Source organism: Paenibacillus chibensis (assembly GCF_004001045.1).
GTDB lineage: Bacteria > Bacillota > Bacilli > Paenibacillales > Paenibacillaceae > Paenibacillus_AQ > Paenibacillus_AQ chibensis.
Window position 1 is genome coordinate 115,344 of the sequence record NZ_BIMK01000005.1, and the last position, 57,671, is coordinate 173,014.

General features: G+C 54.7%; 54 protein-coding genes (2 of these 54 cut by a window edge). 38 read left to right on the top strand and 16 right to left on the bottom strand.

Features of this window, described 5'->3' with window-relative positions:
• The 14 genes from PCH05_RS05535 to PCH05_RS05600 all read left to right on the top strand — a co-directional run.
• On the top strand, nt 1-221 hold the 3' end of the coding sequence (locus PCH05_RS05535) for a methyl-accepting chemotaxis protein (protein ID WP_164766551.1). The gene continues 1,717 nt to the left of window position 1, outside the view; 221 of the gene's 1,938 nt are visible here — the last part of the coding sequence; the start codon falls outside the window, past its left edge; it ends in the stop codon at nt 219-221.
• A gap of 165 nt (nt 222-386) precedes the next feature.
• A complete protein-coding gene (locus PCH05_RS05540) occupies nt 387-1,994 on the top strand; it encodes a spore germination protein (protein WP_127601364.1) in 1,608 nt (535 codons plus the stop codon).
• A 6-nt stretch (nt 1,995-2,000) separates the two neighbouring features.
• Nucleotides 2,001-3,194, top strand: coding sequence for a Ger(x)C family spore germination protein (locus tag PCH05_RS05545; protein WP_127601365.1), 1,194 nt, complete (start codon nt 2,001-2,003; stop codon nt 3,192-3,194).
• Nucleotides 3,187-3,402: a hypothetical protein gene (locus tag PCH05_RS05550; RefSeq protein WP_127601366.1), complete on the top strand. Its 216-nt coding sequence runs from the start codon at nt 3,187-3,189 to the stop codon at nt 3,400-3,402. The genes PCH05_RS05545 and PCH05_RS05550 overlap by 8 nt, the downstream gene beginning before the upstream one ends.
• A gap of 39 nt (nt 3,403-3,441) precedes the next feature.
• Nucleotides 3,442-4,500, top strand: a complete 1,059-nt coding sequence (locus PCH05_RS05555) for a GerAB/ArcD/ProY family transporter (RefSeq protein ID WP_127601367.1) — start codon at nt 3,442-3,444, stop codon at nt 4,498-4,500.
• Between the two features lie 134 nt (nt 4,501-4,634).
• The gene (locus PCH05_RS05560) at nt 4,635-5,165 is read left to right on the top strand and encodes a DUF2062 domain-containing protein (protein ID WP_127601368.1); all 531 of its coding nucleotides are present in this window, start codon (nt 4,635-4,637) and stop codon (nt 5,163-5,165) included.
• Between the two features lie 75 nt (nt 5,166-5,240).
• On the top strand, nt 5,241-6,059 hold the full coding sequence (locus PCH05_RS05565; RefSeq protein ID WP_127601369.1) for a uroporphyrinogen-III synthase: 819 nt from the start codon (nt 5,241-5,243) through the stop codon (nt 6,057-6,059).
• A gap of 231 nt (nt 6,060-6,290) precedes the next feature.
• A complete protein-coding gene (locus PCH05_RS05570) occupies nt 6,291-6,935 on the top strand; it encodes a ThuA domain-containing protein (RefSeq protein ID WP_127601370.1) in 645 nt (214 codons plus the stop codon).
• A gap of 72 nt (nt 6,936-7,007) precedes the next feature.
• Nucleotides 7,008-7,361 carry a phasin family protein gene (locus PCH05_RS05575; protein WP_127601371.1) on the top strand — a complete coding sequence of 118 codons (354 nt, stop codon included), beginning with the start codon at nt 7,008-7,010 and terminating at the stop codon, nt 7,359-7,361.
• 2 nt (nt 7,362-7,363) lie between these two features.
• Nucleotides 7,364-9,034, top strand: a complete 1,671-nt coding sequence (locus PCH05_RS05580; RefSeq protein WP_127601372.1) for an ABC1 kinase family protein — start codon at nt 7,364-7,366, stop codon at nt 9,032-9,034.
• A gap of 110 nt (nt 9,035-9,144) precedes the next feature.
• Nucleotides 9,145-10,551 (top strand): DEAD/DEAH box helicase, encoded by a 1,407-nt coding sequence (locus PCH05_RS05585; RefSeq protein ID WP_127601373.1) that lies wholly within the window; start codon nt 9,145-9,147, stop codon nt 10,549-10,551.
• 239 nt (nt 10,552-10,790) lie between these two features.
• Nucleotides 10,791-11,804: an LLM class flavin-dependent oxidoreductase gene (locus PCH05_RS05590; protein ID WP_127601374.1), complete on the top strand. Its 1,014-nt coding sequence runs from the start codon at nt 10,791-10,793 to the stop codon at nt 11,802-11,804.
• Between the two features lie 140 nt (nt 11,805-11,944).
• Nucleotides 11,945-12,421, top strand: coding sequence for a glutathione peroxidase (locus PCH05_RS05595; RefSeq protein WP_127601528.1), 477 nt, complete (start codon nt 11,945-11,947; stop codon nt 12,419-12,421).
• A 108-nt stretch (nt 12,422-12,529) separates the two neighbouring features.
• Nucleotides 12,530-14,161, top strand: coding sequence for a formate--tetrahydrofolate ligase (locus PCH05_RS05600; protein WP_127601375.1), 1,632 nt, complete (start codon nt 12,530-12,532; stop codon nt 14,159-14,161).
• Nucleotides 14,162-14,264: 103 nt separating this feature from the next.
• On the opposite strand, the gene PCH05_RS05605 is transcribed toward PCH05_RS05600, so the two are convergent.
• A complete protein-coding gene (locus PCH05_RS05605; RefSeq protein ID WP_127601376.1) occupies nt 14,265-14,918 on the bottom strand; it encodes an SDR family oxidoreductase in 654 nt (217 codons plus the stop codon).
• Between the two features lie 343 nt (nt 14,919-15,261).
• On the opposite strand from PCH05_RS05605, the gene PCH05_RS05610 reads away from it, so the two are divergent.
• The 6 genes from PCH05_RS05610 to PCH05_RS05635 all read left to right on the top strand — a co-directional run bounded on the left by PCH05_RS05610 (nt 15,262) and on the right by PCH05_RS05635 (nt 22,307).
• Nucleotides 15,262-16,092 carry a formate/nitrite transporter family protein gene (locus tag PCH05_RS05610; protein ID WP_127601377.1) on the top strand — a complete coding sequence of 277 codons (831 nt, stop codon included), beginning with the start codon at nt 15,262-15,264 and terminating at the stop codon, nt 16,090-16,092.
• A gap of 320 nt (nt 16,093-16,412) precedes the next feature.
• On the top strand, nt 16,413-18,479 hold the full coding sequence (locus PCH05_RS05615) for a molybdopterin-containing oxidoreductase family protein (protein ID WP_127601378.1): 2,067 nt from the start codon (nt 16,413-16,415) through the stop codon (nt 18,477-18,479).
• Nucleotides 18,480-18,649: 170 nt separating this feature from the next.
• Nucleotides 18,650-19,876 carry an MFS transporter gene (locus PCH05_RS05620; RefSeq protein ID WP_127601379.1) on the top strand — a complete coding sequence of 409 codons (1,227 nt, stop codon included), beginning with the start codon at nt 18,650-18,652 and terminating at the stop codon, nt 19,874-19,876.
• A gap of 39 nt (nt 19,877-19,915) precedes the next feature.
• Nucleotides 19,916-20,476, top strand: coding sequence for a GNAT family N-acetyltransferase (locus PCH05_RS05625; protein WP_127601380.1), 561 nt, complete (start codon nt 19,916-19,918; stop codon nt 20,474-20,476).
• Between the two features lie 231 nt (nt 20,477-20,707).
• Nucleotides 20,708-21,493: an SDR family oxidoreductase gene (locus tag PCH05_RS05630; RefSeq protein WP_127601381.1), complete on the top strand. Its 786-nt coding sequence runs from the start codon at nt 20,708-20,710 to the stop codon at nt 21,491-21,493.
• A 139-nt stretch (nt 21,494-21,632) separates the two neighbouring features.
• Nucleotides 21,633-22,307 (top strand): MOSC domain-containing protein, encoded by a 675-nt coding sequence (locus PCH05_RS05635; RefSeq protein ID WP_127601382.1) that lies wholly within the window; start codon nt 21,633-21,635, stop codon nt 22,305-22,307.
• 111 nt (nt 22,308-22,418) lie between these two features.
• Here the strand turns inward: PCH05_RS05635 and PCH05_RS05640 are convergent, their stop codons facing one another.
• A complete protein-coding gene (locus PCH05_RS05640; protein WP_127601383.1) occupies nt 22,419-22,967 on the bottom strand; it encodes a GNAT family N-acetyltransferase in 549 nt (182 codons plus the stop codon).
• A 253-nt stretch (nt 22,968-23,220) separates the two neighbouring features.
• Between PCH05_RS05640 and PCH05_RS05645 the strand changes: the two genes are divergently transcribed.
• Nucleotides 23,221-24,918, top strand: a complete 1,698-nt coding sequence (locus PCH05_RS05645) for a glutamine--tRNA ligase/YqeY domain fusion protein (protein WP_127601384.1) — start codon at nt 23,221-23,223, stop codon at nt 24,916-24,918.
• Nucleotides 24,919-25,110: 192 nt separating this feature from the next.
• On the opposite strand, the gene PCH05_RS05650 is transcribed toward PCH05_RS05645, so the two are convergent.
• The gene (locus PCH05_RS05650; RefSeq protein ID WP_371860517.1) at nt 25,111-26,349 is read right to left on the bottom strand and encodes an MFS transporter; all 1,239 of its coding nucleotides are present in this window, start codon (nt 26,347-26,349) and stop codon (nt 25,111-25,113) included.
• 197 nt (nt 26,350-26,546) lie between these two features.
• On the opposite strand from PCH05_RS05650, the gene mobA reads away from it, so the two are divergent.
• The 3 genes from mobA to PCH05_RS05665 all read left to right on the top strand — a co-directional run bounded on the left by mobA (nt 26,547) and on the right by PCH05_RS05665 (nt 28,451).
• Nucleotides 26,547-27,197 (top strand): molybdenum cofactor guanylyltransferase, encoded by a 651-nt coding sequence (mobA, locus tag PCH05_RS05655; RefSeq protein ID WP_164766552.1) that lies wholly within the window; start codon nt 26,547-26,549, stop codon nt 27,195-27,197.
• A gap of 239 nt (nt 27,198-27,436) precedes the next feature.
• Nucleotides 27,437-28,120: a TorD/DmsD family molecular chaperone gene (locus tag PCH05_RS05660; RefSeq protein WP_164766553.1), complete on the top strand. Its 684-nt coding sequence runs from the start codon at nt 27,437-27,439 to the stop codon at nt 28,118-28,120.
• A gap of 133 nt (nt 28,121-28,253) precedes the next feature.
• Nucleotides 28,254-28,451: a hypothetical protein gene (locus PCH05_RS05665; RefSeq protein WP_127601388.1), complete on the top strand. Its 198-nt coding sequence runs from the start codon at nt 28,254-28,256 to the stop codon at nt 28,449-28,451.
• Nucleotides 28,452-28,543: 92 nt separating this feature from the next.
• On the opposite strand, the gene PCH05_RS05670 is transcribed toward PCH05_RS05665, so the two are convergent.
• Together PCH05_RS05670 and PCH05_RS05675 are read right to left on the bottom strand one after the other, a co-directional pair.
• Entirely contained in the window at nt 28,544-31,720 is a 3,177-nt protein-coding gene (locus PCH05_RS05670) for an efflux RND transporter permease subunit (RefSeq protein WP_127601389.1), read from the bottom strand.
• A gap of 32 nt (nt 31,721-31,752) precedes the next feature.
• Nucleotides 31,753-32,682 carry a TetR/AcrR family transcriptional regulator gene (locus PCH05_RS05675; protein ID WP_127601390.1) on the bottom strand — a complete coding sequence of 310 codons (930 nt, stop codon included), beginning with the start codon at nt 32,680-32,682 and terminating at the stop codon, nt 31,753-31,755.
• Nucleotides 32,683-33,252: 570 nt separating this feature from the next.
• Between PCH05_RS05675 and PCH05_RS05680 the strand changes: the two genes are divergently transcribed.
• Nucleotides 33,253-33,990: an imm11 family protein gene (locus PCH05_RS05680; protein WP_127601391.1), complete on the top strand. Its 738-nt coding sequence runs from the start codon at nt 33,253-33,255 to the stop codon at nt 33,988-33,990.
• Between the two features lie 25 nt (nt 33,991-34,015).
• Here the strand turns inward: PCH05_RS05680 and PCH05_RS05685 are convergent, their stop codons facing one another.
• The 5 genes from PCH05_RS05685 to PCH05_RS05705 all read right to left on the bottom strand — a co-directional run bounded on the left by PCH05_RS05685 (nt 34,016) and on the right by PCH05_RS05705 (nt 36,987).
• Complete coding sequence (locus PCH05_RS05685; RefSeq protein ID WP_127601392.1) at nt 34,016-34,924, bottom strand: sigma-70 family RNA polymerase sigma factor; 909 nt, start codon at nt 34,922-34,924, stop codon at nt 34,016-34,018.
• 232 nt (nt 34,925-35,156) lie between these two features.
• Entirely contained in the window at nt 35,157-35,606 is a 450-nt protein-coding gene (locus PCH05_RS05690; RefSeq protein ID WP_127601393.1) for a carboxymuconolactone decarboxylase family protein, read from the bottom strand.
• Nucleotides 35,607-35,714: 108 nt separating this feature from the next.
• Complete coding sequence (locus PCH05_RS05695) at nt 35,715-36,029, bottom strand: DMT family transporter (RefSeq protein WP_127601394.1); 315 nt, start codon at nt 36,027-36,029, stop codon at nt 35,715-35,717.
• A complete protein-coding gene (locus PCH05_RS05700; RefSeq protein ID WP_127601395.1) occupies nt 36,029-36,376 on the bottom strand; it encodes a DMT family transporter in 348 nt (115 codons plus the stop codon). Before PCH05_RS05700 ends, PCH05_RS05695 begins: the two co-directional genes overlap by 1 nt.
• A gap of 14 nt (nt 36,377-36,390) precedes the next feature.
• The gene (locus PCH05_RS05705) at nt 36,391-36,987 is read right to left on the bottom strand and encodes a TetR/AcrR family transcriptional regulator (RefSeq protein WP_127601396.1); all 597 of its coding nucleotides are present in this window, start codon (nt 36,985-36,987) and stop codon (nt 36,391-36,393) included.
• Between the two features lie 305 nt (nt 36,988-37,292).
• On the opposite strand from PCH05_RS05705, the gene cls reads away from it, so the two are divergent.
• Both cls and PCH05_RS05715 read left to right on the top strand, forming a co-directional pair.
• Nucleotides 37,293-38,798 carry a cardiolipin synthase gene (gene cls, locus PCH05_RS05710; protein ID WP_127601397.1) on the top strand — a complete coding sequence of 502 codons (1,506 nt, stop codon included), beginning with the start codon at nt 37,293-37,295 and terminating at the stop codon, nt 38,796-38,798.
• Between the two features lie 105 nt (nt 38,799-38,903).
• On the top strand, nt 38,904-39,731 hold the full coding sequence (locus tag PCH05_RS05715) for an ABC transporter ATP-binding protein (RefSeq protein WP_127601398.1): 828 nt from the start codon (nt 38,904-38,906) through the stop codon (nt 39,729-39,731).
• A 64-nt stretch (nt 39,732-39,795) separates the two neighbouring features.
• Here PCH05_RS05715 and PCH05_RS05720 read toward each other — a convergent pair whose 3' ends face one another.
• Both PCH05_RS05720 and PCH05_RS05725 read right to left on the bottom strand, forming a co-directional pair.
• Entirely contained in the window at nt 39,796-41,313 is a 1,518-nt protein-coding gene (locus PCH05_RS05720; protein WP_371860518.1) for a phospholipase D family protein, read from the bottom strand.
• Nucleotides 41,314-41,447: 134 nt separating this feature from the next.
• A complete protein-coding gene (locus PCH05_RS05725; protein WP_127601399.1) occupies nt 41,448-42,797 on the bottom strand; it encodes an Nramp family divalent metal transporter in 1,350 nt (449 codons plus the stop codon).
• 333 nt (nt 42,798-43,130) lie between these two features.
• On the opposite strand from PCH05_RS05725, the gene PCH05_RS05730 reads away from it, so the two are divergent.
• From PCH05_RS05730 to PCH05_RS27195, 4 genes are all read left to right on the top strand, one after another.
• Nucleotides 43,131-44,609, top strand: coding sequence for a phytoene desaturase family protein (locus PCH05_RS05730; protein WP_127601400.1), 1,479 nt, complete (start codon nt 43,131-43,133; stop codon nt 44,607-44,609).
• 92 nt (nt 44,610-44,701) lie between these two features.
• Nucleotides 44,702-45,772, top strand: coding sequence for a type 2 isopentenyl-diphosphate Delta-isomerase (gene fni / locus PCH05_RS05735; protein ID WP_127601401.1), 1,071 nt, complete (start codon nt 44,702-44,704; stop codon nt 45,770-45,772).
• Nucleotides 45,773-45,989: 217 nt separating this feature from the next.
• Nucleotides 45,990-47,090, top strand: coding sequence for a redox-regulated ATPase YchF (gene ychF / locus PCH05_RS05740; RefSeq protein WP_127601402.1), 1,101 nt, complete (start codon nt 45,990-45,992; stop codon nt 47,088-47,090).
• A gap of 41 nt (nt 47,091-47,131) precedes the next feature.
• Nucleotides 47,132-47,281 carry a hypothetical protein gene (locus tag PCH05_RS27195; RefSeq protein ID WP_164766554.1) on the top strand — a complete coding sequence of 50 codons (150 nt, stop codon included), beginning with the start codon at nt 47,132-47,134 and terminating at the stop codon, nt 47,279-47,281.
• Nucleotides 47,282-47,312: 31 nt separating this feature from the next.
• Here the strand turns inward: PCH05_RS27195 and PCH05_RS05745 are convergent, their stop codons facing one another.
• The 4 genes from PCH05_RS05745 to PCH05_RS05760 are packed head-to-tail and all read right to left on the bottom strand — an operon-like array spanning nt 47,313 to nt 49,946.
• Nucleotides 47,313-48,473, bottom strand: a complete 1,161-nt coding sequence (locus PCH05_RS05745) for a LiaI-LiaF-like domain-containing protein (RefSeq protein ID WP_127601403.1) — start codon at nt 48,471-48,473, stop codon at nt 47,313-47,315.
• Complete coding sequence (locus PCH05_RS05750; RefSeq protein ID WP_127601404.1) at nt 48,470-48,991, bottom strand: hypothetical protein; 522 nt, start codon at nt 48,989-48,991, stop codon at nt 48,470-48,472. Before PCH05_RS05750 ends, PCH05_RS05745 begins: the two co-directional genes overlap by 4 nt.
• Nucleotides 48,988-49,416: a zf-HC2 domain-containing protein gene (locus PCH05_RS05755; protein WP_164766555.1), complete on the bottom strand. Its 429-nt coding sequence runs from the start codon at nt 49,414-49,416 to the stop codon at nt 48,988-48,990. Before PCH05_RS05755 ends, PCH05_RS05750 begins: the two co-directional genes overlap by 4 nt.
• Nucleotides 49,413-49,946, bottom strand: coding sequence for an RNA polymerase sigma factor (locus PCH05_RS05760; RefSeq protein WP_164766556.1), 534 nt, complete (start codon nt 49,944-49,946; stop codon nt 49,413-49,415). Before PCH05_RS05760 ends, PCH05_RS05755 begins: the two co-directional genes overlap by 4 nt.
• A gap of 437 nt (nt 49,947-50,383) precedes the next feature.
• On the opposite strand from PCH05_RS05760, the gene prfA reads away from it, so the two are divergent.
• From prfA to PCH05_RS05795, 7 genes are all read left to right on the top strand, one after another.
• Nucleotides 50,384-51,451: a peptide chain release factor 1 gene (gene prfA / locus PCH05_RS05765; RefSeq protein ID WP_127601407.1), complete on the top strand. Its 1,068-nt coding sequence runs from the start codon at nt 50,384-50,386 to the stop codon at nt 51,449-51,451.
• Between the two features lie 25 nt (nt 51,452-51,476).
• The gene (gene prmC / locus PCH05_RS05770) at nt 51,477-52,400 is read left to right on the top strand and encodes a peptide chain release factor N(5)-glutamine methyltransferase (RefSeq protein ID WP_174806232.1); all 924 of its coding nucleotides are present in this window, start codon (nt 51,477-51,479) and stop codon (nt 52,398-52,400) included.
• An 85-nt stretch (nt 52,401-52,485) separates the two neighbouring features.
• A complete protein-coding gene (locus PCH05_RS05775; protein ID WP_127601409.1) occupies nt 52,486-53,715 on the top strand; it encodes an FtsW/RodA/SpoVE family cell cycle protein in 1,230 nt (409 codons plus the stop codon).
• Nucleotides 53,716-53,810: 95 nt separating this feature from the next.
• Nucleotides 53,811-54,992, top strand: a complete 1,182-nt coding sequence (locus PCH05_RS05780) for an FtsW/RodA/SpoVE family cell cycle protein (RefSeq protein ID WP_127601410.1) — start codon at nt 53,811-53,813, stop codon at nt 54,990-54,992.
• Nucleotides 54,993-55,150: 158 nt separating this feature from the next.
• Nucleotides 55,151-55,921, top strand: a complete 771-nt coding sequence (spoIIR, locus tag PCH05_RS05785; RefSeq protein ID WP_127601530.1) for a stage II sporulation protein R — start codon at nt 55,151-55,153, stop codon at nt 55,919-55,921.
• A 313-nt stretch (nt 55,922-56,234) separates the two neighbouring features.
• A complete protein-coding gene (locus PCH05_RS05790; RefSeq protein ID WP_246049387.1) occupies nt 56,235-57,287 on the top strand; it encodes an L-threonylcarbamoyladenylate synthase in 1,053 nt (350 codons plus the stop codon).
• A gap of 94 nt (nt 57,288-57,381) precedes the next feature.
• Nucleotides 57,382-57,671, top strand: partial view of a manganese efflux pump MntP gene (locus PCH05_RS05795; protein WP_127601411.1) — the 5' portion only. Its footprint extends 271 nt past the window's final position; the window shows 290 of its 561 coding nt (coding positions 1-290); its start codon is at nt 57,382-57,384; its stop codon lies beyond the right edge, outside the window.

A 57,671-nucleotide genomic window follows, 5' to 3' on the forward strand; every position in this document is an offset into this window, starting at 1 on the left:
CCGAGGCTTCGCGGGAGCTGGCGCGCAACGGGGAAAGCGCAACGGAATCCATCCGCCATATTCAGAGCATTTCGGAAATCGCGGCGGACAATACGCAGTCCGTATCGGCTTCGGCCCAGGAGCAGCTGGCTTCGATCGAAGAAATCGCGTCCTCGGCCGAGCATTTAAGCCGTCTTTCCGAGCAGCTGGAGGAGCTGGTTGCGAGGTTTAAAATTTCATAAAACGTTTTTAGCCCCGGTATATACCGGACAACAGCAGCGCCAACAAGGCGCTGCTGTTTTTTTTAAGTTATCAGCAGCATTCACATAATTTACCCATTTTTGGCACAAGCTATGGCGTAAACATTCCAGGCCCTGGACGCTGGGCGGCATAGAGGTGATGAAAAAATGGGCAAAAGCAGATTGGGCTCCGGCAGATCGGCAGGGGCCTTGCCATCGGGCATCCCGCTCGGGCTTCCCTCCCCTCCTTGGGAGAAGCTGTCCGTGCAGAAAAGCCTGGATCAGAACATCCAGACCCTGAAATCGATATTCAAAGACTGCTCGGATATGATCTACCGTAAGATTGAGATTGCTCCGGACATTCAGGCTTACTTGGTATACGTCGAAGGAATTGTTTTCTCGCCTGAACTGGAATCGCATATGCTCGAGCCGATGGTGGAAGCTTACGTTCGTATGATGAGTGCCGTTCCGGTGGAGCGGGTCGAACCATCGGAATTGGAGCCGCTCGAAAATACGAGGGTATCCTTGTCGCAGGTGATGACGGCCGATCAGTGGATCGATGTCGTGGAGGGGATTCTCAATTCCAGCGTGGCGGTCTTCGTGGATGGACTCAGCGAAGTTCATCTCTTCAATATCAAGGGCGGTATCCGCCGACCTGTGCAGGAGCCGGAGACCGAATCGGTCATCCGCGGTCCGCGCGAGGGCTTTACCGAGACGCTCCGCATCAACACGGCGCTGCTGCGTTTCAAGATCAAAACCCCCAATCTCAAGATGTACAGCATGGTGCTTGGAACCGACACCAAAACGGATGTCGTCATTTCCTATATGGAAGGGCTCGCCGATCCCAAAGTGATCGAGGATTTGAAGAAGCGTCTGAAGGATATCAAAATCGACGGCGTATTGGAATCCGGTTATATCGAGGAATTGATCGAGGATGATCCATATTCGCCGTTTCCGCAGATGATGTACACAGAACGCCCGGACAGCGTAGCAGCGCAGCTGCTGGAAGGTCGATGCGCGGTGTTCGTGGACGGCACCCCGTTCGTGTTGATCGTGCCGGTTACCTTCTTTCAGTTAATGCAGGCAACGGAAGATTACTACGAGCGGTTCTTCTTCACGAATTTCATTCGCTGGATCCGGTATATTTTTCTGTTTATCGCGCTGTTTTTGCCGGCGTTATATATTGCCGGTACGACATATCATCAGGACATGCTCCCGACCACACTTGTCCTCAGCATCGCGGCGGCGAGGGAGGCCATTCCGTTCCCCGCGCTGGTGGAAGCCATGATGATGGAAATATCCTTTGAGGCCCTGCGCGAAGCGGGGATCAGGCTGCCGAAAACCGTCGGCCAGGCAGTGAGCATTCTGGGGGCGCTTGTGATCGGGCAGGCGGCCGTTCAGGCCGGAATCGTATCGGCCCCGATGGTCATCATCGTGTCGATGACGGGGATTGCCTCGTTTACGATTCCGCACTTTAATCTTGCGATTACGGTCCGGCTGCTGCGCTTTCCGCTTATGCTGCTAGCGGGCGTCCTGGGCTTGTTCGGCATTATTCTGGGTATTACCTGGATTCTGGTGCATGTCACGCAGCTGACCTCGCTCGGCGTTCCCTACATGTCGGGCGTCAGCCCGTACCATGGCTCGGATCAAAAGGATATTTTCGTACGCGCTCCCTGGTGGAAAATGGGCAAACGCCCTTCCTGGCTGTCGAAGGAAAACAGGGAACGCGAAAAGCCGGATATCAACGGCAAACCCAATTCAAACAAGGTATGGTGATCTGGCGTGAAAAAAATCCTTATCGCAAGCTTGCTGCTGTGTTCTTCCGCGGGGCTCTCCGGCTGCTGGGACCGCACCGAAATCAATGACGTGGCATTCGTCATCGGTTCTTGCGTGGATAAGGAGAAGAATTTATACCGCAGCACCCTTCAAATCGCCCTTCCGGGCAATCTGGGCGGGAGCGGAAGCGAAGGCGGCGGCGGCGGAACCGCTGGCAACAAATCCTATTATTTGGAATCCAAAACCGGGGTCACGCTCCGTAATTCCAATATGGAGGTGCAGGCAGGCAACTCCAGGAAGCTGTCGTTTGCCCACCGCAGGACCCTGCTGCTCGGCGAGGAGTTCGCCAGGGAAAACGTTGCCCCCATGCTGGACCAGTTCGCGCGGATACCGCAGAACCGGCTCTCTTCGCTGGTTGCCGTCACCGAAGGGCCAGCTTATAAAATTATGGACGCCTCGGCTCCCATGGAGCAGTTTCCGAGCGAAATGATCCGCGAGCTGATGAACCAGTTCACGAAAAGGCCCGTCAATCTGAAGCTGTTCGCCAACGACCTGCTGTCCGAAGGCATCGATGTTTCCCTTCCGTATATCTCGCTGCAGGAGGCCGTTCCCGAGGGGCTTAAAGATGACAAGAAAAACATCCAGATCACCGGTCTGGCTCTGTTTAAAGGAGACCGAATGGTAGGCGTACTGAAGGGGCAGGAAGTGAGAATGATTAATCTGGCGATGAACCAGGCGACCTCTCCCGACATGCTGGTGTCCGGACCTGACGGCAAAGGTTATGTGACGATCAAATTCACGGAGAACGTGGCTGCACTTAAGCCGATCATCCGCGGAGATCAGATCACGATGCGCATAAGTATTTTGGCCAAAGGGGCCGTGATCGAAAACAACACGGATTACAGCCTGGGCGCGAAAAAAAACATGAGCCTGCTGGAGCAGAACGCAAGCAAGGAAATGATCAAGCAGATTCATTCGGGCCTGCGTTTGCTGCAGGAGAAATACCATTCCGACACCCTGGGCTTCGGAAGGGCTATTCAACAGAAGAATCCGCGCGCATGGGAAAGGTTCAAGGGGCGCTGGGATGAAATCTACCCGACCGTCAAGGTCGTCATTGACACCAATCTGCATATCGAAAATATCGGGGCCGTAGTAGACAAGCCTTTCGGCAGAAGGGACAAGGAGATCAAGCATGATTAGTATTCTGCTTATCTATATCGTGGCCGCTGTGATTATTCTGGCCATTGATCATAAGGTGATTCGCAACCTTCCGAAGGTCAACCGCTGGTTTACGTATCTCTTCCTGCTTTGCGGGATGGCCATATTTACGTACAGCCTTCAGTTCAGGCACGTCGTCTATGCTACGGTCTGGCTTGGAAACTGGCTAAAACCGCTTGTGCCTTTTTAATAAAACCGACTCAATTCCGGTGAAGGGAGAAGCTTTCGCGTGCAAAAAATAACTCCGCGTCAAATCGTGCTGCTTGGGGTTACCTATGTGATCAATATTACGATGGTTAATATGCCGGGCCAGGTCATCAATACCGCTCATCAGCACGCTTATTTGTCCTATATTCTGGCTGCGGCCGTCGTCTTGGCCATGCTGTTTTTTCTGACGCGCAGCTCGATGCGTTTTCCAGGCCAGGATCTGTTCCAGTCCCTAGCGAGCCGTTTTCCTTTCATTGGAAAAGGGATCGTGGCCTTGTATTTGCTGTTTTTCTTTATGATTCTGGTACGGGACATAAGGATTATGGCAGATTTTACGAACGTCGTTTTGCTCCCCATCACCCCGATCCTCATTATCTCGCTCTGCATTACCGCAACCGTCATTTACATTGCCAGAGGCGGTGCAAGAACCTTGCTCGGCATAACCGAACTGTACGGTCCCACAATGATCGTCGTCGTGATTCTGATGCCGATCATCGTTCTGCGGGATTTCGACTTCGGGTGGATCAAGCCGCTTTTTTTCGTGCAGTGGAAGGGCGTAGCTGAAGGAGGGTGGCTTTCCATCTCCTATATAGGCCAGATGATCATTCTCCCGTTTATTTTCTCGAGCAAGGATTTCAAATACAAATACGGATTGTACGCCATGCTGATTTCGCTGGGCATATTGACGATTTTGATTCTCATGACGATCCTGCTGCTCGGTGTCCATGTTGCCGGAAGAATGATGTATCCGTCGTATGAACTCGTCCGCCAGCTCCGCATTACGGATTTTCTGGACCGGTTCGACCTGTTCGTGGTTGCATTATGGTATCCGGCGGTGCTGCTGAACATGGCCATCAGTCTCTATATTGTCTGCTACGGCCTGAAATCCGTCATTCCATCGGTGTCGGGAAAAATGATGGCCGCTCCGGTTGGACTGTTTGCGTATAGCTGCGCATTTTGGTTTTACCAAAATTCCATCGAGCTGTTTCAGTTCAACCGGGAGTGGACGGTCATTGCGCTTTTCTTCATCGTCGTGCTGCCGCTTCTCATTTTTGCGATTCACCGGCCTGCCAAAGCTTAAAGAGAATGCGCCCTATCCGCAAGTATCGTTAGAAAAAGGGGCGTGAAAATGATACAATATGCTTAAGGGCGGCCATCCGTGGTACGGCTCCCCATGCGGCTTCGCCGCCGTGTTGGGCTATGAAGGGTGATTACATGACAAAGAAGAGAAAGAAACATAATCTGTTCCATAAATTTTCCCGTAAACTCCGGTTAAATATGCTTAAGCTATTCCGCTCGCCGGGCGGTGCAAGAAAGGTGTCGCTCGGATTTGCGATCGGCTTCGGGCTTGAGATGATCGTCATCTCAACCGGCTCGCTTGTGTATTTAATTTTTTACCCTACCGTCAGACTGGCAGGAGGCTCGCTTCCAGCCGCCATTATCGGCAACGTGATCGGCAAGCTGACCTTCCTGCCGATTGTCCTGCTGCCTTTTGCGAAAAAGATCGGCGAATGGTTCTTCCCGAAAAGAATTGTGGATGTGCCTGTGGAAGAGCACGCGTGGCGCAACCTGCTGCACGGCGATTTTACGATATTCAAGCATTTGCTGCAGGGCGGCCTGCATGTGCTGATCGGCATGTCCGTGTTCGGACTCGTGCTTGGCGTTATATCCTACTTTGTTGTGCAGTATCTCTACAACCAGCGTAAGAAGCATCGCATCGCGAAAAGAGCCAATGCCTCGCTGTAAAATTCCTTTCCCTCTGCTGCGATCGTCAAGTATACTGTTCAAAACAGGCGAGCTTTCGTACAGGGGGGAAGCGATGTGGCAAATCGGTTGGCGGGCAGAACAATTGCGTTAACAGGCCCGCGCAAAGCGGAAGACATGGTTAAAATCGTGGAGAAAATGGGAGGGAACGCCCTCATCCGTCCGGCTCAGGGGACCGTGTTCCTTGATGGCGAGAAGGTACGCGGCGACCTTGCGGCATGGATTGCCGCACCGCCGGCGTGGACGATTCTGACCACGGGTATGGGACTGGATGCGTTATTTGGCGTTGCGGCCGATATGGGGATGGAAGAAGACTTTCTCGAAGCGCTGCGGAAGTCCTCGATTGCCGCGCGGGGTTATAAAACCGTCAACGCGCTCAAGAAAAGAGGGCTTGTCCCGCTTGTCCGCGATGACGACGGAAGCACCTCCGGATTGATCCGCGGTCTCGCGGAATATGAGCTTCAGGGCAGTGATGTTGTGCTCCAGCTTCATGGCGATCCGGCGCCGCGCCTGGAAGCCTGGCTGCTGGAACAAGGTGCCCATGTGCGCAGGGTGCTGCCGTACCAGCACATTCCGCCGGAGCCCGGGCAGCTGGAACAGCTTCTGGACGACATTCTTCAGCGCCGGATCGATGCGGCAGCCTTTACGAGCGCTCCTCAGGTACGCAACCTGTCGGAGTATGCCCGCAGCGTGGACAAGCTGGATGAAATGGTTGAAGCCTTTCAGGGACCCGTAACGGCAGCGGCTGTCGGTAAAATCACGGCTCAGGCGCTGCTCGAGGAAGGCATCACGAGAGTGGTATATCCGCCGGAAGACGAGCGGATGGGCAGCATGCTGGTCGAGCTGGCCCGTTATTTTCAAATGGAACGGCTGTAGGCAAGACGACACGGAAGGGATGCGATCCGGCATCCCTTTTTCAACACATAGGCATGGTGAGGAACGTCGTCAGACGTTTTTTTTAGTATCCACATGAAAATCATGGATTGGGATTCAAAATCGTTAGTTCTATAGGGTTGGCGAAAGAGTAATTTTTAATCGATTTGAAAATGAGGAATGCTATCCATAATCCGAAGATACGAACGGTGCGCACAAAAGGAGGAATCGATGATGTATAACAAAAAGAGCATTTTGCTGGGGGACTACACGCACCCCAAATTTCATCCCCTGCAAGGGATCGACGCTCAGATCAGCCATATTCTAAACGATGTCATTTCGGTACAGTGCAGCGAGAACAAAAACCTTCTGCTGCTGGAGCATTTGAAGCCCTTTGATCTGTGTATCTGCTATTTCGACCTTTGGGATGAGCAGGTATCGAGACATCAGACATCGGGACTGCTTTCGTATGTCAGTCAGGGAGGAGGCCTGCTGGTGATTCACAATGGCCTTTCTTTGGGTAACCGGCGTTATGAGCTGGCTCAGCTAATGGGAGGACGTTATGACGGGAACGGTCCGATGCAGCCCTTGTCCTTCCGGACCTGCGGCGATCACTTCATCACGGATGGCATTGAGCCCTTCGAGTTGGCGGAAGAGCCTTTCCAGCTCGAGATGAGTCCGTTCACGGAACGAAAGGTGCTGCTCGAATACAAGAAGGAAGACAGCGATACCTGGCATCCGGCGGCCTGGAGGCATAATTATGGGCTCGGAAGAGTCGTATTCTTTATGCCGGGCCACCATGAAGCGACCTTCAAGCATCCGCAGATCCGTCAGCTGATTTTGCAGGCAGCCCAGTGGGCAGCCCATTTGCCGGGCTGATCCCGGACGATTTCATATTGGTGGGGCTTTCAGGGTATAATAAGGAAAAATATAGCTTGGGAGGGAATAATCATGAGTGATCTGTTGAAGAAGGCTATTTCGTTAGGCTGGGGTCTTACCATGGTCAGCAAGGAGAAAATCGAAAAAACCGTCGACGATCTGGTTAAACGGGGCGAGGTTGCTCCTTCAGAATCCAAGGATCTGATCGAACGGCTTGTGGAACGCGGCGAAGAGGAAAAGTCGCAGTTCAAGGATTTTTTGCGCGAACAAATCCAGCGTATTCTGACAGAACTTCATGTCCCTTCCGAGAAGGATGTAGCGAGCCTGGAGCTGCGCATCGCGACGCTTGAGAAGCGAATTGCCGAGCTTGAAGGGACAGGGGAACAAAAAGGTCCGGAGACGGACGGCGTAACGGATATCTTGTAAAGATGGCCGTTAAGATCAGGCATACCGGACGCTACCGGGAAATCGCCATGGCGCTCATGCGTCATGGCTTTGGTTACATGGTGGAGGAGCTGGGGCTGTTCCAGGTACTGTCCCTGCCCCGGCGCTGGGTTACGCATGAGGCGATTGAAACGAAAACGCTCGGGGAGCGCATCCGGCTGGTGCTGGAGGACCTTGGTCCGACCTTTGTTAAGCTGGGGCAGCTGGCCAGTACGCGCTCGGATCTGCTTCCGGATTCGATCATCCAGGAGCTGATCAAGCTGCAGGACCAGGTGCCTCCTTTCTCATCAGAGGCGGCGAGGAGTATTCTGGAGGAAGATCTGGATGCAACCGTGGAGGAAATGTTCGCAAGGTTTGACGAAACTCCGGTCGCGGCGGCTTCGATCGGGCAGGTTCATCTTGGCCGGCTGCAATCGGGTGAAGAGGTCGCGGTCAAAATCCAGCGGCCCGGCGCGCTGCAGACGATTACCCGGGACTTGGGCATTTTGAGAGATTTGACCCAATTGGCGGAGAAACGCTGGGTCTGGGCCAAGCGTTACCAGATGAGCAGACTCGCGGATGAGTTCTCGAAATCGCTGCTGGCCGAAATGGACTACAGCCGGGAAGGACGCAACACGGAAAAAATCGCGCTGCAATTTCAGCATGACGCCCATATTTTTATTCCGCAAATCTACTGGCAGTATACATCCTCCCGCGTATTGACGATGGAGTACGTTGAAGGCGTGACGCTGGGACAGAGGGCGGAGCTTGCGAAAGCAGGCTTTAACCTGAAGCTCATCGCGGAGCGGTTCGTAAACGCAATGCTGCATCAGATATTTATAGAAGGGTTCTTCCATGCCGATCCGCATCCGGGCAATCTGCTGGTCCAAAAGGACGGCAGTCTGGCCTTCCTGGATTTCGGAATGGTCGGACGGCTCAGCGAGGATATCAAGGATCATTTGTCCGAACTGATCATCGCGCTGATGCGGAAAAATACCGACAGCATGATCCGGGCGATTCTTCATCTGGGGCTGCTTCCGGAAGATCATGACATGGCAGCGCTGCGCCGGGATCTGGATATCCTGCAGGCCGAGTATTACGATATTCCGTTTGCGGACATCGGCATCGGCCGGGCACTGACCGACCTGTTCGGCGTGGCGCAGCGGCACGCGATCGTGATGCCGCCGGATCTAAGCCTGCTCGGCAAGGCGCTGCTGACGATGGAGGGCGTGATTCAGAAGCTGGATCCCGCCCTAAGCATTGTCGATATGGCAGAGCCCTTCGGGCGTAAGCTTATCAAGGAACGCTTCAGCCCCCGCCGCCTGCGTACCAAACTGCTTGGAGGCGCGGCAGGCTTGGTTGAAGCGCTGATGGATCTGCCCGGGCAGGCCAAGCATCTGTCGGCGCTCCTCAGCCGCGGCAAGCTGAAAGTGGAGATCAGTCTGCCTGAGCTGGAATCGCTGATGCGCAAGCTGGATCAAATCAGCAACAGGCTGTCCTTCAGCATCGTGCTGCTCGCGTTCAGCATCATTATGGTCGGCCTGATCATCGGCTCTTCGCTGAACAGCCAGTCCTCGATCCTGTGGCATTTTCCTGTCATCGGGATCGGGTTCGGGGTCGCTTTTCTGATGGTGCTGTGGCTGCTCTATGCGATCTTTAAATCGGGGAAATTTTAAAAATAAATGATTGCCCTTTGACCGGACTCTTATGGTAAGATAACTTTTTAACATGCATATACGGGATGAAAAGATCCTGAAATCGAAATAGAACTAATGAGGTGGATGTTTTGCCAAATTTCTTAGAGCTCGGCGTGCAAGCGCCGTGGGTTAAAACGCTGAAGGAGAACGGAATCGCTGTTCCGACCCCTGTACAGGAGGAGACGATTCCACTGCTTCTGGCAGATCGGGACGTTATAGCCCGCGCGCGGACCGGAACGGGGAAGACGCTTGCCTTCCTGCTGCCGATCATGCAGAAGCTGGATCCTTCCCGGCCCTTTCCACAGGCGCTGATCATCGCGCCTACGCGCGAGTTGGCGCTTCAGATCACGGAGGAAGCGCGGAAGCTGGCGCATGGTACGGAAATCCGGATTTTGGCCGTTTACGGCGGCCAGGACGTGGACAAGCAGCTGCGCAAGCTGGAGGGGGGACGGCATCTGATTATCGGAACGCCGGGACGCCTTAACGACCATTTGCGCCGCGGCACGCTGGAGCTTGGCGGCGTGAAGACGCTCGTGCTGGACGAAGCGGATCAGATGCTGCATATGGGCTTCCTGGACGAGGTGGAGACGATCATTCAGGCGCTTCCTTACAAGCGGCAGACGCTGCTTTTCTCGGCCACGATGCCGGCGGAAGTGAAGCAGCTCGCTTCCTTCTATACGCGGGATGCCGTGGATGTCACGATCAAGGTGGAGAACTCGCCGGTGCCGCTGAAGCATATCCGCCAGCTGGTGGTCGAGGTCTCGGACCGTAACAAGCAGCAGGCGCTTATATCGATGATCGAGACCTACCGGCCGTATCTGGCGATCGTCTTCTGCCGCACGAAACGGCGGGCATCCACGCTGAATTCGGCACTGCTTGAATTGGGCTTGGCTTCTGACGAGCTGCATGGCGACTTGTCGCAGGCGAAGCGGGAGCAGGTCATGAAGCGTTTCCGGGAGGCCAAGCTGCAGATTCTGGTCGCGACCGACGTTGCGGCGCGGGGTCTGGACGTGGAAGGCGTGACCCATGTATTCAACTACGATATTCCGCATGAAGTGGATAGCTACATCCACCGGATCGGCCGTACCGGCCGTGCCGGGGAGAAGGGGATGGCCATTACGCTCGCTTCCCCGAGGGACAAGGGAGAGCTGCAGCGGATCGAGCAGGGCATCTCATACACGATTGAACGCCGCCGCTATGAGAAGGATGGCGCCATCGTCGAAACCAGAAGTCCTTCACGTTCCGCTTCCGGCCATGCCGGCAAGAGCGGCGGACGGAAGGATCAAGACGGACGCGGCAAGGAAGGCCGTCCATCCGCAGGCGGACGCCGCGGCGAGGGACGCGGCAACCAGGGGCGCGCCGGGTCAGGCGGAGGCGCCAAACGCGGCGCGTCCGGCGGACGCAGCCAAGGCCGCAGCGAATCGCCTGCGCAGGGCAGCAGGGGTGGACGCGGCTCTTCAACCGGCCGCCGCGGCGGTTCAGGCCGCAGAGGATAAACGCACACAATCAGAATACCGGGAGATCGCCCTGCAAGGGGCGCTCCCGGTTTTTTACTTGGACTTCCATCGAATTTTTGCCGGGAATTCATTGCCGAACGCCTCATAGACTACAATAAAGGATGCTTCTGTTCGAATGTTGCTAACAAGTGGGGTTCCGGCAGGAAGGGAACCAATCAATATGCAATGAACCCGGATCCGTATTCTCAGATTCTATAAAAGAAAGGTCTTGACGCCATATGATCAAACTTAGCATTTTGGATCAATCGACCATATCGGAAGGAAGCTCGCCGGTCGAGGCTCTGGCCCAAACAGGCCGGATGGCCCAGGAAGCCGAACGCATGGGTTATCACCGCTTTTGGGTATCGGAGCATCACTTTTCCCCGAATTTGGCCGGCACAAGCCCGGAGGTTCTGATTTCGCATCTGGCCGCGATCACTTCTACCCTCCGCATCGGCTCCGGGGGCGTGATGCTGCCGCATTACAGCTCCTATAAGGTGGCCGAGAACTTCCGCGTGCTCGAAGGCTTGTATCCGGGGCGCATCGACCTCGGCCTGGGGAGAGCTCCGGGCGGGATGCCGCTCGCGACGCGGGCTCTTCAGGAAGGAAAGATGCGGAATGTGGACCGCTATGCCGAGCAGATCGCCGATTTAAGCGCCTATCTGACGGATACGCTCAGCCCGTCGCATCCGCTGTCCGGACTGCTGGCTACGCCGCTGGTCCGTACCGTCCCGGAAATGTGGATGCTCGGCTCCAGCGGGGGCAGTGCGGGCATTGCGGCCCAGCAGGGCACCGGCTTTGCCTTCGCCCAGTTTATCAACGGCTCCGGCGGGGCGGATGCGATGCGGTGGTACCAAGACCATTTCATCCCGTCCGCGGTGATGGATAAGCCCAGATCGCTCCTGGCCATTTTTGCGGTCTGCGCGGAAACGGAGGAAGAGGCGAACCGGCTGGCCTCCAGTATGGATTTATCCCTGCTGCTGCTGGAGAAGGGCGGTGCTTCCGGCGGCACGCCTTCGGTTGAACGGGCAATGAACTATCCTTACTCTCCCTATGACCGCATGCGGATGCAGGAGAACCGCAAACGGATGATCGTCGGCTCTCCCGCGCAGATCAAGCGCAAGATCGAAAGCCTGTGCGAGGAGTACCGGACGGATGAAGTGATGATCGCCAGCATCATCCACCGGTTTGAAGACAAGGTGAAGTCCTTCCGGCTGATGGCCGAAGCTTTTGGGCTTTCGAATAAAGGCTGAACCCAGGAGTAAGGAAGTAAGGAAACTTGCACTTGCATATCACTGGTGTATGATGGAAGAGAGCGTAAAACTCGTTCAAAAGCCAAAGCCAAGCCCGGGAAAATAAACGGGTACTATTTTCAAGAAAGCGGGGAATGGAAATGTCCGTCTATTCATTTTCAGCCGCCACAACGGCGGGCAAGGAAGTATCTCTTGAGGATTACAAGGGCAAGGTGCTGGTCATTGCCAATACCGCCAGCCAATGCGGGCTCACACCGCAGTATGGCGATCTGCAAAAGCTTTATGACCGTTACCGGGAGCAGGGACTGGAGATTCTCGGATTTCCATGCAACCAATTCGGCGGGCAGGAGCCTGGCAGCAGCGAAGAAGCGGCATCCTTTTGCCAGTTGAATTACGGGGTATCGTTCCCTGTTTTCGCGAAAATCGACGTTAATGGGGAGAATGCCCATCCGCTCTTCACTTATCTGAAGGAGCAGCAGCCCGGAGACGGAAACAGCGATATCCAGTGGAACTTTACGAAGTTTCTGGTGAACCGCAGCGGCGAGGTTGTCGCCCGGTTCGAGCCGAAGGAAGCTCCGGAAACGATGACAGGCGCCATTGAACAGCTGCTCAAATAAGAGCGGATTTATCCTGTCATCGAAGTCACATAGAAGGCACAAGGGTCTGTCCGAAGCGGCAGACTCTTTTTCAAATGAATATGAGTACATAGGAGGTACGATCAAGTCATGAAGCCAATCATGGAAGTTGCAGGTTTGATCGGTGTAGAGGAAGAAGAACTGGAGCTGTATGGCCGCTATAAGGCGAAGTTAAGCCCCTCATTATATGAGCGCGTGAAATCGCGCAAGGACGGCAAGCTGGTGCTGGTCACCGCGATGAACCCGACACCGGCAGGGGAAGGGAAGACGCTCACGACGATCGGCCTCGCGCAGGCGCTGAACGCGCTCGGGCACAAGACGGTGGCCGCTCTGCGCGAGCCTTCGCTGGGACCGTGCTTCGGCATGAAGGGAGGAGCTACGGGCAGCGGCAGGGCGCAGATTGTTCCTTCCGAGGACATCAACCTGCATTTTACAGGCGATCTTCATGCCATTACGTCTGCGCATAATTTGCTGGCAGCCATGATCGATAACCACATGTATCATGGCAATGCGCTCCGGCTGAACCCGCAGCGGATCGTGTGGAAGCGGGCAATGGACATGAATGATCGCAGCCTGCGCGGGATCGTGACCGGACTCGGCGAGGGCAACGGGACCGTTCGGGAAGGGAGCTTTCTGATCACGACTGCTTCCGAAGTCATGGCGGTGCTTTGCCTGAGCGAGGATATAGAGGACCTGAAGCAGCGCCTGGGACGTATGATCATCGGCTACAGCCAGGAAGGCGAGCCTGTAACGGCTGCGCAGATTGGCGCTGTCGAGGCGATGGCGATTCTGCTGAAGGATGCGGTCAAGCCTAACCTCGTCCAGGCGCTCGAAGGCACGCCGGTGATCGTGCATGGCGGTCCTTTCGCCAATATCGCGCATGGGTGCAGCAGCGTTATCGGCACGCGCCTGGCCCTTAAGCTTGGGGAGATCGTGGTGACGGAAGCGGGCTTTGGGGCCGACCTGGGCGCAGAGAAATTCATGGACATCAAATGCAGGCAGGCCGGACTGAAGCCGGAGGCAGCCGTATTGGTGGTGACGGTCAAGGCGCTGAAATATAACGGCGGCGCTGCCAAAGACCGGCTGCATGAGCCGGATATGCAGGCATTGACGGCGGGTCTGGCCAATATGAAGCGGCATGTGGAGAACTTGAAGAAGTTCGGTGTGCCCGCGGTGGTGGCCGTTAACCATTTTGCAGATGACCTGCCGGAAGAGGTCGAGCGTGTGCTTGGGGAATGCCGGGCGATGCAGGTGCCTGCGGCCGTATCCACAGTATGGGCGGAAGGCGGCACGGGCGGAAGAGAGCTGGCGGAAGCACTCGTCGGCCTGCTGGAGGAGAATGCCTCCAGCTATCGTCCGCTGTATGAGCTTGAGACGGATATCCGGTCCAAGATCGGAACCATCGTCCGGGAAATCTACCGGGGAGCCGGCGTGGAGTATTCACCTTCCGCCTTGCGGAGCCTGGCGGATATCGAGAAATCGGGATACGGCAGCGTGCCCGTCTGCATGGCCAAAACCCAATATTCGTTTTCGGATCAGCCGCGTCTTTTGGGAGCGCCGGAGGGCTTTACCGTACAGGTGCGGGAAATTTCCCTCTCTGCCGGAGCAGGCTTTGCGGTCGTTCAAACCGGGAGCATCATGACGATGCCGGGCCTACCAAAATCGCCGGCGGCCGAGCATATGAGCATCGACGGGGACGGTAAGATCTCGGGATTGTTCTGACACAAGAAAAACCAGCACAAGAAAAACCAGCCTTTCATCCCGCGAATCTGGCGGGGAAGGGCTGGTTTTTTTATCCCTCGTCCGAGGGTTCAGCGCATGCGCCCTAGCTTCCGGATTCATCCGAGCCTTTAAGACCTCTCAGCGCGTCATTCAGCGTTTCGGGGCCCTCGATCAGATCGAAGGCACGGTTATGCGCTTCCTCCATGCGGAGGGACAATACGGCTGCTGCGGCTACATCATCGCGGGAAATCCGGCCAGATTGCGCCAGGTGCAGGGCAGCCGAGACGCGGCCGGTACCCGGATCATTCGTCAGTCCCCCGGGCCGGATGATCGTATAGACCATGCCGCTTTCTTCAAGGACCTTTTCCGCCTTGCGCTTGGCGATTAGAAAGGGCTTCAGAAACGGCGGCATGTCCTCCGGATTCGTCGTGCCCATGGAACTGATCAGAACAAATCGCGGGATTTGATCCAGCACGCACTGCTCGATCAGCCGCACCGTTCCGACATGGTCCACATGCTCGGGATCGCCTTTAGCACCTGCGCCGACGGAGCAGATGACGACATCGGCCCCCTTGAGTCCCTCCGAGAAGGATTCGGATAAATCGCCGAGATAAGCCGTTGCTCCCGCAGCCTCCATATCACGGCGATGCTCTTCATTCCGTACGAGACCGCGTACCTCATAACCCTCTTTGACCAACTCCCTGACGATCCGTCCTCCGGTCTGCCCGTGAGCTCCGGCAACAAATACGGTTGTCATCGCACAACACCTCCATCATTCTTTTACCCATTCAAGTATGCGCCCTAAGCATAGTTGAGATTGGTGTAAAGAGGAAAAAGGGTCACTGGACCGCCTTGCTGCAGCCATGGCCGGATCATCAGCGTATCGATCTGAGCATGGCTGGTTGCCCATATCCCCGTATATTTATTTTTCGGAAAATTATGTGATAATTTTCACATAATATCTCATTGAAATTTCTTACAATGATAATGAATAAGAAACCGGATGGCGGGCTTTACATCCCTGATTCGTTCAAATCTGTATAGATTAAATTTTAGATAAGGTGAATCCTACCATACGAGCATGCAAAGGAGAGGACGTTATGGCTTCATACAAACCTCAGCAAATTGCTGAACTCACCGTGGAAACGGGGATCAAGAAGGCTCATAATCCGCTGCTGTCGGTACTGGTGCTGGGATTTCTGGCCGGGGCGTTTATCGCGCTCGGATTTTTGCTGGATATCCGCGTCATCGCGAGCGCGCCGAAAGAATGGGGCTCGTTCGCCGGATTCATTGGAGCAGCTGTCTTTCCAACGGGCCTCATTCTGGTGCTGCTGGCGGGCGGTGAGCTGTTGACCGGCAATATGATGGTTGTGTCCCTGGCACGGATGGCGAAAAAAATCACGACGCTTGAGCTTTTGAAAAACTGGGTGCTCGTGCTGGCGGCCAACTTTGTCGGCGCACTGTTTGTCGCTTACTTTTTCGGGCATGTCACCGGGATGACGGAGAGCGGCCCTTATCTGGATAAGCTGGTGGATATGGCGGGGCATAAGCTGGACGACAGCTTCCTGCAGGCCTTCGTGTCGGGCATCGGCTGCAACTGGCTTGTGGCGCTCGCGGTATGGCTCTGTTACGGCACGGACAGTCTCGGCGGCAAAATTCTCGGCATTTGGTTTCCGACCATGGCCTTCGTCGCCATCGGATTTCAGCACGTTGTCGCCAACATGTTCCTGATTCCGGCGGCGATTTTCGCGGGCCATTTCACATGGGGGGATTACTTCATGAACTTTATCCCCGTGCTGCTGGGCAATCTCGTTGGCGGCGTCGTGTTTGTGGCTGCGGCCTACTGGGCCTCTTATCTGCGGAATGCCAAGCCGGCAGAAGCCCGGAAGGTTGCGGAAACCAAGCCGGCAGGAACGCGTAAGCATGCATGAGATAAGCGATGATAGCAGAAGAACCAGCACGCTCTTTAAGGGGCGGCTGGTTCTTTATTTATTCAAAAGCAAAATTCGCCGCCATAAAGTTCGGGGGAACGAAACTTTACGCGGCGAATTTTTTGGGAGTGGTCCATGATATGGCATAGCTGGCGGAACGAGTCGTCGTCCCTAATGCTTTATGCTCTTGTTTATTGTTTACCCCTGGAATCGGGCGATGAAACATCATAATTCGATTTTCTTTGCGCATTTTTCTTCCTCCGATTAAGATGATAGGAGAGCACATGATCAGGGGAATTCAAAAGGAGAGTGAAGCGGGAATGATCAAGCAGAAAGACGGCGTGTTTCCGGCGGTATGCCCGCTGGATTGTCCCGACACCTGCGGCCTGCTGCTGCATAAGGAAGACGGCAAAATCGTGAAGGTCACCGGCAATCCGGACCATCCGATCACGCAGGGAGCGATTTGCAACAAAGTCCGCAACATGACGGAGCGGATTTATCATAAAGAACGTATTTTGTTTCCACTCAAACGGACCGGTCCGAAGGGCTCGGGTGAATTCGCAAGGATCTCTTGGGAGGAAGCGGTGCGGGAAATTACGAGCCGGTATCAGGGACTGATCGCGGAATATGGGCCGGAATCCATTCTGCCTTACAGCTTCTACGGCAATATGGGCATCCTCAGCGTGGATGGCATGGACCGCCGATTCTTCAACGCGCTGGGCGCAAGCCGCCTGGATCAGGCGATATGCAATTCTGCCGGGAATGCCGGCTGGAAATATACAATGGGCTTTAAAGGCGGAACGTCACCGGAGGATACGGAATTTGCCGATTTGATCATCGTTTGGGGCGGCAATCTGATAAGCACGAACATGCATCAGGTGGTATTTGCCGAGAAAGCCCGCAAGCGCGGGGCCAAGGTGGTGGTTATTGACGTTCACAAGAACCGTACCGCCCAGTGGGCCGATTGGTTCATCCCGCTGTACCCCGGCACGGATACGGCGCTGGCGCTTGGCGTTATGCACGTCCTGTTCCGGGACGGTTTGACGGATGAGGCTTTCCTGGAGCGCTACACCTTGGGCCGCGAAGAGCTGCGGGAGCATGTGAAAAGCTATCCGCCTGAGCATGCTGCGGCCATCACGGGCGTGCCGGCGGAAGATATCGAAAAGCTGGCCCATATGTACGGCGAGGCAGTGGTATCCTTCATTGCCATCGGCAACGGCCTTCAGCATCATGACAATGGCGGCATGAACGTGCGCAGCATCGCCTGCCTGCCGGCTCTGACCGGTCAGTGGCTGAAGAAGGGCGGCGGCGCGATCAAAACCAATGGCGGCTACAACGCCATGGACAGCGATTATTTGGAGCGGCCGGATTTGCGGCCGAACCCGCAAGCGCGCAGCATTAACATGAACCGGATCGGGGAAGCGCTCGAAATGACGGAGCAGCCGGTCAAGGCGCTTTTCGTATACTGCAGCAACCCGTTGGTCGTGGCGCCCGATACGGAGCGCGTACAAGCGGGATTTGCGCGGGAGGATCTGTTTACGGTCGTGCATGATCTGTTCATGACCGATACGGCCAAGTATGCGGATATCGTGCTGCCGGCGGCGTCGACCTTTGAAACGACGGAGCTCTTCGGCTCGTATTGGCATCATTTCGTGCAGCTTCAGGAGCCCGTCATCGAAAGAATGGGCGAAGCCAAAGGCAATGTGGAGCTGTTCGCCATGCTGGGACGCGCGATGGGTTTGGATGAGCAGGCCTTTTCCGAAACGGAGGAAGAGATGATTGCAGGGGCATTACATTATCCGGAAAATCCATATTTGAACGGCGTGACGCTGGAAGCGCTGAAGGAGAAGCGGTTTGTGAAGCTCGACATGACGCCGCAGGCAGCCTATTTGGATAGGCTGAACATGCCGTCGGGCAAAATCGAGCTGTATTCGGCGCAAATGCAGGAGGCCGGCTTGCCGCCGCTTCCGGAGTACATGCCGCTGAAGGAAGGTTATGACGGAAATCAGCGTCCCGGCAAGGACGATTCATATCCGCTGATGTTCATTTCGCCGCCGAACCATAACTTCCTCAACTCCACCTTCGCGAACGTGGAAAAGCATCAGCGGCTGGAGAAAGAGCCCCAGCTGCAAATCCATCCGCAGGATGCGGAGGCGCGCGGAATTCAAGACGGCGACATGGCCTTGGTCTACAACGAACGGGGACAATTGGAGCTGAAGGCCATCGTGACCGATAAAATGCTGCCGGGTACCGTCATCAGCCAAGGTCTATGGTGGGACGGCAAAGGCCACAAGCAGCGGGCGAACAGCTTGACCTCGGACCGTCTCGCGGACATGGGCGGCGGAGCCACTTTCTTTTCTACCGTTGTCCAGGTAAAGCGTCAGTGAGATCTATTGCCCGGACCGCCATTATGATAGATACTGGTTCTGGGACATGTAACCGCAATTGAATCTAAAAGCCCCCTCAGGGGCTTTTAGTGGTTTTGTATCCGGATTTGATACTGATCCTGAAGCAGCATGTCTTCTTTAGTAATTCGCATAACAGGAGAAAAAAATATATGAAATTTCTGCAATCCTATCCGCGGGAAGTCAAAATCTTTCTCGCAGCGAGCCTGATCAATTCCGCCGGTGGATCGCTGATGTGGCCGCTCACCACCATGTACGTGTTTGAAGAGCTGGGACGGAGCATGACCGATGCGGGTCTGGTCGTTATGATCCAGGCCTTCGGCGGCATTATCGGACAGCTTCTGGGCGGCGCTCTATACCACCGGGTAGGGGTAAAAAGACTGATCGTGGGCTCCCTGGGACTGAACGCGCTGGGACTGTTTACACTGCCTTTTATCAGCTCCCACTGGGTGATCTATATGATCATGATGGGTTTTATCGGACTATGCAACGCCGTCTCCATGCCCGCCATCCAGGCTTTCGTCGGCTTTCGCTTCGCTGACCGGCGCGGCGAGCTGTTCAACGTGATTTATGTAGCCAACAACATCGGCGTGGCGCTGGGGACGGCGCTGAGCGGATTTCTCGCCGATGTGTCCTTCCATTTAACCTTCGTGCTGAACGGCGTGACCTCTGCGGTATTCGCGATGTTTTTCCTGAATTACCTGAACCGGCTGGACAAGCAGGAAGGACCGGTACATCTGGAGAAGAAGACCAAAACCGAGGCGAAGGAAAGCCTTCCGGCGCTTCTGCGCAATACGCGGGTGTATCTGTATCTGGGCCTCGGCTCGCTATTTCTGTGGTTCGGCAATTCCATCTGGAATACGGGGGTTTCCCCGCATATTATTTCCGAAGGCATGAACAAGAGCTCCTACGGCTTTTTGTGGACGATGAACGGGATTCTGATTTTCGTGGCCCAACCCGTGACGACGCTGATCAAGCGCTGGTTCGCCAAAGAATCCTCTTCGCAAATGACGGCCAGCGGCGTCTTTTACCTGGCAGCTTATATCGTCATTCTGATGCTGCCTAACTATATGGGATTCGTGCTTGCCATGGTACTTGCGACCCTGGGTGAAATGCTGATTTCGCCGGCGGTGCCCGCCTTTATTTCGGATCACGCCTTTAAGGCAGCTCCGTTCTACATCGGGCTGACGGGCGGCATGACCGCGCTCGGCCGCATGGTAGGGCCATACTTCATGGGCATACTATATGACCAGGGAGGGCTGAATCCGGTGGCATGGCTCTCCATCGTTATTGCGGTCGTAGCCGTTGCCTTCTTTATTATTCATTCGATACGCAACCGTGCGGCGGAACGTTCGCTGGCCGAGTCCATAAGCGGTTGAACGAACGCCGTTTTTGATATAAGTAGAGGTGTTGAATCCATGAAGCTTCAGCAGCAGACATTCACGATCAGACCATCGCAAATCAAGGATGCGCAGGCGCTGATGAATATCGACGCGCTGGTATGGACGGAACGGACCGCTCCGGAGCCGCTCTGTTGGCCGACACGGGAGGATTTCCTCCTGCACTGCCCTCCGGCATCGCAGCTCGTGGCCGAGGTGGACGGCGTCCTGTGCGGCTATGTCGGTTTCCGGCATCCGACGAATCTTGCCGGGAACAGTCATGTGTACGAGATCCACATCGCCGTTCATCCGCTGTATCAGCGCGAAGGAGTCGGCACAAGGCTGATCCGGGCAGCCAAGCAATGGGCAGCTCAGCAGGGAATGCGCAAGCTGCGGCTACGCGTGCTCTCGACCAATCCGGGCGCGGTTATTTTTTACCGCAAATGCGGGTTTATGGAAGAAGGCCGGCTGATGGACGAATATAGGATCGACGGCGAGTTTGCCGATGAAATCTGGATGAGCTTTTTTCTGGAAGGCACGGAACGTGCCGAAAAGCCTGATTGGATGGCGGATGGACCTGCATTTGATATTTTGCCGTGACGGACTTATGCTTAGATGAATAGAGTGAACAGAAGGACTTTCACCTGGTGAAGGTCCTTTTTCATAACAAGCGGCCCGAAGCGAATTAGTATAAATTTCCTGTTTGTCCCGGGTCAAAAAGGTGTAATGTTGGTTATCTGTGTCTTTTTGTTTAGGGAACATCGTTGCATTTCAAATGAACAAATAAACGGTATACTTTTTATATCATCACGACGAAAAGGGGTTGTCATAATGGACTTGCATCTTCAAGGCAAAAAGGCGCTGGTCATCGCCTCCAGCCAAGGGCTCGGCAAAGCGATTGCCGCAGAGCTTGTGAAGGAGGGCGCAGATGTCATGATCAGCAGCCGCAGCGACGACAAGCTAGAAGCCGTGCAGCAGGAGCTGCAGCAGCTGGGTACCGGAAAGGTCGAATATTACGCGGCGGACATTACGATTCCGCATGAAGTGGAAGGGCTCATCCGGTACACGGCCGAAACGTTCGGACATATCGACATTCTGGTCAATAATGCCGGCGGACCGCCGGCTGGTACGTTCGAATCGTTCACGGACGAGGATTGGGAAAAGGCGTTCCAGCTGAATCTGCTCAGCTACGTCCGCACGATCCGCTGCGCGCTGCCGCATATGAAGGAGAAGGGCGGCCATATCGTCAACCTGACGTCGAGCTCGATCAAGCAGCCGATTCCGGGGCTGATTCTCTCCAATACGTTCCGCACGGGCGTCGCGGGCATGAGCAAGACGCTGTCGCAGGAGCTTGCCCAGTATGACATTCTCGTGAACACCGTCGCGCCGGGACGCATCGCCACGAACCGCATCAAGCAGCTGGACGCCAGCAAGGCGGAGGCCAAGGGCATCTCGGCGGAAGAGATGAAGGAGCAGTCGCTGCGTGAAATTCCGCTGGGCCGGTACGGTGAGCCTGAAGAATTCGCCAAGGCTGTCGTTTTCCTGCTTTCCGGCGTGAACACGTATATTACCGGCAGCACGCTGGTGATCGACGGCGGTCTCGTCGAAGCGCTGTAATTACAAATGGACCGATTTATCACATAGAACACATGAAGTGAGTGTTGCCTGGCATCATCTTTCGTAAATTCCTTTTGAGCTGACCGGTCTCCCTTTGGTATGATGGTTGTTAAAAATACATACAAGGGACTGATCAGGAATGGAGGAGAAGTACGGTATCGTGTCCGTCAATGTCGGCAAGCCCATCACGGTAGAATATTTGGGCAAGCCGCTGACGACAGGCATATACAAGTATCCCGCTCCGGGAGAGGTGTTCGTCGGCATCACGCAGATGGACGGAGACGGCCAGGCGGATCTGAAGCATCACGGGGGACCCGACAAGGCTGTTTGTGTTTATCCATACGAGCATTATGCTTATTGGGAACAACAGCTGGACAAAAAGCTGGATTACTCCGCATTCGGCGAAAATTTGACGGTGACCGGTCTGCTGGAGACGGAAGTGTGCATCGGAGACATCTTCGAGATCGGAGAAGTCATCGTTCAGGTGAGCCAGCCGCGGTTTCCCTGCTTCAAAATATCGAGCAAGCATGCCGTCAAGGATTTTCCGGCACGGGTGCTGGATACCGGGTACAGCGGCTTTTACCTGCGCGTTCTGCAGGAAGGGCGCCTGAGCAAGGATTCCGCCATTGTGAAGCGTTCCTCCCATCCGATGCGGGTGCCGGTGGCTTCCGTCCTGGAGCAGCAGGCGCTGGGCAAGCGCCAGGCGGACCGGGAGACGTTGAAACGAATGCTGGAAGTCGACGCGCTGGCGCCGAACGTGAAGGCATCGTTTACCGAGTGGCTGCAGGAAGGATCGTCGGCCTCCCGGCTGTAAATCCGGTACCGTTCATGGGAATGGACCCGGAAGACGGGCATCATCATAGGAAAAGGGCGCTCTACGGCTTTCATGCCGTGTAGAGCGCCCTTTTTTGGCGTGCCGCCGCGGTTAGCGCAGCAGCTTCCAGTCGCTTTGGGTCATGCCGTAGATCGCGTGGTTCACATAGCCCTGCGGCAGCCGCTCGGCTTCGCGGACGATTCCCTCCAGCACGAAGCCTAGTCTTTCGGGTATGGCACGGCTGCGCTGGTTGCCCGTGGCGCAGCGGATTTCGACGCGGTTCAGATCCAGGTCCATCAGCGCGTAATCCACGAACGCCCGGCAGGCGCTGCTCATGATGCCCTGGCCCACATATTCCTGCCCAAGCCAGTAGCCGATGCTGACCGAACGGTTATGCCAGCTGATCTCATGGAAGCTGATCAGGCCCGCAAGCTCGCCGTCCACCCAGATGCCCGCCGATATGGCACCGTTCTCGGCGCCCTGTTTGACGGCGTTTCTGACGAAACTTGCGGTATGCTCCACTTCCGTGATCGCATCCACCCAGGGAAGCCATTCGCGCAGCGTATCGCGCGAACGGTTGGTCAGGATGAACAGCGGGCGGGTATGCTGCAGCGCCAGCGGCTTCAGCTCAATATGATCGTCCAAAGGATATGTAAACATATAATTTCAGACCTTCTTTCTATGGAGGATGGGAAGATGCGGTTTGCCGCGCTTGATGGTTATCGTTTCCATGCTACCCTATCCCCTGGCTTTCCGTCAAAGCGTAAAAAGTCCGAATGATTGAACTATCCGGCTATTACAGGTATATTTAAATGAAACACGCTTATACAGAATAGATGTAGAGTGGAGAAGGAAACTGCATCGTTTCATTCTATGACGGGCGGACAACATTCAGGATGAAAGGTTGATTACTGTGGAGAAACCAAGCACCCCCTCCAATTTTATTAAAAACGTAATTACAGATGACCTGGAGTCCGGCAAAGTCCAGAAAGTGATTACCCGCTTTCCGCCGGAGCCTAACGGTTATTTGCATATCGGACATGCCAAGGCCATCTGGATTAACTTTACGCTTGCACAGGAATTCGGCGGATCGACGAATCTCCGTTTTGACGATACAAACCCGATCAAGGAAGACGTGGAATTCGTTAAATCGATCGAGGAAGATGTAAAGTGGCTGGGTTACGATTGGGCGGAGAAACGCTTCGCATCGGATTATTTTGAAGAAATGTACAAGCGGGCCGAGCTGTTGATCCAAAAAGGCAAAGCGTATGTGGACGACCAAAGCGCCGATCAAATCCGCGAAACGCGCGGCACGCTGACCGAGCCGGGCTCTAACAGCCCCTACCGCGACCGCAGCGTCGAGGAGAACCTGGAGCTGTTCCGCAACATGCGCGCAGGCGAATTCAAGGACGGCGAAAAGGTGCTCCGCGCCAAAATCGACATGAGCTCGCCGAACATCAATCTGCGTGATCCGGTCATTTACCGGATCGCCCATGTGGCCCACCATAATACGGGAGACAAGTGGTGCATCTATCCGATGTATACCTTCGCCCACCCGCTGGAAGATGCCATCGAGGGCGTGACGCATTCCCTGTGCTCGCTGGAGTTCGAGGATCAGCGTCCGTTTTACGATTGGGTCATCGCGGAATGCGAAATGCCGAGCACGCCGCATCAATATGAGTTCGGACGCCTGAATGTGGCACAGACGCTCACCAGCAAGCGCAAGCTGAAGCTGCTCGTGGAAGAGAACATCGTGGATGGCTGGGACGACCCGCGCATGCCGACGATTTCCGGACTTCGCCGCCGCGGCTATACGCCGGAAGCGATCCGCAGCTTCGTGTATGAGACAGGCATTTCCAAAAGCCAGGGGCTGATCGACCTGCAAATGCTGGAGCATTTCGTGCGGGAGGACCTGAAGCTGAAGGCGCCGCGCACCATGGCCGTGCTGAAGCCGCTTAAGGTCGTGATCACGAATTATCCGGAAGGCCAGGTCGAATGGCTGGAAGCGGAGAACAACACGGAGAATCCGGACATGGGCAGCCGTCAAATTCCGTTCTCGCGCGAGATTTACATCGAGCAGGACGATTTCATGGAGAACCCGCCGAACAAATATTTCCGCCTCTTCCCGGGCAATGAGGTCCGCCTCAAAAATGCCTACTTCATCAAGTGCAACGATTTCATCAAGGATGCGGACGGCAACGTGACGGAGATCCACTGCACCTATGATCCTGAAACCAAGAGCGGTACCGGCTTTACCGGCCGCAAGGTGAAGGGGACGATTCACTGGGTGGAGGCTTCCCACGCCGTACCGGCGGAATTCCGCCTTTACGAGCCGCTGATCAAGCCTAAGGAAGACGAAGCCGCTGAGGCAGAGGAAGGCACGGAGGAAATAGAGAAGGTCGAGAAATCGTTCCTGGACGAAATCAATCCGAACTCCCTGGAAATTTTACAAGGATTCGTGGAACCGGAGATGAAGGAAGCGAACCCGCAGGATAAATTCCAGTTCTTCCGCCACGGCTACTTTAACGTGGATCCGAAGTATTCGGAACCGGGAAAACCGGTCTTTAATCTGATCGTATCCATGAAGAGCTCATTCCAGCTTCCGAAATAAGCAGGCGGCCAAACGTCTTGGCTGCATCGCAGGAAGAAAAACGTCTATCGACGTATTTTCACGGAAGAAAGGGCCGCGATAAGCGGAAGCTTTGCTTGCAATATCAGGAAGCAATAGCTCTGTAGTTCATACTTTCTGATGATATAAAAAAGCCAGTCCGAGGAGACCATTCTCTCTTCGGACTGGCTTTTGCTATTCGTGATATTCCTCGAGCAGCTCTTCAAGCTCGTCTTCCGGCGCTCCGGTCTTCGGGTGATGCCCTTGTACCCGCAGCCAATACCACATGATGCCGAAGCCGGCTGCACCGAATATCGCGAGCATGAAGCCCATATTGTACATGGCCTCGCCGCCGAAGTTCTGGAACAGCCAGCCGCCGGCCAGGCAGCCGATCATGCCCGAGATGCCGCCCCAGGTCAAGGTGAACACCGACTGCGCCGAGGCGCGGTGAAGCGGAGGCACCAGCTGGCTGACGACTTGCGTGCCGACATAGAAGTATCCGCCAAAGGTAATGCAGTGCATGATTTGAATCAGCGCCACCTCGAGCGGTTGCGTCGCGCTTGCCATGAGCAGCCACCGCACGCAGAAGAGCACGCTCACAATGGCCAGGCAGCCGATCAGCGTGGCGAGGGAACGCTTGAGATAGCGGTGGAACAAGAAGAGTACGGCGACTTCGAGAAAGGACGACAGGAACATGGCCAGACCGACCATCGTCTTGGAGCCGCCAAGCTCGGTGATATACAGCGACATGAACGTGTTATTCATAACATTCGGCACGGAGACCAGAATGCCAAGCAGAATAAACGCGACGAAATAGCGGTTAATGGCGATTTTGCCGAAGCCCCTCAGGCGAATCGGCGGCGTTTCCGACGCGGCCTTCAGCGGCGGAAGCAGCAGAACCGTGCCGATCGCAAGCAGCAGGATGCCGGTAACGAGATAGGACAGGCGCGAAATGCCGACCTGGTCGATCAGGAGACCGGCAGAAACGGCAATGACCGCCCAGCCGATGGAGCCCCAGTTCCGGTAGCTTCCGAATTGCTGCGGCTTGTCTGCAATATATCCCAGGATCAGCGTGTTGCTCTGCGCGAAGAGCGGGCTCTGAAAGAAGAAAAAGAGGATCATCGCCAAGTAAATCATATTATACGTACCCGCATGAAACACGAATTGGATGAGCAAAAGGGTACCGGTCATCATGAACAGCAAAATGCGCCTCGTATTTTGCAGGCGGTCGCTCCAAAATGTCCAGAAGGGATTCGCAATCAGGGACACAAAGGGCCCCAGCGCCATCAAGCTGCCGATTTCCAGTTTGTTCATGCCCGCGTCCTGCAGGTATAATTGAAAAAAGCTGGTGAAGATCACCATCGTGCCGTAGATTAAAAAGTTGAATGCCTTTAGCGGCAGCAGCTTGGACTGTTTCTTTACAGGATCCTGCACGTTGCACATTCCTTTCCGACCGAATGCAAATCGACAGTGGCTTTTTAAAGCTACCAATCTCACTTTATCATTTGTTGAAAAGGGATACAAACCAATAATTGTTAAAGTATCCATTTGCGGTTTTTTTAAACGGATCATGACGGAAGATCGCCGAATACGGAGTAATCCAATAAATGTTTGAACAAGGATGTGATTCCATGCTAGAAATCGAAATCACGGGTGTCGTGCTGGCAGGGGGCCGGTCGAGCCGGATGGGCGAAAATAAAGCGCTGCTCGCGATCGGCAGGGAGAAGGTGCTGGAGACGATCATCGGTGCCATGTCCGCAGCGGTACAGAACGTGCTGATTGCAGCCAATGACCGTGATGCTTACCTGGAGTTCGGCTGCGAGATCGTACCGGACCGATATCCGGGAATGGGCCCGCTGTCCGGCATTCATGCCGCGCTGCACGCGGCCGATACGCCATGGATCATGGTAGCGGCCTGCGATATGCCCTTTGTAACGCCGGAGTTGTTCCGCCTTCTTCAGACCAAAGTGCTGGAAGACGCGGCGACCCTTCCTGCAGGGCAGGGGGAGTGGCAGGCCGTAATTCCCATGGAGAAGGGGAGAGTGCAGCCTCTGCTCGCCGCGTATCATATCAGTTCGCTTCCTGCGCTCGAGGAGTCTTTGAACACGGGGAGGCTGCGGATGACCGATTGGCTTGAACGTCTTCAGGTGCGGTACATTGCGGAGGAAGAGGTAGCGCAGGCGACAGGAATGGATGCCGGACATGCGTTCTTTAACATGAACAGCCCGGAGGATTACACGCAGGCTATTCGGAAGCAGATGGAGGAAGAGGAAGGGCGCTGACGCGCGCTTCCTTTTAAATAAATATGAACATTCCTTTAAAATTTGAAATATCGCTTGCCGTTTCGCCAAAAGATGTGAATAATATCACATATACGGTTTTAGAATTAAGATAAGGTTAAATCAGAAACATGAAAGCGTGATCTTGTCTAAATGTATGGATTGAATGAAGCTTTCCCTTCGTTCAAACCGTAAGGATGGAGACAATTATGATATGGACTTTGATTAAGGAGGACTCAGCGATGACGACGACTGTGGAAAAGATGCTGGACACCGTGGAGGCGACCCGTTGGCTGGAAGGGAGAGGCTGGGTATACCAGCTGCTGATCGATTTTCTGGAACAACCGCCGTGCTTGTCGCAGATGGCTCCGTGGCAGCGGCAGGCCGAGCTGCGCGAGGAGATGGCCCTGACCGAGGGAGGACGGCAGCTGCAGGAATATTTGGGCGCTTTGAAGCCTTCCGAGCTGACCGGGGCATGCGAAGCCGAAACCAAGGAATATGAGCGGCTTTTCGCCGGACCGGACGCACTTTTGCCGAGCGTATGCGAGAGCGTGTACCGCATGACGGATGAGCGCAGCGGGCAGCGCTGCGTCCGGCAGATTCGCGAAGCTTACGCAGGCTGCGGCATCGTATTTAATAAGCTGCGCAGCGAGAAGGATGACCATTTGGCGATCGAGCTTGAATTTATTGCGGTGGCGGGAGAGCATATGGATGACGCGCAGGGTCTGCCGGAGTGCCAGCTGATGTGGCTGGACACGCAGATCGATTTCCTGGAAAACCATCTTATGCTGTGGACGCCTAAATTTTCGGCTGAGTTGACCGCACTTGCTCGAACGACGCTGTACCGCGAAATTGGGCGGATTATCGGAGAATTTATTCCGTATGACCTGAAGATGCTGCGTATGCTGCGGAAGGAACTGGCGTAATTCTATAGGCAATCTGTATGTGTAAGCGAATGTCCCCACGGACATTCGCTTTTTTATGCCTGATATTGTTGAATCTTTCCCTATCATATATAGTTAATATATGGAATGTTAGTATGTTTGTGGGAGGATGGGGATGTTTCGGAATCTTATTTTGGTGCTCGCAGCCTATATTTTATCCAAGCTGTTTGACATGCTGATTTTCACGTATGCCCATGTACAAGGAAACGTATGGAAGTGGCTGATCGATTTCGCCTTATTTGCTTTCTGGTTTATCCTTTTGAGTTTGGTGTTTAAGGGTGGCCGTCGGCAAAGGGAAATCAGGCCTTCATGAAGGATAATACAAAAGGACCCGCTATGCTCCCATCGGGAGAAGCGGGTCCTTTTTGTTCATAGAGCTTCCGAGCGAAGACGAAGCGAAAGGGCTTAGTCTTCCGTTTTAGGTCTGCGGAATTTCATCAGGAACTCGTACACGACCGGAACGATGACGAGCGTGAGCAGCGTGGAGCTGATCAAGCCGCCGATAACGGTAATGCCGAGGCCGCGGGAGATGATGCCCGCGCTGTTTTCAAGTCCGGACACCAGCGGGAGCAGGGCTCCAATGGTGGCCAGAGCCGTCATCAGGATCGGACGGAGACGGGTTGCGCCTGCTTCAAGCAGCGCTTCGCGCGTCGACAAGCCCTCGCGTTCTTTGTGAATAACGCGGTCGATCAGGACGATGGCGTTGGTGACGACGATACCAATCAGCATCAGTGCGCCCATGAGCGACGATACGTTCAGCGTTTCGCCGCCGATCCACAGGCCGACGAGGGCGCCGATGATCGTGAACGGCAGGGAGAACAGGATCGCGAACGGCGCCAGTCCGCCGCCGAAGGTAACGACGAGCACGAAGTAGACGATGGCGATGGCTGCTGCCATAGCCAGGCCGAGCTGCGTAAAGGTGTCGTTAATCTGCTCGGTTGTACCGCCGAACTTGATTTCTACGCCGTCCGGCTTGATGATTTTATCAATTTGCTTCTGCAGGTCCGAGGAAGCCTGACCTACGTTCGAAGACACGATGTTGGCCGTGACGTTGACGACCATTTTGCCGTCGGTACGCGTGATCGTATCCGGGGATGTGCCTTTTTCAACCTTGGCGACATCCTTGATCGGTACATTCATGCCAAGCGGCGATGTGACGGTTTCATTGGAAATGTCGTCAATGCTCTTATATTGCTTGCTGTCTGTTTCAATATATACCTTGTAGTCCTTGTTATCGACCTGGATCTCGGTGAGAACCGGACGTTCACGCTGCGGACTCAGCTTCATCGCGATTTGGCCAGCCGTCAGCCCCATGGAGCTGAGCTTCTGCTGATCGGCGATGATGGTGTATTGATCATAAGCTTTGGACAGGCTGGTTTTTGCTTTTTCGAAATTTTTGGTATCAGCTTCCACCAGCTTCAGGATTTGATCGGACACCGGCTTGATGTCATTCAGGCTGTTGCCGAAGACGCTGACGCTGAGCGAGCTTCCGCCCATGCCGCCGGCCATGTCCATCGTTGCCCATTCACCTTTGGTGACCTGTTTTTTCAAGCCTTCGACCAGGTTCTTTTTCACATTTTCAAAATCTTTGGTGTCTTTCTTGTACTCGATATAGAACAGTCCCGAGTTGGAAGAGCCACCGCCGAGCGGATTGCCGCTTCCGCCTACGGAATACTGCATTTTATCGACGTTTGGCTGGTCGAGAATGTATTTCTCGGCTTCCAGCGCGCGTTGTTCCACGGTTTCAAGCTGTGCACCCGGCTCCGGAGAGTAGGTGACCATCACGTATTTGTCTTCCTGTGCCGGCATGAAGCTGGTACCGATCAGCGGCGTCAGGAAAAGGCTCGCTACGAGCAGGATGACGGCCATTCCGAACGTGATCAGCTTATGGGAGAGCGACCAGTTCAGGATGCGCTGATAGCCGCGGGCCATTTTGCCCGGCTTGTCGTGGTCATGTGTATTTTTTGTTTTGATGCCTTTTTTGAACAAGGAATGCGCAAGCATCGGCACGAGCGTAATCGCCACCAGCAGGGACGCCAGCAGGGCGAACACCATCGTAAGCGCGAACGGCATAAACAGCTCGCCGACCATACCGCTGACGAAGGCAAGCGGCAGGAACACGGCGATTGTTACGATCGTCGATGACATGATCGGCACGAACATTTCGCGCGTTGCTTCGCGAACGAGCTCACGCCCGCGCAGCTTCTCGCCGCCGCTGGTCATCCGCCGGTATATATTCTCGATGACGACGATCGAGTCGTCGACGACCCGCCCGATGGCGACGGTCATCGCGCCGAGGGTCATCATGTTCAAGGTGATGTCCATTCTCCACAGAATCAAAAGCGCGATCAGCAGGGAAAGCGGAATGGACAGGATCGAAATGATGGTGGAGCGAATGTTTCTCAGGAAGATCAGAATGATCAGGACGGCGAACAAGGCCCCGAATACGGCTTTGCTCATCATCGTCGAGACGGCATCCTCAATAGGCTTGCCTTGGTCAAGCAGCACGGTCAGGTTCATGCCCTTGAACTCGCCTTCGAGTTCCTTGGCTTTGTCCTTGACGGCGTTAACCACATCCACGGTATTGGCATCGTTGTCTTTCACGATTTGCAGGCCGATGGATGCTTTGCCGTTCGTACGGGAAACGGATTCCGCTTTGCCGATGACCTGGATATCCGCGATATCGCTCAGTTTCACGGTCGGAATGCCGGCAGGGATGACTTGACCGGCTTGCCCTTGTACCGCTCCGGCGCCTTGCTGCGCGCCCATACCTGCGGCACCTGCAGCAGCGCCTTGTCCTTGTGCGCCTGCACTACCTGCAGAAGCTCCGCCGGAGCTTGGGATGACCGGAATCGTCAGGTTTTTCAAATCGTCCAGGGTAATGATGTTTCCGTCCACCACGACCGCTTTAGAGGACTGGTCGAGGTCGAACAGACCGAGAGGCACCCGGATGGAAGAGCCTTGGACGATGCCTTTTACGGTATCTTCAGAAAGGCCGAGCTGGGCCATTTTTTCCTTGTTAAACTTCAGCTGTACTTCTTTTACATATTGACCCGAGATCGAGATGGAAGCTACGCCGGGAATTTTCTCAAGAGCGGGCTCCACTTGATTCTCGATGTTCTTGGTCAGCTTCTCCAGATCATTGGAATCATCCGATGCACTGAGAGATACGACCGGGAAGGAGCTCATGCTGAATTTGGAGATCGTCGGCTTTTGAACCCCTTCCGGAAGGTTCACCTCATTCAATGCCTCGCGGACTGCCGCGGTGGCTTGATCCAGATCCGTGCCATAGTCGAATTCCATCGCGATGTTGGCCGCGTTCTCCATGGAGGTCGACTGTACGGTCTTCACCCCGTCGACATTGCGCAAACGCTGCTCGAGCGGCTGGGTGACATCCTGCACGACGCCTTCCGGAGCCGCTCCGGGATATACCGCGGTCACGCTCAGAAACGGAATATTGATGTTCGGGATCGTCTCCTGCTTCATCGCCAAGCCGCTATACAGCCCGGCAGCAGCCACGATAATCGTCAGAATCCAGATCGCGAATTTATTGTTGAGTGAAAAATTAATGATACCTTTCATTTCGCAGGTTCCTACTCCTCTCTATATACCTTTCAGTTACGTTCAGAATCGGTCAATCTTGAGTTCACATAAAGCTGGTAAATATCCTTCAGTTCCTCGCTCATCGGCGAGAGCTCCGGAATTTGCTGCAGGTTGCTCATCATGCCGGTCAGAATGGCTTTGCGCGGCTCGATATCGAGCAGCTCCTTCTCGATGATCTGGATGGATTCGAGCGCAAAATCACGTCTGGCTTCATCCATGGCGGTCTCCTTCAGCCTGTCTTTCATCTGCTTGGTGACGGTGAGCGGATGGCGCGGGGTGCCCGCGTCGACCACGTACTTTTCCAGCCACTCGGACCAAACGTGCTGAGATACAAGCGGTTCTTTATGCTCGCGAAGCGTGCTTGCAGCCACATCGTCCAGAAGCGTAATCAGATGCTCCGCCATTCTGCGGATGTTCAGCGGCAGACCGGGAATCATCAGCATGCGGATGTATCCGCCCAGCATACCGGTCACAAACAAAGTCAGGTCCATCGCATAGGGCTGAATTTCCTGCCCGTAAATCGACACCAGCTTGTTGTGGAACCAGTGGAGCGCAAGGACATGCTTCTCTCGGAGACAATCGTCCGGCTTAGGCTTTTTCCCACTCGTATGCTGATCTCGCAGCTGCATAATCACAAATTCGCGCAGCTCTACCAAACGGTTCAGAAGGACCTCGACCTGCTTGTGAAGCTGTTCTTTGGGAGTCAGAAGATGCTCCTGCTCCACCTGCATGACACTGTCACGGATCATCCCTTCACAATAGAGGTAGATACTCTGCTCAAGTTCTTCCTTGGACTTGAAATGCAAATACAAGCTTCCCTTGGACATGCCGCAATATTCCGCGATTTCCTGCATGGAGGTTGATGAGAATCCTTGGGTGGAAAACAGCTGCAGGGCGGTCTTCAGAATCTGTTTCTTTTTGTCCGCCAATTTCTCAGACAAATGAACATTCACTCCTTTCTGAACACTTCGGTTCTCATTTTGACCGTGTAGTCAGAATGATTATAATACAAAATTCAGGGTGGATTCAAATGTAGGTCCCGCTGGCGGTCTCCGCCAGTTGCGGAAGGATGGGAGAGGGAGGGAATAAACGGGTGTGATCCGTTTTTATGGGGATATCCGAACGTATACCATTTGAAGCGAGACCAGCCTGATGCCGGAAAAAAGAACATCTCAAGGTGGTCTGCCTTCTATGCGATCATATCGATCGACGATTATCTTATGTATGGGCTAAAAGCAGGGGATTGTCCCCTTCATACATACGGATGAGAAAGGGAAGGGGTTCATTTTGCTGCAAAAAAAATATTTCCTACATAGCTATGAAGTTGACTGCATTTCACTAAAATAAGCTGTTATTCCTATGAATGAACTTCAGACGATGCTAAATTTATAAGCAAGATCAACATCCTCCGATTTTATTAGGCTATTCCTAGCATGAAGTGGAGGGATCCATTATTTGAAAGGAGACCAGAGCGGAAAGGTAATATATTTCTTAGGTAGAACGGAGTTTTTATGAAAATATATGAATGGATTGAAAGTACAAAAGCGTTGAGATTGGGTATAGAAAAAACCGATATAAACTCAAATCATCCCATTTTTTCTGAGTTTTACGGAGACACAATATTGTCTTTATGGAGTCCCATTGAAGTAATAACGATTTACAAGAAAACCTATAAAGATTTCCCTTGCTATAGATTTGGTAAACCTGTTGTTTCGAGAAGAGTCAAGGAATTAATAGAGCCATTTACTATCAACGAAATTGAGTTTCTACCGCTACTGCATGAAGAGTTGGAAATATACATGATTAATGTAGTCAATGTTATTGACTGCGTCGATTACGATCGTTCGGAAATTCTACTTTCTGTTGGTGTAATGGCAGGATTTCGGAACATTGTATTTGATTATTCTAAAATTCCGGCTGGAACTTACTTTTTTAAAATTAGAGAAATGGCGGATACTAGAGTTTTTATCACAGAATCTTTTAAAGAAATCTTAGAGAGCTTTAAACTTAAAGGATTAGATTTTACAAAGAAATACGATTCAGAGTTCACCATAGAAATGGAACGACAGCAAAAGCAGCAATACGAGGCAGCCTTATCGCTCCTGGAGAACGATCACGGCCCGGAATTCTCCTACGAGGAGGCCAGAGCCAAGATCGAAACAGGTCTTGCTGTCGAGAGCGGCAAATGGAGAATGCAGCCGATCCTTCTTGATTACCATTGGCATGAAATTGAACGATCGACTATATAGCAGAGTTGGGGCATGAAAAAAACGGTCAGGTAGCGTGATCGTCGAGATAAGATTGCATCGACCTTAATTTGGCGGGATTTTTGATCAAATACAGCTGATGCAGCCTTTCTCCTGAAGCTGTCAAGCGGAAGCACCATGCGGCCATGACTTCTCCTCCGCGCGTAAACAGTAGATTGGTCTCGCCGTTAATGTCGGCCACAACCACCTCCGAGGAACGTAAATTCCGATAAGCTTTGGGAGAGGCCAGCAGTCTCAGGAGGCGTTCGCTGCCGAATATGGGACGTATGGCTGTACGTACCGCTCCTCCGCCATCGGAGATCAGGACGGCATCCTCTGCCAGAAGACGAACCAAAGCCTGCGGATCATAACGAAGAAACGCATCGGCGAATCGTTCCACCACGGCTTTACGCTGTCCCTCGGCCACGGGGGAGGAAGGCATCTCGCTTCCCTTGAGCAGCAGCTTCGCACGGCTGAAAATTTTACGGCAGTTGGCCTCCGTCTTCCCGGTCATATCCGCGATCTGGTCATAGCCGTACTCAAACACCTCCCGCAGCAGGAAAACCGCGCGTTCCACCGGTCCGAGCCGCTCCAGCATCAGCAGATAGGCATAAGACAGGGTATCCTTTTGCTCCGCGGACAGCTCGGGAAGCTCCGACGCTGCACCGGAGACCGGCTCCGGAAGCCATTCCCCGATGTATTCCTCCCGTTGTTTCCTGGCCGAGTTCAAGAGGTTCAGACAGCGGTGAGTCACGGACTTGGCGATATAGGCCTTCATATTCCGCACATCCGCCGTATCTTTCGTCGCAAGCTCTGCAAACAGATCCTGAACAATGTCCTCTGCGTCGGTGTACATGCCCAGCATACGGTAAGCAATGGACAGGGCATAGGGGCGATACATGCGGTAGAGCGACTCAATTTCCGTATTTGGCTTCATCAGAGGACCTCCAGAAACAGATGGTTTGGCCGGGTGGAACGGCAAAAATATCAAAAGGCAACCGAATGCCTAAAAATAAGGATTCCTTTCTATGCATTAACTTAAAATGATGCCGGATCTACAGTCAAGCGGATGGAGCCGAAGCCGCCACGATAAAAGGAAACAAGAAACCCTGCGCCTAGGAAAGGCCAGGGTTTCTCTATGCTTCATCCGCCTGGATGGAGGCTGGGTATTATTTCGAAAAGCATCCCGGGAACATGCCCGTCGATATGGCGATCCGGTTCCAGCAATTGATGGCGTTGACGGCCAGAATGAGCTCCATGTATTCTTTTTCGTCAAAATGGGCTCTCGCCTGCGTGTACACCTCGTCCGGAACGCCTTGTTCGGAAATCTTCGTGACTGCCTCGGCCAGCGCCAGCATGGCGCGTTCCCGGTCCGTGAAGATCGGCGCCTCCCGCCAGGCGCTTAACAGGAAAATATGCTCCTGATAATCCCCCATCTTCATCAAATCCTTGGTATGCATATCGAGACAAAAAGCGCACCCGTTGATTTGGGAGACGCGGATCTTCAGCAGCTCATGCAGCGCGTGATCGATGGAAGAATCGGTCACCGATTTTTGCAGGCTCAGCATCGCTTTCAGCACATCCGGACTGGCGGTCCGGTAATTCAATCGCATGTTCATGATTGATTTCTCCTCCTTGTTCCTCTTTTGCAGGATGTCTCAACCGCTAAACATCTTAAACATCCTCACAATAAGGAGACAAACGAAGGAGCGGATTTGTGACAAAGATCAGGAAATGATTTTAAGGCCGACGGCCGAGCCGAGAATCATGGCGATAAACAGCACTCTCCGCCATTCCTTCGGTTCGCCGAACAAGAACATGCCGACGATCGTGCTGCCGACGGTTCCGATACCGGTCCAGACTGCATACGCCGTACCCATAGCCAGGGAATTCATCGCGTAAGATAGCAGCAGAAAGCTGCAGACAAAAGAGCCGAGCATCAGCGCAAAAGCGGACCAGCCCTTTTTTTGCGCTACACCCTTGATGCCGATGACGCCGAAAATCTCGCAGAAGCCCGCGAGCACAATCGCTGCCCATGCCATTACGCATCCGCTCCTTTCTGATGGCTTCCTTCATTTCCCGTAATCAGCTTCAGCCCGACGACTCCGGCCAAGAGCACGAGAATCAGCAGGGTCTTCACCCAGCTGAAGGGCTCGCCGAAAACGAGCATTTCCGTCACGACGGTGCCGGCAGTCCCAAGACCCGTGAATACGGCGTAGACCGTACCGACCGGGAGATGCTTCGAGGCGTCGATGATCAGAAAAAAGCTGATCGCAATGGCGATTGCCGTGAGAATCCATTCCCAGACGTTGCTCGAATGCTTCAGGCCTGAGACCCAAAGAACTTCCACCACGCCGCCCAAAATAACAAATAACCAATGCCGGTTCATGATGCGCTCCTCCTTTATGATTCCGTTTGGCCAACCGCCCGGATGCCTGCCCAGAAAATGGGCCATGAGGCTCCGAGCCTCCGCTCCGCTCCCGGCAGCCCGCCGTACACCATCTCGACCAGAATACCGTCAGTCAGCGTCATATATGCAACGGCGGCATCCTCCGGCCGTGCGATCTTCACCGCGCCATCCGCCTGTGCCTGCTGCATGAGCTGGACGACGCGCCGTTCCATTGAATCCAAAAATGGATAAATCAGCTCCATCACCTCGTCATACAGGGAGGAAGGGGGGAAGAAGGCCATCCGGAGCACGAATTTGCTCTCGCTGCTGCGGTTGTATTCTTCCAGCAGGAATTCCAGCAGCCCGTGCAGGCGCGTCTCCAGCGGCTGATCTTTGCAGCTGATAAAATAGTGGGTGATCCTGCGTTTCTCCGCCTTCAGCGCATCCTTCAGGGTGCTGAGGAACAGGTGGTCCTTGCCCTTGAAATGGGCGTATATGGAAGGCTTCTTGATCCCGACGTCATCGGCTATTTTTTGCAGAGAGGCGCCTTCGTAACCCTCCCGGGCAAAATGGGCCAGCGCGGTCTCCAGAAGCATGCGTTTTGCGTTCATGTTATTCTCGCCTCCTTTTAACTACCTAACGATCGTTAGCCATAATATTTTCACGAAAAAGCTTCCTTGTCAAGAGCTGGACAAGCCTTCATATAGCGGAATCGTTTTCCGCGCTTTTGCGGGCCGGGCTTGAATTAGATTCGTACCATTTCGAGATCATTCGCGAAAAGGCGTTTTTTTTCTCGGCAGCATATAGGAAGATTGGCCCTATTCATGTAAAATATAGTTTGCTATATCAGCTCAGTCATATCTTGAACTTTTTTTATAGAAGGTTGCAATAATGGAACAGAGAAGCGAGGGAAGAGATGAGAAGGGGAATACAGGCGGTTCTTGTGGCCGCGCTATTATTTACTTTTTATTATTTCAGCTTTGGCTTTTTCGGCAAAACAGCAGGGACCATCGTCAGTATCTTCTCCACCCTGACGGTCGTATCGCTCGGATTCATGATTTTTATGGAGAACCGCAATCCTTCCTCCACCATGGCCTGGATCTTGCTGCTGGCGCTGATGCCGGTCGTAGGTTTATTTTTTTATTTCCTGTTTGGACAAAACTACTTCAAACGCCGCAAGTTCGACAAGAAAGCGGAGCAGGATTTGAAAATCTTCGAGCGGCTGGAAGAAGGGGGCGTGCGCATCCATCAGGATTTGTCGGATTTCAACCCGATGCAGCAGCAGCTGCTGCGCCTGTCGCAGCGTCTGGCGCGGACGCCGATTTCCTTTTCGAGCGAAACCAAGATTTTGACGAACGGAAAAGAGACCTTCTCCACCCTGCTGCAGGAGCTGCAGAAAGCCAAGCATCATATCCATATGGAGTACTACATCTACCGTGCGGATGATATCGGCACCCGGATTCAGCGCATTCTGATCGAGAAGGCCAAGGCGGGCGTCCACGTGCGCTTTATGTACGATGCGTGGGGCAGCATGCAGCTCCCCAAATCGTTTTTGCAGGAAATGTCGAGCGCTGGCGTCCAGGTCGTGGCGTACGGAAGCTCGAAGGCGTTCTTCCTGTCGCGGGTCAATTACCGCAATCACCGCAAAATCGTCGTCGTGGACGGCAACGTCGGCTTCATCGGCGGGCTGAACGTGGGGGACGAGTACCTCAGCCGCAATTCCGCTTACGGCTTCTGGCGGGATACGCACATGTCCGTCAAAGGCGAGGCGGTACGCACGCTCCAGATCATCTTCCTCCAGGACTGGCACTACATGACGGGAGAAAAGGTGCTGGAAGCCGAATACCTGTCGCCGTTATTGGCCGAACAGAATGGCGGGGCGGTGCAGATCATACCGAGCGGACCGGATAACGACCGCCGCACGCTCAAAAACATTTTTTTCTCCATGATTACGTCCGCGCAAAAGTCAGTTTGGCTGGCTACGCCTTATTTCATACCCGATGACGATATTTTGACCTCCCTGCGGGTGGCCGCGATGTCGGGGCTCGACGTGCGCATCCTGTTCCCGGCCAAACCGGACAAGTGGCTGCCTTTTCTGGCGTCCCATTCCTATTTTCCGGCGCTGCTCGATGTCGGCGTGCAAATTTACGAATACGAAAAAGGCTTCCTGCATTCCAAGCTGCTCATTATCGACGGGGAAGTGGCTACCATCGGTACCGCGAACATGGACATGCGGAGCTTTCATCTGAATTTCGAGGTGAACGCGCTGCTGGTGCAGACGGACAGCGTGCAACGCATCGTGTCGGACTTTGAGCGCGACCTGAAATCGACGAAGCAGATCGTTCCGGACACGTTCATGAAAAAGAAAATTTATGAGCGCTTCCTGGAGTCGCTGGCCCGGCTGATGTCCCCGCTTTTATAGCGGGGATTGCTTTTGTCTACGGTTGACATCATGGACCGGACATTTTAATATTGGTGATAATGATTATCAATCGATAAAGAACAGAGAATGGGGAGGTAACCGGCGATGACCCTTTTGCAAACCGAAGCGCTGACGCTCAGTTATGGAGATACGGAGATTATTAAAGACCTGAGCCTGCATGTGCCCGAAGGCAAGGTGACCGTGCTGATCGGCAGCAACGGCTGCGGCAAGTCGACGCTTCTGCGTTCGCTGGCGCGCCTGCTCAGACCGACAAGCGGCTCTGTGCTTTTGGACGGAAAAGAAATACACCGCACCTCAACCAAAGAGGTGGCACGCAGCCTGGCGATTTTGCCGCAGGGGCCGACCGCGCCGGAAGGGCTGACGGTGCTTCAGCTGGTGAAGCAGGGTCGTTATCCCCATCAGTCCTGGCTCAAGCAGTGGGGCGAGGAGGATGAACGGCTCGTGCGGGATGCGCTGGCGATGACGGGATTATCCGATCTGGCGGAGCGCACCGTGGATTCCCTATCCGGGGGCCAGCGGCAGCGGGCCTGGATCGCGATGACGCTTGCGCAGAATACGGACCTGATTTTGCTGGACGAACCGACGACGTACCTGGATCTGAGCCATCAGATTGAGGTGCTCGATTTGCTGTATGAGCTGAACCGTGAGCAAGGCCGCACCATCGTGATGGTGCTGCATGACTTGAACCTGGCCTGCCGCTACGCCGACCATATGATCGCAGTGAAGGACCAGGGCGTATTTTGCGCCGGAGCTCCGGAGGATGTCCTGACCCCGCAGATGGTGAAGGAAGTGTTCTGCATGGACTGCATCATCGCAGAGGATCCGATTTTCGGTACGCCCATGTGCGTCCCCCATGGCAAAGGCCGTATATGCGGCGAACGCTGCCAGCTGAAGGCTGTTTGCGACAAATAGTACCCAAATAAGCCAAAGGTGTCCTGCTTTTTAGCAGAACACCTTTTTTGCGTTTGCGTCCGGATTAGAAGGTTGTGAAGCCCAGCGCCTTTTGGATGCGGAACAGCACGTCCTTGAACCAGGTCGTTTTTTCCTGGTAAGCGCTGAGCTCCAAGCTGAATGAGCCCCCCTTATTGTTCCAGAGACGATCGAAGTAGGCCGACAGCTGTTGATCCAGAGGCGCTCCTGACGGAACGGACACCCACAGATCGTTTTCCAGATTGTAGTTGTCGAGATTGCGCGGCGTCATGTTGGTGGAACCCCCAAGAATGATGGACTCGCCCTCCGGCTTGTGGATATACATCATTTTCGTATGGAACTGCTCCTGGGTCGTATGGTACCAGCGGATCCGGATGCGCTCTTTCGAGCGTTTCGTCAGCTCGGCGGCCACGGGCCGGTTCGGGATGCCGATCTTCTCCTGCCCGAACGCATTTTGGTTCGGGTCGAGCAGCAGACGGATATCCACCCCGCGGTCCGCGGCGGAGAGCAGCGAGGTCAGCACCTTTTCATCGGCGATGTAGAACATGCCCATCCAGAGCGTATCGCCTTTTTGGGCCGCATCGATTTCCTGAAGCGCATACTTATAGACCTTCCCCTCCGTCAAATAGCGGACCCCGATCGGTCCATCCTCGGCCTGGAGATCCCCGCCTGGCGTATACTGCGGAAGCTTGCCGCCATCGGACAAATCGGCTGCAGCCTGCTCGGAAATTAAAATGTCCTGGATGATCGGTCCCTGAACCTCAAACGCCACGTTGGAGTGGTATGCGCTGGCATCATGGACGTTGCCGGAGGAAACCAGAGCCGTTTTCTCACTGACGATGACCTTCCGGTGATTGGCTTTGACATTGACGAGCTTCAGGTAGGAGCGAACCGTCATCTTCGGCCCGTCACTTGCCATCAAGTTCGGCAGCCAGCCTTTCCCGGACTGGCCGAACCACTGGAAGAAGGTGCGCCATACCGAGGAATAGATCGGATTCGAATCGCGCAGCGGATCGACGTCGGTGATGATCACGCGAATGCCGGCTTGTTTCATCTGTTCGAAGAGGGCGTTGGGCGCGGAGCCATAATTGGTGTTCACCTCGTCCGTGATAAAAACGATATCCATGTCGGGATAAGCCTGTTTATGCCGAACCAGCTTGTCCGTCAGCTGCTCGCTGATCTTCGGGAACTCCTGCCCCTTGTGGGTGTAATTATTAAACAGAAACAGGTCAATCACCAGGAATTTACGCGATTCGTCCACGATTTCATTGATTCTCTGGAGAATTTGCTGCTCACTGACAACCCTGCCGGAAGGGTCGGGATAAGTTAAATCATGGAGAAAACGAACCTGCTGCACATGGTACAGCGGGCTTTCATAGGAGACGCCGGGAGGAAGCGGCTTGTGGGTCTGGTATACAATGACGCCAGCGAGCCAGAGCACCAGCACAGCCAAGGCGGTGAATATCCACTTGCGCTTGCGGTGTCTCCGTTTTTTCGGCTTGTCCATCTCCGGAGCGGCGGCAAACCCGCTGCCTCCGTCGCTCTGCACGGTATCTTGTTCCATGGAAATCCTCCTTATGTATGTATGCGAATAAGGGCTTGCTGCCATCGTCAGTTATTAACGTCAAAGCTACAGGTTTGAAGCAGAGCGGACGGTAAACGATAAATGAGGCAAAAAAGGGAAACGCTGCACGGCCTTTAGAAAAAGGTGCCGTACAGCAGGTAAAGGTTCAAGGCGGCGATGATGACCGCGACGATCCAGGCCAGAATTCGTATCCAGCGGGGGGCGACAAGCGGGCCCATTTTGGCCGGATCGGAAGTGAATTTAACGAGCGGGAAGACCGCAAAGCTCAACTGAAGCGAGAGTATGACCTGACTGAAGATCAGAAGCTTGCCGGTATAGCCCTCTCCGTACAGCCCGATGACGACGACGGCCGGAATGATGGCGATGAGCCGCGTCAGCAGCCGCCGGATCCATGGCTTCAGCCGCAGATTGAGGAAGCCCTCCATGACGATTTGCCCGGCGAGCGTACCGGTCAGGGTGGAGTTTTGACCTGAAGCCAGCAGCGCGACCGCAAAGAGGATGCTGGCCATGCCCGTGCCGAGCAGCGGGGTGAGCAGATGGTAAGCGTCTTGAATCTCCGCTACTTCAGTATGCCCCGTGGAATAAAAGGCAGATGCAGCCAAAATGAGAATTGCGGCATTCACGAACAGCGCAATGGTTAAAGCAACGGTCGAATCTATGGTGGCAAAGCGGATGGCGGATCTTTTTCCGGCCAGGCTCTGATCGATTTTACGGGTCTGCACAATCGAGGAGTGCAGGTATAAGTTGTGCGGCATGACGGTCGCTCCCAGCATGGCCAGGGCGATGTAGAGCATCTGGGGATTGGTGACGATCTCGGTCTTCGGGACGAAGCCTTGCAGGATGCCGCCCATATCGGGTCTGGACAGGAAGAGCTCCACGCCAAAGCAGAGAATGATGATCGCGATGAACGAGATGACCATGATTTCGATATGCCTGAAGCCTTTATTTTGCAGCATGAGGACAAGGATGACGTCCACCGAGGTAATAAGCACGCCATATATGAGCGGGATGCCGAACAAGAGCTGGAGCGCGATGGCCGTGCCGATGACCTCCGCCAGATCGCATGCGGCGATGGCGAGCTCGCACAGCACCCACAGCCCCATGCTGACGGGCTTGCTGTAGTGGTCGCGGCAGGCTTGGGCCAGATCCCGGCCGGTCGCAATGCCAAGCCGGGCGGAAAGGGACTGCAGCAGTATGGCCATCAGGTTGGAAACCATAATGACCGACAAAAGCGAGTAATTGAACATGGCGCCCCCGGCCAAGTCAGATGCCCAGTTGCCCGGGTCCATGTAACCGACGGCGACGAGATAACCGGGTCCGGCGAAGGCCAGCAGCTTGCGCAAAAAGCTGCCCTTCAGCGGGATCTTCATGGACTGATGGACTTCCGGCAGGCTCGGTGTATCGTTACGCTTCCGCCATCCGCGGCTGGCAGCGGCTATTCGGCTTTCTTCACTGGCATTCATAGGCAGTACTCACCTTCCTCAAGAAAATGGCGTTCGATTCGATGCTTTGCCGCGAGCGGTGGGCTAAACTACAGCGATCGGGACAGGTGGAATGGATGGACGGGGCTCCGGCTTGCTACATCATCATATGGAAAGAGCCCTCCTGAATTGCATGTACGTCACAAATTTTCCTGAGGGAAACATTTGCAGGGGATGGATGAGTCAGCTGGTCAGGTAGTCTTTTATATTTGCTGACGCCTCTTCGTGTTGGTATAATTTGGTTAATATATTCCCAGAATCGACAGGGCGGGCAATGCCGGGAAAGGTTTACATAGGGAAAGGCAGGCGATACGAATGACGAACAAGGCGGTTATCATAGGCGCGGGCATGGGCGGGCTCTCCTGCGCGATTACGCTCGCCGCCAGAGGCTGGAGGATTACGATGCTTGAACGCCAGCAGGAGGCCGGGGGCAAGCTGCAGCGGCTCCTTAAGGATGGTTACACGTTCGACCGCGGGCCCAACACGATTACGATGCCTCATGTATTCCGGGGGATTTTTGAATCCTCCGGCGCCAGGATGGAAGATTATATCGGGCTGTACGAGCTGGAGCCGCGTGCGAGAAACATATTCGCGGACGGCTCGGTCATCGACTTGACTCGGGATGCTGAGAAGATGAAGGATCAGATTTCGACCTTCAGTCCTTCCGACGCCCTGCAGTATGAAAGCTTTCTTCGGGAATCGGCCGCGCTTTTTCATTTATCGGAGGAATACTTCCTGAACAAGCTCCTGATCAACTGGCGGGATAAAATGACGCCTTCCATGCTGCGCAGCCTGCTACGAGTAAGGCCCGCCACCTCGCTGAAGAGCTTGCTGCAGCGCTATTTCAAGCATCCGAATACGCTCGCGATGATGAGCAGGTATTCGACGTGTGTGGGCTCGTCCCCGCATCAGGCGCCTTCCATTTTCGCCATGCTTGGACATGTGGAGGCGGACATGGGCGTGTACGGTGTCCGCGGCGGCACCTATTCCATTATCGAGGGCATGGTCAAGCGGGCCAGGGAGCTTGGAGTGGAGTTGATTACCGGCACGGAGGTCAAGCATATCGCAGTCCGTAACGGCCAGGCGGAAGGCGTGGATACGAGCGGCGGCTTTTATGAAGCGAAAACGATCATCGCCAATGGCGATATGCTGAGCGTAAACCGGATGCTGGTGGACGAGCAGGACCGTCCTTCGCTGAACAACGGCAAAATCAGCCGCTATGAGCCTTCACTCTCAGGCTTTGTTACGCTTGCGGGGGTTCCCCGCCAGTACGGCAAGCTGCTTCATCATACCGTGTTTTTTCCCGAGCATTACGGACGCGAATTCCAGGAGATATTCGGAGATAAGCTCCCAGCGGAGCATCCCGCATTGTACATATGTTATTCGGGATACTCGGAAAAGAGCATGGCGCCCGATGGCTGCAGCAACCTGTTTATTCAGGCCAATGCGCCGTACCTCAACCCGCTGACCAATTGGAACCGGGAGTCGGCAGCTTACGGCAATCAGGTGCTGGAAGATCTGAAAGCCTATGGCTTGGCCGATATCGATCAAGCCGACGTGTTGATGCATTATACGCCGCAGGATTTTGCGGATGACACGCTTGCCTATAAGGGCGCGATCCATGGAATCTCATCCAATTCGATTCGGCAGACCTTTTTCCGTCCGGGCAACCGCAGCAAGGATGTCAAAGGGCTGTGGTTCGTCGGGGGAGGCACGCACCCGGGAGGAGGCGCGCCGATCGTCACGCTGTCCGGACGGCTTGTAGGTGAATATATCGATGCGCATAAGGTATAATATATTTTTCGATCCATTGAACGGAGGGACGGGACCGGCACTTCCTGTGCCGCATATTCCGAATTCGTAACCGCAAGTAAAGGAGCACTGCCATGAACGAACATAATGCCGATAACCAGTCTCTGCTGCCTGACAAGCCGACAGGGGAACGAAAAATCGAACATGTACGCCTGTGCCTGAATGAAGACGTGGAGGGCGCCGGCATAACCTCCGGACTGGAAAAATACCGTTTTCGCCATAATGCGCTGCCGGAGCTCGATTTCAGCGACATTTCACTGGAGACGCCGTTTCTCGGCATGCAGCTGCGGACTCCGTTTCTGATCAGCTCTATGACAGGGGGAAGCAAAGCCACCGGGGCTATCAATGAACGGCTTGCGGCCGCAGCGGAGGAAAGGGGCTGGGCGCTTGGTGTCGGGTCGGTGCGGGCGGCTGTGGAAAAAGAGGAACTGGCTTCCACCTTCCATGTGCGCAAACAGGCGCCGACTATACCGGTCATCGCCAACCTGGGCGCCGTTCAGCTGAACTACGGCTTTGATGCGGATGCCTGCCGCCGGGCGGTGGAGATTGCCGGGGCGGATATGCTGGTGCTGCATTTGAACGGGCTGCAGGAGCTGTTTCAGCCGGAAGGCAATTCAAATTTCAGCGGTCTGTTATCCCGGATCGAGCAAGTGTGCCGCCAGCTGCATGTTCCGGTAGGCGTCAAGGAAGTCGGATGGGGCATCGACGGGGAGACAGCGTCGCGGCTGCTGGGCGCGGGCGTTGCTTTCGTGGATGTCGCCGGCGCCGGAGGCACTTCCTGGAGCCAGGTGGAGAAATTCCGCAGCAAGGATCCCGTGCGCCGCGCCGCGGCCGAGGCTTTTGCCGGATGGGGCAATCCCACGGCGGAATGCATTGTCGAGGTGAGAAAGCTCGCGCCCGATGCAGGAATCATCGGCAGCGGCGGCCTGAAGAACGGGGTGGATGCCGCTAAGGCGCTGGCGCTGGGCGCGGATCTCGCGGGATATGGCCGCAGTCTGCTGGGTCCGGCAGTAGAGTCCGAGGAGACGCTGCACGCCACGTTGGCTCAAGTCGAATTTGAGCTGCGCACGGTCATGTTCGGGATCGGCGCAGGCACGGTTGCGGATCTTCGCCGTACAGCGAGATTGGTTCACACCCCGTCCTAACGCTGCAAGTTGAAGCCTTCAGACCGCTCAAGAAGCGGTTGGAGGCTTTTTGGCTTGGAGCGTGCATTCCTTGTCCGTGTCTTGATGACCTCAGGGTTCTAATATATAATGGGTAGGACCTGAGAGGGTCTGTCCTCTCGTACGCAGATCCATGCTTATGAATTACAGTTTAGCAGGCATTATGCCCATTCTAATATGAAATAGGAGTGTCAAATCCATGGCTTTGAAAGCAGGTATCGTGGGACTGCCGAACGTCGGCAAATCCACTTTGTTTAATGCGATTACCCAGGCGGGTGCAGAATCCGCCAACTATCCGTTTTGCACGATCGACCCGAACGTAGGGGTTGTTGAGGTTCCTGACGAGCGTCTGGACAAGCTGACCGAGCTGGTACAGCCGAACAAGACCGTTCCGACTGCCTTCGAATTCGTGGATATCGCGGGTCTGGTACGCGGCGCTAGCAAAGGCGAAGGTCTGGGCAACAAGTTCCTGGCCCATATCCGTGAAGTCGACGCGATCGTGCATGTCGTAAGATGCTTTGAGGACGAGAATATTACCCACGTGGACGGCAAAGTGAATCCTGTCAGCGACATCCAGACGATCAATCTGGAGCTGATCCTTGCCGACCTGGAGAGCGTGGATAAACGGATCGACCGCTCCCGCAAGAACATGAAGGGCGGCAACAAGCAGTACGAGCAGGAAGTGGCCGTACTCGAACGCGTGAAGGAAGCTTTGTACAACGATCAGCCGGCCCGTAGCGTAGAGCTGTCCGAAGAAGAAAAAGCTATTGTGCGCGATCTGCATCTGTTGACGCTGAAACCGGTTCTGTATGCAGCCAACGTCAGCGAGGAAGAAGTGGCCGATACCGACAACAATCCTTACGTGCAGCAGGTCAGAGAATTCGCCGCGGCGGAAAATGCCGAAGTGGTGCCGATCAGTGCCAAGGTCGAGGCGGAGATCGCGGAGCTTGAGGGCGAAGACAAAGCCATGTTCCTGGAGGAGCTGGGCCTTGAGGAATCCGGGCTTAACCGCCTGATTAAAGCGGCATACCGCCTGCTTGGGCTGTACACCTACTTCACGGCAGGCGTGCAGGAAGTCCGCGCATGGACGATCCGCAAGGGCATGAAGGCTCCTCAGGCTGCCGGCGTCATCCATAGCGACTTCGAACGCGGATTTATCCGTGCGGAAGTGGTATCCTATGACGATCTGGTTGCCGCTGGCACCATGAACGTGGCCAAAGAGCGCGGCCAGCTCCGCCTCGAGGGCAAGGATTACGTCGTTGCCGACGGTGACGTGATGCATTTCCGGTTTAACGTGTAAAAAAATAAGAAAATGCTCCAGCCCGGAAGCGGAGCATGTCAATGGAAAAGCTGTCCCAGGTAGCCGACACAGCGGCATGGGGGGCAGCTTTTTTGCTGCCTTGGGCTTGGGAAAAGAGCCGAAGTAATGAAGAGAAAGTATATTCTATCGCCATGTGGCTGTTAAGACTTGCAGAAAAACAAAACCCTTGAGCGGCACTGCGCCGCTCAAGGGTTTTCCTGTTTATTCCCCGTAATTCACTTTAATGCTGCCGTTGGAGGTCGTCAGCTTCACATTGTGGGATCCGTCGCCAAGCGTGGCGCCTGCCTTTTTATCATCGCTCTCCTCGCTCCACGGAATGTCGCCCTTGATGGAAGAGTTGGTGGTTTTCGCTTGAATGACGGCGCTCGTGTTCTCCGGAATGGTAAGGGTGACGCTGCCGTTCGTGCTTGAGCAGGTCCAGTTCCCTCCGATGACCGACGTGCCTTTAATGGAACCATTGGTCGTTCTGGCTGTGACCTCACCGGCGATGCGGTCGAGCGTCAGGCCCCCGTTGGTCGATTTAACCTGTGCGGCTCCGCCGATGTCCGACAAACGAACCGAACCGTTGGTCGTTGTTCCGGTGACGCTGCCTTTCACGTTTTCTAACGTAATCGAAGAATTCGTCGTTGCTGCGGATACGATGCCGCTGATATTTCCAAGCTTGATTGAACCATTCGTCGTTACGGCCGTAAAGCTTGAATCCAGCTGATTGCCGGTAATCGAATCGTTTTTCGTATGCACTTCAACTTCGAGCGCTTTCGGAATATCGACGTTCAAGTATTCGTCATCGGGAGTAAAGCCGATATGGATGAAGGTCTGATCCTTATCGTCCAAGGAAAGTACAAGCGTGTCGCCTGAAGAGCTGACGTTCCATTTTTTCTCGGCAAGCCGGTTGGCTTCGTCCTGGCTGGAGGCTTCCCGGAAACGGAATTTGCCTTCATACGCAACCTTGGCGTCATCCGTGCCATTGACATTGACTTTGCCATGGTCCACGAGGATTTTCACGCGTTTGACGCCGGCGGCTTCAGCCGAGCCATGCACGGCGCTGACATATCCTTGATTGAACAGAGTGCTCCAATTCGGGACGATAAACTGGGCGGCGCTGACGAGCAGTAGCAGGACGAGAATCGTGACGCTCCCGCCGCCAAGGCGGACTCGCTTATCCGAATGGATGATATTGGCGAGAACGACCTCGATGCCAAGAAGAATCAGCAGCACAGGCCATACGTATTTCAGTGCCTCGAAGGAAAGGACATGGTTGAATTGCAGTAAAATCATCACCCCAATGCCGATTAACCCGATGGCAGTGGTCCACCTGCCTATTTTGACGGTGGGCGGGGCATTGTTAACGGGGGTGTTCATAAAGATTCGCTCCCTTTGCGTTCAGGTCTTTTGAATAGAATCCACAGGCCGTATCCGATCAGTGCGAGGGCCAGCAGCACGCTTGCGACGTTCTGCTGAAGCAGCCAGTGCCAGAGATCGGGGAAGATGGTCATAAGGAGTACCACTCCGCCGACCAGGATGCAAGACGCACCCGTCCATACCGGATTCATGGAGGTTTCCTTCTGATATCCGCCAAGCGTCATCCAATCCTGCGCCGTCCAAGGATAACCGAAGGTCTCCTGGCCCATCATCATGCGTTCATGCTCCGCGGCTGCGGCCTTCATCCAGGTCGCCTTTTGCAGGGCGTCGAACATCTGGTAGAACCACAGAATCGCCAGCGCGAAGGAGAATATCAGCGGTATGGACGGAATCAATATAATGCAGGCGCAGGTGGCGATCATAATCTGCAGGCCTTGTTTGGTGAAATTGAGATACAGGTGGCCGAGGCCGGGAACTAAAGCGAGCAAGAAGGTTGCCCATTTACTTTTTTTAATCATCGTTTACCCTCCTTTAAAATATGGTCCACGGAACTCGAGAAGATCTCCGTTGCGTGCGTAATCCCTGTTTGCAAATGTTCAAAGACGCCGAATTGAAACAGGCAGAAGGCAATACAGGCGGCAACCCCGAAATGGGCGATCATCATTCTCCGTGAATCCTTTGGCTTCATGCGGGAAGCCTGACGTTTATACAGGGGCGGCATCTGCCGGATTTCATTCATGATGTCCGCCGTCATATCGGGAAAATCAAGCTGAGGCTCTGTATCAGGCTGCTGCCAGATCTGGGCCAGCTCCTGGACCTCCTCCAGCCAAGCCTGGCAGTCGGGGCAGGTGCGAAGATGCCTCTCGATGATAAGGGAGGATTCGGGCGGCAGCTCACCTGCGGTATAAGCCCCCAGCTGGTATTGAATGAATTCGCATTTCATCGTAAATCCTCTCCTTTCTTTCGCATCATGGCCCGGGCGCGGTACAGCTGGGATTCCACGGTTTTCGCCGTAATGCCGCGCCGTTTGGCAATTTCCTGATAAGAGCATTGTTCGAAATAGTACATCTGGACGGCTGACCGGTAAGGCTCAGCCAGCTCGTCGACAATCCTTCGGAGCCGGTGGCTCCGTTCTTCGGTCAGAACGATCTGCTCCGGCGTTTCATGCGTCACCCAATCGTTCTCGGTTACTTCTCCCGGACTCCGCCGCGCCTGCTCGCGCTGCTGCGCGCGCTTCCAGTCGAGACATTTGCGGACGGCAATCTGGTAGAGCCAGGTGGAGAAGGAGGAATCCTCTCGGAAGGCGGGCAGTGCCGAGTAAGCCTTCATAAAGATGTCCTGGGACAAATCTTTGGCCGCTACGTCATCGGCCGCTATTTTCAGGCACACATGGTACACCATATTCTGATAACGCTGCACCAAAAATTTATAGGCTTCCGGGTGGCCTGCCTTGACGGCCCGGACCCACTGCAACTCTTCCAGTCTTCTCCCCTCCTCTCGTTCAATTAGTTTGACGCCGGACCCCAATGTATCCCTGCAGATTTTTTTGAAAAAAGTTATAAGGAAGCATATCCATTATTTTCTATGTCCTCCGCAATGACAAGTACAATATTCGAAAATCGGATAAAATGAAGATAGGAGCCGCCGCTTCCTGCATGTTTCCAATCCTTGCCGATTTTGCATCTGGAAAAACAGCATATTACATGGTATAATAAAAAGTCGTCTGTCCTATGTATCCTGAACTGAAATGGAGAGCGGATCCTTCTCCTGCATAAGGTTGATTCCCAGGAGAAGCGACAGTAACAGAAAAACAACATCTGAAACGCTCTGTTTTCTTTTGGAAGCACGTCGAGGATGTTTTTCTAATACGCATGGATTAAAAGCATTTTAAACAGGAGAGGTGAATCCCCATGTTGGACCGATTACAAGCTTTGGCAGATCGTTACGAAAAGCTTAGCGAGCTGCTGTGTGATCCTGATGTGGTCAACGATAGTAAACGACTGCGGGAATATTCCAAAGAACAATCCGACTTACAGCCTGCTTTTGAGGCTTATACCGAATATAAAACTGTGTCTGAAGAGCTGGAAGCCGCCAAAGTTATGCAGGGCGAAAAGCTGGATGACGAGATGCGAGAAATGGTGAAAATGGAAATCGAAGAGCTGTCTGCCCGCCAGACCGAGCTCGACGAACGTATCCGGGTGCTGCTGCTGCCGAAGGATCCGAACGATGACAAGAATGTGATCGTGGAAATCCGCGGCGCGGCCGGCGGCGACGAAGCCGCGCTGTTCGCTGCCGATTTGTACCGCATGTACACCCGTTATGCCGATAACCAGGGCTGGCGCGTGGAATTGATGGATGCCAACACCAATGACCTCGGCGGCTTTAAAGAGGTTATCTTCATGATTAACGGCCGCGGCGCGTACAGTAAAATGAAGTACGAAAGCGGCGCGCACCGCGTGCAGCGCATTCCGGCGACCGAATCGGGCGGACGGATCCATACGTCGACCTCAACGGTGGCTGTCATGCCTGAAGTCGAGGATCTCGATATCGAAATCCATGATAAGGACATCCGTGTCGACACGTTCTGTTCGAGCGGCGCAGGCGGACAATCCGTTAATACAACGAAATCCGCCGTTCGCGTTACGCATATCCCGACCGGGATCGTGGCGACGTGCCAGGACGGCAAATCGCAGAACTCGAACAAGGAGAAGGCTCTGCAGGTGCTTCGCGCCCGGATCTTCGACATGAAGCGTCAGGAAGAAGAAGCCAAGTATGCCGGCGAACGCAAAAGCAAAGTCGGCACCGGCGACCGCAGTGAACGGATCCGCACCTACAACTTCCCGCAAAGCCGTGTAACGGATCATCGCATCGGTCTTACGCTGCATAAGCTGGATCAAGTGATGAACGGTGAAATTGAAGAGATCATCTCCGCGCTCAACATTGCCGAGCAGGCGGATATGATGGAAAAAGGGGAATAACGCTTTGCAGGAAACCACTTTTGTGATGATGCCAAAGCAAACGATACGGGAAGCCTTCATAGAGGCTTCCTCTTTTTTAACGGCTTGCGGGGTGACGGAGCCGCAACGCAGCGCCCAGCTGCTGCTCGAGCATGTGCTGGGACTGGAGGGCGCGGCTTATTACATGGCGCTGCCCGAGCCGTTTCCCGCGGAGCGCAGGGAGGCCTGGGAGCGGGCGGTATCGCGCCGCGGTGCGGGCGAGCCTGCGCAGTATATCATCGGGATGCAGGAATTCTACGGCATCCCGTTTGAAGTGAATCCGGCCGTGCTCATTCCGCGGCCGGAGACGGAGCTGCTCGTGGAGGCCGTGCTGCAGCAGGCCGAGCGGCTGTGGCCGGAAGGCGCGGCGCCGGACCTTGGCGGCGCGGCCTCCGGCGATGCGCGCGCGGCGCGGCCGCTCGCGTGCGCCGACATCGGCACCGGCAGCGGCGCGATCGCGGTGACGCTCGCGCTGCAGGCCCCGCGCTGGCGGGTATACGCCAGCGACATTTCGCCAGGCGCGCTGCAGACGGCCGCGCGCAACGCCGCCGCAAACGGCGCGGAGGTTGCCTTCCGGGAAGGCAACCTGCTCGAACCGTTTGCGGGCTGCGGGCTGGACATCATCGTGTCCAACCCGCCTTACATCCCTGCGGCCGACATCGCCGGCCTGCAGCGGGAGGTGCGCGACCATGAGCCGCGCACCGCGCTGGACGGCGGCACGGACGGACTCGCGCCGTACCGCATCATGATGGAGCAGCTGCCGCTGCTCAAAGCCCCGCCCCGGCTCATCGGCTTCGAGCTCGGGCAGGGCCAGGCGCAGGATGTCGCGCAGCTCCTGCGCGAGGCAGGCCATTGGGACGACATTATCATCGTCCCCGACCTGGCCGGCATTGAGCGTCATGTGCTCGGCGTTTTGACGCGGCCGCGTTAATTTTTCTTTGCATCCGGTTTAAACTACAATAGAGATATTGAGGCCCGGGATGGGATTCATCCCGGATTAAATTGGAGGATGCCGCATGCTGCAGAAATTCAAGCGAATGGATATGTCCATAGTACTGATCCTGCTGGCGCTCATGGTCTTCAGCCTGTTTTCCATTTACAGCGTGACGACGGGCCGGCCGAAGGTCGGACATTACACGGAGCGCATGGCCGTATATTATGCGGTCGGCTTCGCTGCTTTTTTGGGTTTCTCTCTGGTCAGCTACAAACTGCTGATCAAGTATGCGATATATATTTATCTCTTTGGCCTCGCACTGCTGGTGCTGGTCTTGTTCGTCGGCAACGAATATTACGGGGCCAAAGGCTGGATGACGCTTCCGGGCGGCCTCAGTCTGCAGCCGGCCGAGCTGTTCAAGCTGTTTCTGATCATCTTCCTCTCGTATATGCTGTTTCGCAAACGCAAAAACAAGCTTTCCTTTTGGCGAGACGTGGTGCCGCTTGGCCTCATCACGCTGGTACCGTGGATGCTGGTCATGATGCAGAACGACCTTGGCAACGCACTTAGCTACATGATGATCCTGGCCGGACTGCTCTGGATCGGACGCATCAAATACACGCATGCGTTTATTGCATTGTCCGTCGGCATCGCGGCGATATACACCGGTGTTCAGGCCTACGTCCATTATCACGACAAGGCGGTCCAGCTGATCAGCGTCGACCTCGGCAAAAAACACTGGATTGCGCGCTTCGATCCGTGGCTGGTTCCGGATCTCGCTTCCCGCGACGTCAGCTGGCAGACATACAACGCGAAGCTTGCGATCGGTTCGGGCGGCATCGAAGGGAAAGGCTACATGAAGGGAACGACCATCCAGTCGGAGCGTGTTCCGCTGGCCTATGCCGACTCCATTTTCGTGCAAGTAGCGGAGGAATACGGGTTTATCGGGTCGTCCGTGCTGCTGCTGCTGTACTTTATTCTGATTCACCGCATGGTCCTGATCGCGGCCGACTGCCGGGACCGGGCCGGACCGTATTTGATCACGGGGATCATCACAATGTTTGTCTACCAGATTTTCGTGAATATCGGCGCATTCATCGGACTGATGCCGCTGACGGGCATCACGCTTCCTTTTATCAGCTACGGGGGCACCTCGCTTCTGATTAACATGATGAGCGTCGGCCTCGTCATGAGCATCCGGATTCACGGACAGGAAGAGGAGGAGTCTTATCCACTGCTTGAGCAGCAGGTGAAACAGGGCTTTTTCAGCAAAACCGTCCAGCGGATCCGCAATGGATTTATCAGGAATTGAATCTAGCATGGCTATTCCTTTACAATAGACAAGTGAGATTTGACAAGCATCACGGCAAGAGGGGCACAGGTAAGCCCCGCACAGGAGGATAGCAAATGCTTCAAAAGCTGAAAAAAGTGGATTATGTCGTCGTATTTATCCTTTTCATATTCATGGGCATCAGTATTATGGCCATCTACAGCGTGACCGTCGGAACCAAATTCGAGGGCTCCCACATCAAGATGATCGAGTTCTACATCATGGCATTCGTCGCCTTTTTTGCGCTGATATTGCTGGATTACAAGGTGCTCGTTAAATATGCGCTCTATCTGTATCTATTCGGGATAGCGCTTTTGATCGTGGTTAACTTTTTCGGTTCGGACGTCAATGGTGCGCAGGGCTGGTTAAAGCTCGGCGGCTTCAGTCTGCAGCCGGCGGAGCTGTTTAAGCTGCTCCTGATTATTTTCCTGACCTATTTGCTGATGAAACGGCCGAAGGCCAAATTATCTCTCTGGCGGGATGTGCTGCCGATCGGCGGACTGGCTTTCATACCGTTTGCGATCGTCATGCTCCAGAATGACCTGGGAAATGCGCTCAGCTACGTGCTGATTTTGCTCGGTCTGCTGTGGATCGGCAATATCAAGTTTTTACATGCTTTTCTCGCGCTCGTTATTTTGGCGGCTGCTGCCGTGGGCGGCATTCTTTCGTACATTCACTATCACGACAACATCGAGAGCTTCCTGAATAAAATCGGACGGACCCACTGGACGGAACGGATCGATCCGTGGCTGGTTCCGGACAAGGCGACGGCGAAAGCCTCCTACCATACCAAAAACGCCAAGCTCGCCATCGCCTCCGGCGGCATGCTGGGCGAAGGCTACATGAAGGGCACCTCCGTTCAGTCGGGCCGCGTTCCGTATACGTACTCCGATTCGATTTTCGTGGAAATCGCGGAGGAATTCGGCTTCGTCGGTTCCTCGGTCGTGCTGCTGCTTTACTTTATATTGATTCACCGCATGATTCTGATCTCGCTCGAATGCCGGGACCGGGCCGGCCCGCTTTTGATCGTCGGGGTGATCTCGATGATGCTCTATCAGATTTTCGAGAATATCGGCGCCTTTATCGGCATCATGCCGCTGACCGGCATCACGCTGCCGTTTATCAGTTACGGCGGTACTTCGCTGCTGATTAACGTGGCAAGCATCGGCATCGTGATGAGCGTACGCGTTCACGGCCATGAAGTCAGCGAGGATATTGTTACCCAGACCCAAAAGCTTTCAGCATCGAAGCACGCCTGAAGAAAACGAGAAGACCGCGAGCGTATCTCTCTATAAGGGAGAAAGCTTGCCGGTCTTTTTTCATTTTTGAGAGATTCATAGGTTTAGACTCTATCAAATCCGGACACAATGATCAGTATCATAGAGGTTTTGATAGAGGGGGAACGAATGATATGCTTATGAATCATGACAAGGAAGACCGCCTCCGGTCTCTCGTTAAGAATACCGCCATAATATGTTGTATCCTGTTTATGCTCGCAATGACCTGGGACGCCCAAAAAACCGATGCCGCCTTGGCTGGTGGACCGATTCCGCAAGAATCCATACGCCTGCGTATCCTCGCCAACTCGGATAATCCAAACGATCAGCTCGTCAAAAGGGAGATTCGCGATGCCGTGGTCGCCGAAATGGACGGCTGGGTGCAGCAGCTGGAGGATCCGCAAAGCCTGGATGAAGCGCGTGCGACGATTCGCCGCCATCTTCCGGAGCTGCATGATCTGGTGGGGGAAGAGCTGGCAAAGAAGGGCATTACTTATGACTATCAGGTTGAGCTGGCCATCGTTCCTTTTCCGACGAAGCTATACGGAGGTACCGTGTATCCGGCAGGCAACTACGAAGCGCTAAGAATCACGCTTGGTGAGGGAAAAGGCCAAAACTGGTGGTGCGTGCTGTTCCCGCCGCTCTGCTTTATCGATGCGGGAAGCGGCGACGCGGCGGCGCAGCCGGCCGCAGCGAAAGCATCGGCGAAAGCAGACGCCGCCAAAGCGCAGGATGGCAAAGACGGCAAAGACGGCAAGGTGAAAAAGACGTCATATACCCCTTCCGAAGCGAAGACGCAGGCGGTAACAGCTACCGAGCAGGTACCGGCCAAGGCGTCCGAGCCTCAGGTTCGCTTCTTTCTCTGGGACGTGCTCGAAAGCATCTTCGGCTGGATCAAATCCTTGTTCTGAGCGAAAGCCGCATATACGGCTGGAATTACGCTTGACGAAGATCTGTGCTAAAATACGAAAGATAAGCTGCTGGTAAGGCGAAAAAGGAACGTTTACAAATGAAGCGGCTTGACGGCTTAAAATAGGAGTGCCTGAAGTCTACGGGACAAAGGGCTGCAAGCGTTTGGACAGCAGGCATTTGCCCGGCTACCCGGCGCTTTTTTGCTGGATGAACTACGAAGAGAAAGACGGGATGGAAATGACGCATACTGATAGAGAAACCGGCGCTGGGCGGATGCCGTCCACCCCCCATTGGCATATTGATTCCGCAGCCATGTCCGAGCCTGCGAGGCTGCAAGGGCTGCTGAAAGAAGCGGCGGCTCTGCTGCGGCAGGGCGGCGTGGTTGCTTTTCCGACCGAAACCGTATACGGCCTGGGCGCCGATGCGCGCGTGACGTCGGCCGTGGAGGCCGTGTTTGCCGCCAAAGGCAGGCCTTCGGATAATCCGCTTATCGTCCATATAGCGAAGGACGAGCAGCTGGATGAGCTTGTGCAGCAGGTGGGTCCTACAGCGCGGAAGCTGATGGATGCCTTCTGGCCGGGACCGTTGACCATCGTGCTTCCGGTCCGGGAGGGCGTATTATCTCCGCGCGTTACCGCGGGTCTCGATACGGTAGGCATCCGTATGCCGGACCATCCGGTCGCGCTGGCCTTGATTGAAGAATCCGGATGTCCGGTTGCGGCTCCGAGCGCGAACCGTTCCGGACGTCCGAGCCCGACATTGGCCGGCCATGTGCTTGAGGATTTGGCCGATTCGATCGACGGGATTGTCGACGGCGGCGCGACGGGGGTCGGCGTGGAGTCGACCGTTGTACAGGTGCAGGAGGACGGCGCCATCACGGTTCTGCGCCCCGGCGGCGTTACCCTGGAGCAGCTGTCGCTGGCTGCCGGCGTTCCGGTGCAGCTCGATCCTGCCTTGCTTCCCGAATCGGGAGGCGTAAGCGATCAGGCACCGCGGGCTCCGGGAATGAAATACACGCACTATGCCCCGAAGGGTGAGCTCAGCATCGTGACCGGGGAATCGCAGGCCGAAGTTTCCGCATGGATCAGCCGCAGCCTGAAAGAAGCCGCTGCGCGCGGCGAGCGGACAGGTGTGCTTGCCTTCGACGAGCACATCGGCTCATATGAGGCGGACTGCGTTCTGTCGCTGGGCAGCCTTTCCGATCTGAGCACGGCTGCGCATCGGTTATACGCCCTGCTTCGCCGCATGGATGAAGAGCGCATCGGCTATATTTTATCCGAGGCTTGTCCCGAGGATGGGCTGGGCGCTGCAATTATGAACCGGCTTCGCAAGGCGGCCGGGCAAACCGTTATTCGCCTCGGCTGAGCCGCCGGAGGATCCTGTCCGCATGTACAAGTCATGATTGTCCTTGTGTCCGCATATGGTTGTACAAGAACCTAACGGACATGGGGGAGTTGGAATGTTGGAGACATCTGCCGGCTTGGGGCAGCTGATTACGATCCTGATCATGGCCACAGCCTTGGGGATGGACGCTTTTTCGCTTGGAATCGGTATCGGTATGAAAGGGATCCGTCTGCTACATGTGCTGAGAATCAGCGTGCTTATCGGATTTTTTCACATTCTAATGCCGCTGCTGGGTATATTTACCGGCCAGTATATGAGCTCGCTGCTCGGACAAGTTACCAACTATGCTGCGGGAGGACTGCTGATTTTGCTGGGCGCGCATATGGTGTTCAACTCGTTTAAAGC

Coding starts and splice junctions, on each gene's coding strand:
- PCH05_RS05730 (WP_127601400.1), top strand. CDS start 43,131: ATGACGAACAAGGCGGTTATCATAGGCGCGGGCATGGGCGGGCTCTCC.
- PCH05_RS05685 (WP_127601392.1), bottom strand. CDS start 34,924: ATGAAGCCAAATACGGAAATTGAGTCGCTCTACCGCATGTATCGCCCC.
- PCH05_RS05550 (WP_127601366.1), top strand. CDS start 3,187: ATGATTAGTATTCTGCTTATCTATATCGTGGCCGCTGTGATTATTCTG.
- PCH05_RS27195 (WP_164766554.1), top strand. CDS start 47,132: ATGGAAAAGCTGTCCCAGGTAGCCGACACAGCGGCATGGGGGGCAGCT.
- PCH05_RS05595 (WP_127601528.1), top strand. CDS start 11,945: ATGTCCGTCTATTCATTTTCAGCCGCCACAACGGCGGGCAAGGAAGTA.
- cls (WP_127601397.1), top strand. CDS start 37,293: ATGAGAAGGGGAATACAGGCGGTTCTTGTGGCCGCGCTATTATTTACT.
- PCH05_RS05590 (WP_127601374.1), top strand. CDS start 10,791: ATGATCAAACTTAGCATTTTGGATCAATCGACCATATCGGAAGGAAGC.
- prmC (WP_174806232.1), top strand. CDS start 51,477: ATGATGCCAAAGCAAACGATACGGGAAGCCTTCATAGAGGCTTCCTCT.
- PCH05_RS05630 (WP_127601381.1), top strand. CDS start 20,708: ATGGACTTGCATCTTCAAGGCAAAAAGGCGCTGGTCATCGCCTCCAGC.
- PCH05_RS05605 (WP_127601376.1), bottom strand. CDS start 14,918: ATGACAACCGTATTTGTTGCCGGAGCTCACGGGCAGACCGGAGGACGG.
- mobA (WP_164766552.1), top strand. CDS start 26,547: ATGCTAGAAATCGAAATCACGGGTGTCGTGCTGGCAGGGGGCCGGTCG.
- PCH05_RS05665 (WP_127601388.1), top strand. CDS start 28,254: ATGTTTCGGAATCTTATTTTGGTGCTCGCAGCCTATATTTTATCCAAG.
- PCH05_RS05750 (WP_127601404.1), bottom strand. CDS start 48,991: ATGATTAAAAAAAGTAAATGGGCAACCTTCTTGCTCGCTTTAGTTCCC.
- PCH05_RS05705 (WP_127601396.1), bottom strand. CDS start 36,987: ATGAACGCAAAACGCATGCTTCTGGAGACCGCGCTGGCCCATTTTGCC.
- PCH05_RS05725 (WP_127601399.1), bottom strand. CDS start 42,797: ATGAATGCCAGTGAAGAAAGCCGAATAGCCGCTGCCAGCCGCGGATGG.
- PCH05_RS05580 (WP_127601372.1), top strand. CDS start 7,364: ATGGCCGTTAAGATCAGGCATACCGGACGCTACCGGGAAATCGCCATG.
- PCH05_RS05780 (WP_127601410.1), top strand. CDS start 53,811: ATGCTTCAAAAGCTGAAAAAAGTGGATTATGTCGTCGTATTTATCCTT.
- PCH05_RS05575 (WP_127601371.1), top strand. CDS start 7,008: ATGAGTGATCTGTTGAAGAAGGCTATTTCGTTAGGCTGGGGTCTTACC.
- PCH05_RS05720 (WP_371860518.1), bottom strand. CDS start 41,313: ATGGAACAAGATACCGTGCAGAGCGACGGAGGCAGCGGGTTTGCCGCC.
- PCH05_RS05640 (WP_127601383.1), bottom strand. CDS start 22,967: ATGTTTACATATCCTTTGGACGATCATATTGAGCTGAAGCCGCTGGCG.
- PCH05_RS05610 (WP_127601377.1), top strand. CDS start 15,262: ATGGCTTCATACAAACCTCAGCAAATTGCTGAACTCACCGTGGAAACG.
- PCH05_RS05670 (WP_127601389.1), bottom strand. CDS start 31,720: ATGAAAGGTATCATTAATTTTTCACTCAACAATAAATTCGCGATCTGG.
- spoIIR (WP_127601530.1), top strand. CDS start 55,151: ATGAATCATGACAAGGAAGACCGCCTCCGGTCTCTCGTTAAGAATACC.
- PCH05_RS05700 (WP_127601395.1), bottom strand. CDS start 36,376: ATGAACCGGCATTGGTTATTTGTTATTTTGGGCGGCGTGGTGGAAGTT.
- PCH05_RS05680 (WP_127601391.1), top strand. CDS start 33,253: ATGAAAATATATGAATGGATTGAAAGTACAAAAGCGTTGAGATTGGGT.
- PCH05_RS05715 (WP_127601398.1), top strand. CDS start 38,904: ATGACCCTTTTGCAAACCGAAGCGCTGACGCTCAGTTATGGAGATACG.
- PCH05_RS05745 (WP_127601403.1), bottom strand. CDS start 48,473: ATGAACACCCCCGTTAACAATGCCCCGCCCACCGTCAAAATAGGCAGG.
- PCH05_RS05775 (WP_127601409.1), top strand. CDS start 52,486: ATGCTGCAGAAATTCAAGCGAATGGATATGTCCATAGTACTGATCCTG.
- PCH05_RS05660 (WP_164766553.1), top strand. CDS start 27,437: ATGACGACGACTGTGGAAAAGATGCTGGACACCGTGGAGGCGACCCGT.
- PCH05_RS05625 (WP_127601380.1), top strand. CDS start 19,916: ATGAAGCTTCAGCAGCAGACATTCACGATCAGACCATCGCAAATCAAG.
- PCH05_RS05755 (WP_164766555.1), bottom strand. CDS start 49,416: ATGAAATGCGAATTCATTCAATACCAGCTGGGGGCTTATACCGCAGGT.
- fni (WP_127601401.1), top strand. CDS start 44,702: ATGAACGAACATAATGCCGATAACCAGTCTCTGCTGCCTGACAAGCCG.
- PCH05_RS05540 (WP_127601364.1), top strand. CDS start 387: ATGGGCAAAAGCAGATTGGGCTCCGGCAGATCGGCAGGGGCCTTGCCA.
- PCH05_RS05560 (WP_127601368.1), top strand. CDS start 4,635: ATGACAAAGAAGAGAAAGAAACATAATCTGTTCCATAAATTTTCCCGT.
- PCH05_RS05620 (WP_127601379.1), top strand. CDS start 18,650: ATGAAATTTCTGCAATCCTATCCGCGGGAAGTCAAAATCTTTCTCGCA.
- ychF (WP_127601402.1), top strand. CDS start 45,990: ATGGCTTTGAAAGCAGGTATCGTGGGACTGCCGAACGTCGGCAAATCC.
- PCH05_RS05570 (WP_127601370.1), top strand. CDS start 6,291: ATGTATAACAAAAAGAGCATTTTGCTGGGGGACTACACGCACCCCAAA.
- PCH05_RS05790 (WP_246049387.1), top strand. CDS start 56,235: ATGTCCGAGCCTGCGAGGCTGCAAGGGCTGCTGAAAGAAGCGGCGGCT.
- PCH05_RS05635 (WP_127601382.1), top strand. CDS start 21,633: ATGGAGGAGAAGTACGGTATCGTGTCCGTCAATGTCGGCAAGCCCATC.
- PCH05_RS05600 (WP_127601375.1), top strand. CDS start 12,530: ATGAAGCCAATCATGGAAGTTGCAGGTTTGATCGGTGTAGAGGAAGAA.
- PCH05_RS05695 (WP_127601394.1), bottom strand. CDS start 36,029: ATGGCATGGGCAGCGATTGTGCTCGCGGGCTTCTGCGAGATTTTCGGC.
- PCH05_RS05615 (WP_127601378.1), top strand. CDS start 16,413: ATGATCAAGCAGAAAGACGGCGTGTTTCCGGCGGTATGCCCGCTGGAT.
- PCH05_RS05690 (WP_127601393.1), bottom strand. CDS start 35,606: ATGAACATGCGATTGAATTACCGGACCGCCAGTCCGGATGTGCTGAAA.
- prfA (WP_127601407.1), top strand. CDS start 50,384: ATGTTGGACCGATTACAAGCTTTGGCAGATCGTTACGAAAAGCTTAGC.